Genomic DNA, 48,970 nt, shown 5'->3' with positions numbered 1-48,970 from the left:
AAGGACGCTTAGCTCAGTTGGGAGAGCACCGCCCTTACAAGGCGGGGGTCACTGGTTCAAGCCCAGTAGCGTCCACCACCTCCTTAGATTCCTAGTAGATAACCTTCTGCAACTCTTTGTCTAGCTAAACATAGAAATTATCCACAACCCCTATAAAAATTTTTATGACAAATTTTCATTAACTTAGATGACATACGTACTGTTTCGGGTTTAAATGACTCCTTGAACTAAAATTATTTATAAAAGCTTTTATTCGTCGATAACATTGTAATTGAATAAAAAGAATAAGTTGGGAACAGCATGAATCATAAGCTGGCTGAAAAAATGCGGGTTTTGATTATTGACGATCAAGTCCTTGCCAAAGGGTACCTAAAATACTCTCTGGAGCAGCTTGGCTTTCAAAATATTGATTACGTCGAGAAATCCTCTCAGGCGATAACAGCCTTGCGCAGCCATTATTATGATTTGGTTATCTGCGCGTATGATTTGAAGGAAGAACGTGAAGGTTATTTCCTTTACGAACAACTAAAAGATAATAAGGAACTTCCCGCAACCTCAGCTTTTGTATTTATCAGTGCCGATACTTCCGCTGATATTGTTCATTCTATAGTAGAATTACAGCCCGATGAGTTTCTCGCAAAGCCTTTTACCATAGGTGATCTAGATAAACGATTAAACCGGGTGTTAAAACGTAAACAAGCGTTGAAGCCTATCTACCAAGCTCTGGAAGAAGAGAAGCTAGAACATGCGCTTGCCGAGATAGAATCATTTCTTACTGAACCCAAACATGCTGAATTTTTCCCACTCGCATTGAAGCTTAAAGGCGAAACCTTACTTGCGTGTGAATTGATTGAGCAAGCGAAAGACTTTTATCAAGCCATAATAAATGTTCAAAACTTTAATTGGGCTCAAATCGGATTGATCAAAACTTTTATTTTGCTTGATCAAGATAATGATGCCGAAAAGCTGATTTTAGAACTCGCATTATCTCCTGACGCTTCGTTAATGGCATATGACTTACTTTCAGGCTTGCAGATTAAATTGCATGAGTTTGACGACGCCCTCGAAAGTGTCTCAATGGCGACAGCCATTTCACCGCACAACATTAAGCGTCACGAAACGGCTTTGGATTTATCTCGAATCACTCACGATTATGAATCGCAATATGATGCAGCTAAACGCATTGTTAAATTTGCTAAAAACTCCATTCACGATAAGCCAGAAATTTATCTGAACGTAGCACGGGCCAGCATCGATTTCGCGATGACCGCTGAAGAGAAACAAACTAATCAGCTTATCAAACAGGCTACTGACTCGTTGCGTCAAATGAAGAATAGTTTTCCAAAAGCGAATGTTGATGATGAGGTAAAGGTAATCGACGCGCGGATTATGTATTTGCGTGACGAAAAAGACAATGCCAAAGCGTTGTTACATCAACTGAATGACGACACCTGGGAGCAACAAAGTAACGAAGCCTTACTCGACAAAGCGAAAGCATTTCATGAAGTGGGGTTGCAAGAACATGCATTAAATATTCTGGATGTTATTGAGAGACGTTGCCAGGACGACCCTCAACAAAGTGAATTATTTTTACAATACGTACAGCAAGAAAAATTAGAAAAAACCGAAATAAAGCACAGTCCGAAAGATCTCAACAATTTCGCTGTTATTAAGTATAAACGTGGCGATTTAACTACTGCGTTGAAAACATTTCGCCAGGCTTTCACCATAATGCCGAAAAATCCGTCTATTGCGTTAAATTTGTTACAAGCGACAGCGATGGAGTTACGTGGGAAAGACCGTATTATCAATGCCAAAGCAGATGTCATTATTTATCAATGTATGAAAACGATAGAAGAGGGAAAGCTAACTCAGGAACAGGAACACCGATATCAACGCATAAAAAACATATTAGCTGATCTACATTGATTCAACCTGATATCGGTCAGTGCATGTCCGACGTTCGGTAAATGGTTTTCAATGGTTTCACTAAAAAATTAATGTGCTACTGATGCTTTCGAGGGTAACCATGTGAGTAATTATATTAATTGCAATGATAGTACAGAGCATGCAAAGCTGTTAGCGCCTTTTCGTACTTAACGTATCAATACTAATAGTAAGCCGAGCTGAGCAGTACTGTAATACAAGCCCCGCCTTCAAAATAATAAATCACTATATAACGTGCGGTGGCGGTCGAAGCTTAATGGATATTTTCCATCCAATACTTCAATTCGCGTGGTAAACAAACTCTGATCGGGATCTCGAAGACTACCTAACATTTATCAAACGTTTTGAAAGATGCTTCGATCAAAAAAAGAGCTGAAAGCGTGACAAGTGTATTCTTTTCTCCTCACTAAAAGCATGTATCAGTTGTTTGAATAAGAGTAATTTTGAAGCTGCTGGGAATAAACCACAACTTCTTCGTCAAATAGCTCATCTTGATAGTGAAAATTATGACTGTATTTCATGCCCATTTTTTTCATAATGGCGATCGATGCTTTATTAGCGGGATTAGCCACTGCGGAAAACTGTCTAATTCCAAAATCGGCAAGCGCATTTCGCACTGACAAAGTAGCTTCTGTCGCATAGCCCTTGCCCCAAAAGCTACGTTTAAATCGCCATCCAAGCTCAAGATTTTCAGGGTCAGCAGTAGCGGTAAAGAACCCCATGGGGCGAACTAAAACCCACCCGATATCTTCATTAGTTTCCTTCAAAGTCACGCGCCAAATCCCCCACCCCAATGGAAAATTTGCGTAAGCCTGTAGACGCGGAATAAAAATGCCTTCGATTTCTTCGCGAGTAGTTACTTTCCCACCCGTGATATATCTCATAACAGCTTCATCCTGGTCGACTTCCCATAAAAAGGCCGCATCCGCCTCTGTCACAAATGAATAAGTGAGTCTTTCGCTGTCTTCGATGTTCATTGTCATGGTTCCTTTTTCCACCCATTATTGCGAAGTGTTGAGTCGCCTCGGTGTTATGTCTCTCGAACATATGGGGGGCGAGTTTAGTATCCTTTTTTTGCAGGAAATCCTTTAAATCTTCAACGTTTCTTTGTTTTTAGATAACCACGGTTGGAGATCCCTTCTTCACTAAACAGACATAAATGTAAATTACCCGGTGCTGACACTCGCAAGCGATTACGATTCTGACAGAAATCTTTACTGTATGGCAAAATAAATTCAATGTTGTCTACATAATCCGGATTACAAAACTCTCTGGTGGGACCTGCATCCAAATCACGTATTATTTCTACCCAGCCGTCTGCTACCAATTCTTCCAGCAGTGATTGGCCGGATTGATGTTGCTGGAAAAACCGCTGTCGTTGCTCACCTGTTTGCATCAATTCGATCAACTTAACAGAAACGGGCTTATCTTTAATCCAACTTAAAAATCGTTTCAACCTTCCCTTGGCGTAACCTGCGCGTGTAACTTCATTAATTTTTACCGATAAGCCGTGCGCGAGCGCTTGATGGATACCCGATAAGATTACTTTTAATTTATCTTGCCCAGGGATAGCACTAAACTGTACGGGGTCCCTACTATCGACACTTACCTTAACCTGCGAACAGCCTGCTCGGGCCCACCTAGCTGCAAGCCGCCCCAATATCGCGCCGTGCGTTGTTAATGCTACTTTTTGGATACTTGGTGTTTGCGCACAGGTTTCAATGATATCTGCCAAACCTTTATACAAACTCGGCTTTTCTCCAGTAGTTCTAATTTCACTGGTACCTAGTTGGTCGAATGTACTTACCAACGTGTCTATTTCAGAAATAGTTAAAAATGAAGATTGGGCAGGACCCTGGTAGCCATTAGGTAGACAATATTGGCAACGAAAATTACAGGCTTCCGTGATAGAAAGTCGTAGAAATTGAAATTCACTACCAGAGTTGTCTTTAAGCAATTTAACTTCCTACTCGGAGGGCCTCTACTGTACTTTTTAAAAATGGTACAAACGCAAACACTGTCAACGCTGTTTAAAAAAGAAAAGTGTAAAGTTAGCGTCTATCGCTCATATCTTGTAAGCCACAAGCTATTCGTTAACATTAATAGCAGTAAGTTTTGCATCTGACGATACAAACAAAATACCTTCCTTACTTAACGATAAACTGCCAGCAATTTCCATTCTCCACTCTATTTCATGGCTGGCTAATCCAATTGCATAAGTATGCGTTTGTGTGGAGACAAAAATGTGGGTCCGCGTAAATATAATATTATATTTAATCGGCGTCTCATCGGGCGTCTCCCATGTCCACAACTCGTTTCCGTTTTGTATATTTTTAACCAAAATACTGTGGGATGCACGCGTAATAAGAAGCCCTAACCCTGTTGATTTGTGGGAAATACTTTCATATTCATTCCAAATTTTTTCAAAGGGGGGAGGCTCTATAGAAACGCAAAAACAATAAATGGGCGGTCTGTTTGTATAATAAGATTCTAAAGGCCATAATATTTCATTGTTTTGCACATTGACGCTGCCATTTGTTCCGTAAGAGTAGGGCCAATCATCATAAAAATTGTTGCTTAAAGCGGTGATATTCCCTCGTTCATCAATGGCTTGTTCTTCTAAATTAAAACCTATCGTTTCAATCGGCTGCATGTCACCTGAATCTATAGAAATAGTCATTACATCGTTTGTCAGTGCTTGGAGCTGTGAATTATAGGAAAACAGTTGGCTAACATTCTCCGTGTAAATTCTTTCCCACCTTATATTGCCATTCATAGAAACAGAGGTGATCTTATTTTCGGTCGGTACAAAAATACGGTTACCAAAACTCACTACATTTCTAGAAGTGAAAGAATCGAATTCTTGTGAAAAAATAAGTTGGCCATTGAATTTATTAAACAGTTGTAAGTTGGTCCCATTGTTTATGATAACAAAATCACCACTAACGTAAGGTGTATAAAGTAAATAGGTATCAGGTATGGAATTACGCCATATCACTTCCCCGGTTGAGATGTCCAAGGCCACAATATCTGTATTCACAACAGCAGAACCGTCATCGCTTACATTGTTAGCATCAACTGCGAACGCCAGTCCTTCACTTGATACAACCTGAGAGAAAGCCACCTGTTCTATTTCCGAACTTAAATATGGAATAGGCCCCTGCTCTAATTCGTTGGATGATAGCGCGTGTTCCCAAAGCACTAATGCATTAGATACATCGCTCTGGATATTAATAAAACCAGATCGCCTATCGTCTCCCTGGTAACGGTGCCACTCTTTCACTTCTGGGATAGAATTTTGGTCCAGGGCGTCACTTCCCCAATAGTATTCTTCGACTAATTTATATCCATCTCCGTCTGCATCCTGAAAAGCATCTGAAGCATCCAATGGATTAAAGCCTTGGCGCACTTCAAATCCGTCATCTACACGATCATTGTCTGAATCTAGATTTCTCGGATCGGTTTGATATATATATATTTCATCACCATCACTGAGACCATCTTTGTCTGTATCTGCGTCAACTGGGTTGGTGTTATAGGTATCAGACTCCAACCCGTCAGGAATTCCGTCACCATCGGTATCAGTCGAGTAGTTATCCATTTCAAACGTATAAGCGGAGTCAAAGTCATTAGGTTCGATTTGGTTACCCAGCTCAGCTTGTTCTTTAACCATCACCTGTGCTATTTCGTGGATTCTGAAAGGATCGTCAGTGTCAGGGTCGCCATCTTTATCCGTTCCCGCTATAGGCAAAAATTTGACTGGTTGAGAATGAACAGTGAAAAGAAGTTCTTCATTCTGATAATAAAGTTGCAGGTCTTCAGCTCCAACCTTTCCATCAAATTCACCGTCACTAAGATCTGTGATAAGAGTTGAGAGCGCTATCTGAGAGTTAATTTCAGCCATATTAGCCATCTCAATGACTAAGGAAGCAGCTGCTTCTAATGATGCTCGATGCTCAATTGTCGCTGTGTGAACAGCTTCTTCATTCATCATTGCGGGACTGGTAAAGATATCTATATCATCCAGCAATCCAAAGCCTAAATTACGCTTTACCTTATTCACAGCATCTTCTACGAATGACGTGGTGAGACCTTCCGTAGACGAGCTATTCAACGCTAATTGCGTAGCAATCGTGGTCAAAGGGGTAATATTCACTTGAGTATGGTTCTGCAATTGTTCCCATGTAATGAGACTTTGCATGAATTTTATAACGGGAATGTCATTCGTATTAAGGTCAATCGTTTGATCGTCAGCTTCTAAGCTAAGGAGTAAGTATTCGTCACTAATATTATTGTCTAAAATAAGATGTTTAACTTCGGCTTGCTTATTGGTTAGGCCCGAAGCAAGCAACTCTCCTTTAAAATCGTGCGCTTTCAAATCGATTTTGTATACTTTGATGGGGGCAGAGATTAGTGGCCCCTTAATCGCCACAGCGTTTACTGCAGGTGAACCCTGTTCAGGCTCCTTTGCCGGAGACGGTTCAGTTGAGGGCGGAAGGTCACTTGAAACTGGAGGAGTATTAGGCGTATTAACGGTTTCGGTCATTGCCATATTGTCGCCACCGCAGCCGACAAGAGAACCGAATAGAACAGTTAAAATAATGGTACGTTTCAAAAAAAGCACTATCAATTCCATTTAACAAACTTTGAACGTGTCAGTATTTTAACCTTAATGGATGGTAATTCACACCAAAAGCTTATACTTCTTCTACCAAACAAATTAACAGATAAAGATTTATTGTTGTGGTAATTAAACATAGAATCGGAAAAATTCAGAAACAAAATTAATTACGTTTCCATTTAAGCTACTTATGCGTTCGAGCCGTTTTCCCACAGCAACTAACACCCCTATACGTTGGCAAGTTTTTCCTCTGCTACTCCCCTACCTCTTAGAGTTTAAAAGCCGCATTTTCGTTGCTTTGCTATGCCTGATTGGTGCCAAAATCGCTACTATCGGTCTACCTTATATTTTGAAATATACCGTGGATTCATTAAATGCGCCGTCCCCAGCTGACATAGCCATAGTCGTGGTAACGGCCCTGGTCATCGCCTATGGAAGCTTACGCCTATTGAACGTATTATTATCAGAAGTTCGTGACACACTTTTTGGTCGGGTTACTGAACGCGCTATGCGCCGTTTGGGGCTGGCAGTGTTCAATCATTTACACTCGTTAGATTTATCCTACCATCTTAATCGTCAAACGGGTGGACTGGCCAGGGACATTGAGCGCGGCAGCAGCGGCGTTAGCTTTTTGATGCGCTTTTTAGTGTTCAACATTGTACCTACCTTTATTGAAATATTTATCGTGGCCGCGCTATTACTTAGCCAGTACGGGGCTGGCTACGCAGTAATTATTCTGCTATCGGTAGTTTGCTATGTGGCCTTTTCAATCATCGCTACGAACTGGCGTACTCATTTTGTCAATGAGATGAATCAGGCCGATTCAGCCAGCAATTCCAGGGCTATTGATAGCTTGTTGAATTATGAAACGGTTAAGTACTTTAATAACGAGCAGTACGAAAGTCGCCACTATGACAATTCATTGGCGCATTGGGAAACAGCGCGAAGAAAAAATCGCCTTTCCCTTTTTGCACTTAATGGTGGCCAGGCCTTAATTATTGCTCTCGCTATGACCGCAATGATGGCTATGGCAGCATTTGACGTTGCAGCACAAAAAATGACAATTGGCGATTTCGTACTTATCAATGCTTTTACTATGCAAATTTTCACACCTCTTAATTTTCTGGGCTTTGTCTATCGGGAAATTCGTGGCGCTATAGCTAACATTGATAATCTTTTTACCATTTTAGAAAAGCGTTCAACTATCGAAGATAAGTCTGACGCACCCCCTCTTTGTGTTCAATCGAGTAGGTTAACTTTTGATACCGTTAACTTTAGTTATGACGACAATAGACCTATTTTAAAAAATGTCAGTTTTACCATCGAACCAGGTCAAAAAGTGGCAGTAGTGGGAGAAAGCGGTGGCGGTAAATCTACATTAGTAAAACTGTTATTTCGATTTTATGATGTCAGTTCAGGGGCGATTTTGGTAGATCAAACGGATATTCGCACTGTCAGTCAGCAGTCTTTACGCAAAGCATTCGGTGTGGTCCCGCAAGATACAGTACTTTTCAATGATTCCATCTGGGAAAATGTAAAATATGGTAACCCCACTGCATCTGATAAAGAAGTTTGGCACGCTATAGAACAAGCTCAACTATCCCCTTTCATTGAATCGTTACCTGCAAAAGAAAACACAAAAGTGGGTGAACGAGGATTAAAAGTTTCAGGTGGGGAAAAACAACGTATTGCAATCGCGCGAGTTCTGTTAAAGAATCCCCCTTTTTTATTGTTTGATGAAGCCACTTCGTCTTTAGATACACACGCTGAAAAACGTGTGATGCAAGCAATTAATCTTGTAGCACGGTCGGCTAGCACACTCATTATTGCCCACCGCCTATCCACTGTCGTTGATGCAGATACTATTATAGTTTTACATCAAGGCGAAATAGCGGAGCGAGGCACGCACAGCCAGTTACTCAAAAAGAATGGGCGCTATGCCAAACTGTGGAACGCACAACTAAAGGAGTCGACGCATTAATCCCGTAGAAGAAGCGATCAACCAGGTTATGCCATTTGGTAAATATTCAGGTAGAAAACTCATCCATTTACCTGAACCGTATCTCGTGTGGTTTCACCAACAAGGTTTTCCTGACGGGCGACTGGGCGAACAGCTCGCCTTAATTTATGAAATAAAGTTAAACGGACTTGAAAAAACGGTCAGTCCGTTGATACGAAACAATTAACCTAGTCGGCATCCTGCAATCCGTACTCAAGCTCATAAAAATGTTTACCATTTTCCAATTTGATATTCATTGAGCCTACAATACCAGACAACTCTTCTGAGCCTGAGTTCGGAATAATTGGGATATTCAGAACCTCGCCAGAAGGCCCCATAATGCCACTGTGCTGTACAACAAACGCCCCCCTTTTACCCTCAAGTGTTCCCTTGATAATCTCCATAGCAACATAGCCGGCAGAGCCTTTCACTGGCGTTATAACGCTTAACATTTCGCCTTTACCCGAGGCAGTTAAGTCGCCTTTATAAGTCTTATCGATCGTCATACGATTAACCGTATTATCATCATCTGCCATAAATGTGGGCTCAATGGGTTTAAGTTCTACATCAAACTCGCCTACCACTTTTTTCATGCATTACTCCTTACGCAAGTTGGTTGGTATCGATCTCAAAAAACTGTATACTTATACAGCCTGATTTGCAACATTTCTGGACGTATGTTTTGAGATCTAATCGCCAAAAACAAATTATTATCGACCGACAAATTCTAGCATTACATAAAGCCATGGTCGAAAAAGTGATCTCCCGCCCCCAGTTGTTCGAAGTTTTACAAGACAACCTTAAACGTTACCAAAAGATGAATATACTTAGTTACGGTAGCGCTTTGTTATGGGAAGGCATATTAGCGACTTATGTTGAGCCACTGATGTTTCGAGAAATGGTGCTAAGTAAAGAGCAAAGGATTACGCACTTACGCAGACGCACAATATTCAGTGGTATATTAACCGAAGCTGAAAGAGAGGATGTGCTGACGAAATATATCGCCAGCGAATTAAGCTGATTTTGAATGTAGTCAGGCTTGGCGCAGGTGATCGGCAACTAAAAATGCCATTTCCAACACCTGATCCGCGTTTAACCGAGGATCGCATTGGGTTTTATACGCTTGCTTCAGATCGTCATCGCTGATTTGGTAGGCACCACCCGTGCACTCAGTAACGTGCTGCCCTGTCATTTCTAAATGAATCCCTCCCGCATGGGTGCCCTCTGCGTCGTGAGCCGCAAAAAACTGCTTTATCTCACTTAAGATGGCGTCAAAGTTACGGGTTTTGTATCCGCTAGACGCTTTGAACGTATTTCCATGCATGGGATCAGAACTCCAGACAACGTGTCTGCCTTCAGTTTTAACCCGACGCAATAAACGGGGTAAATTTTCAGCAAGGGTATCTGCCCCCATTCGAGTAATGAGTGTTAATCGCCCGGGGTCATTTTCAGGATTAAGCGCGTCAATTAATCTAATCAACTCATCTTCCTGCATGGTAGGTCCTACTTTCACCCCTATTGGATTATGCAGGCCACGAAAGAATTCAATATGAGCATGGTCTAGCTGACGAGTGCGTTCACCTATCCATAGCATATGCGCTGAACAGTTGTAAGGCTTGCCGGTTAACGTATCAACTCGGGTAAGCGCCTGTTCATAATTAAGCAACAAGGCCTCGTGTGAGGTAAACAAGGACGTCTCATGGAGGGTGGCACTGGTTGTAGAATTAATGCCGATAACATCCATAAACGCCAGCGTATCCTGAATTCGCGTGGCCATATCATGGTAGCGTTCTTTAAGTGGATTATTTTCAACAAACGCCATGTTCCACCGGCTAACCTGATGTAAATCGGCCAGCCCGCCTTGCGCGAAAGCGCGTAACAGGTTAAGGGTTGCCGCACTATGATGATATGCCTCAAGCATACGATTGGGGTCTGGCCGACGAGCTGCTTCAGTAAACTCGAAACTATTGATTATGTCGCCTCGATAACTTGGCAGACTAACGCCATCTATAGTTTCTAAATCGGCTGAACGAGGCTTTGCGTACTGCCCTGCCATTCGGGTCACTTTTGTGACCGGGCACCGACCGGCGAATGTCAGGACAATTGCCATTTGCAGCAATACCTTGAATGTATCGCGTATTTTAGGTGCGTTAAATTCAGAAAACGACTCTGCGCAATCCCCACCCTGTAACAAAAAACCGTGACCTTGACTGACTTCACCAAGTTGACGATAGAGTTCTCGTGTTTCCTCGGCAAATACTAACGGAGGGTACGTACTTAACTTACTCTCAACCTTTGCCAGCTGGTGCTGATCTTCATACACAGGTTGCTGCAGAATGGGCTTACTTCTCCAGCTATCCGGACGCCACTGACTCACTTTCTCTCCTTAACTTTTGTACTAAGCAAAATGACAGTCTTGAACGAACACAAATGATCTACCCCTAAAGAGTATCCAAAACGTATTCATACATAGGCAGGGTAATTGTTGTTATTATTTTGGCGATACATACCTTGTTGAATTGAAGCTTACCACAGTTAACGGGGATCAGAAGCTCTTAAAGCGTCAATTTGCCAGCTATTCCCGCTTTCTTTTACATCAAATTGGCATTGATAAGTCCGCTCAAGAATATGTGGCGTAATGATTTCATCAGCACCGCCCTGCGCAATCAGTTTACCGTTTTGAAAACACCAGATTAAATCGGCGTAACGCGCACTATGATCTATATGATGCGAGCTTAATAAGAGCGTATTCCCTCTTTCGGCAAGTTGTCTTGTCAATGTAAGAAACGAAAGCTGATGACGTATATCCAACGCTTGCAAAGGCTCATCAAAGATAAGTAACGCTTGGCCGCTTTCGATTGCTGGCCATACTTGGATAAGCGAACGACAAAGCTCAATACGTTGCAGCTCTCCGCCAGAAAGCGCGGTGATGCTCTTTCTTAAAAGATGTTGTATTTCAAACGCTTGCTCAAGTTTTTGAGGAATATCCACTTTATTGAGTCGATAAAAACTAAGATATTCGTCGACGTGCAAATCGAAGACGGGTTGTACTCCCTGTTGATGAAAACATCTGAACGTGGCCAGCTCAGAAAGTGATATGCCTTTCAATTTTCGACGTTGATAAAAAACCTCTCCTGACGCAAACGCTAGTAATCCCGAAATGACCAGAAGCGCCGTAGATTTACCGGCACCATTCTCACCCAACACATGCACTACGGTGCCCTTTTCTACCTGACAGGTAACCTTATCCAGACGATCGTCAACTGATATATCGACGAGGGAAAGATAACTCATGCCCGCCACCTGCCGCGGTACAATACTGCTAACAACATCGGCCCCCCTATGGTTGCAGTTACCATAGAGACCGGTAAAGAAATGATGGCGAATAGTTCGGCTACCGCAACCACCAATAGTAGCAGCAATGCTCCTGTCAGGGCGGCCACCGGGAGTAATTTCTGATTATCGTGACCAACAAAGAACCGCATTACATGTGGTACCAGTAATCCGATAAATGCAATTGAACCCGATACTGAAACGGCCGCCCCCACGCCAAGCGCAGTCACTAATAAACATTTATTGATGAGTGATTGAGGGCTCACCCCTGCCGCCGCTGTTGCCAGCTCGCCAGCATAGAGAAGATTCATTTGTTTAGCGTAGTAAAGTTGAAAGCCAATACTAAGCAACATTATTGGCCCACTTAACGACAACAAGACCCAGTCGGCCTGATGCAAGCTGCCCATTATCCAAAAGGTAAGATTACGCATTGCGCTGGCATCGGCAATTAAATATAACCAGCCAATTATGGCTCCAGCTAAGGTAGAAATGGCGATACCTGCTAAAATAACCGCTGAGGCGGCATTGTTAAGGCGTCTCGCCATCTTGAAAATTAGCCAGGTTGAAAACAATGCACCGATAAAACAGCCAAAAGGTAATAGATAATGCATGGGCAAAGGTATCGCAAAAGGTACGAGCAATAATCCGGCGGCAAACAAACTTGCTCCGCTCGTAATCCCTATGATACCCGGATCGGCCAAGGGGTTTCGTAATACTACTTGTAATGTCCCACCACTTATCGCTAAGGTCGCTCCTACTAAAATAGCGTTAGTGATTAAGGGAAGTTGAAGAGTTAATATGATGTGATTACGTAACGTTGGGTCACTATAACTTTGCCAATCGTGCATTATAATCGTGCATGCTACCGCTATCACCGCCATCAGCAACGTATAGGGCAACCACCACCGTAGCTTCATTGCGTCTTTAAATGGGCAATTAATCCATCACTTGCCATTTCAATCAGTTCCAGTACAAGTTCAAAGCCTTTTTTCCCTCCGTAATAAGGGTCGGGGACCTCCGTATGGGGATCATCTGCAAAATCTAAAAATAACTTAATCTTATGGTGATATTTTTTCTCACTCATGTCTTTTAAGTTACTTAAGTTACTGTGATCCATTGCCAGAATATAATCAAAACGCTTGAAATCATCTTCCTGTACCCGTCGACATTTTAGCCCGTCAAACTTGTACCCTCTGGACTCTGCTACTGCCCGAGACCGTTTATCAGGAGGACTACCAATGTGGTAACCGTGCGTTCCTGCAGAGTCAATATCAACGCTAAGGCCGCTTTCCTGGACTTTTTGCCTAAAGACAGCTTCTGCTGTTGGTGAACGACAAATATTCCCCAGGCATACGAATAAGACCGCAGGTTTTTGCTGCATTAGAACCTTCCAATATAAATCTTTGTAACTTAACGCGATGCAGCCTAAAATGCCTTACATTATAAAATGTACCGGCTAATAAAAACGACTATGACATCACATGTATTAATGCTTAGCAGTTCACGTGCAGGAAATGAAGAATACCTGGAACATGCCAAACAACCTATTCTGTCACATTTAGGCGAAAGGCGCGAGGTACTGTTTGTTCCTTTTGCTGGTGTATCAATTGGTTGGGATGAATATACTCAGAAAGTTCAGACCGCGTTACCAGAGTGCAATGTCATTGGTTTGCATACCTTCGCCGAGCCATTACGCGCGGTACTTGAGTCCGACGCCAATAATCAAGCAATTCTTGTAGGCGGCGGCAACACTTTTCACTTACTTGCTACCCTTTATCATCATGGTTTAGTTGAACCTTTGCGCCAGGTTATTGGGGGAGGTACGCCGTACATTGGGTGGAGTGCAGGTTCTAATATATGTGGAGCGACGATTCGCACAACTAATGATATGCCCATCATCGAACCTCCTTCATTTAATGCGCTGAATATTCTGCCTTGTCAAATCAATCCGCATTACACCGACTTCCACCCGCCTGGACATAATGGCGAAACGAGAGATGACCGATTACAGGAATTCACCCGCTTAAATCCAACCACGCCCGTTATCGCGATTAGAGAGGGTACGGCACTGCTATTAAGCAAAGGTACATTGTCCCTAGAAGGCACCAATGACGGTTTTGTGTTTTTAGGCGAAAGTAAAACGACGATTAAAGCGGGCCAAGACCTAACCGAATATCTTCGCTAACTGACTTAACACTTTATCTGAACCTGGCTGTCCGAAGGGAATATCAGCCAGTTTCGGTGCTTCTAAATGCTTCTCCAGCGTTTCAATATTTTGTTGGTAATTTTGCATCTGGTCACAGAGTTGATTGGCTATCCACCCTTTGAGCTTCAACCCATCAGCTTTAATCGCTTCAGCTGTCAATAAGGCGTGATTTAAACAGCCTAATCGCATGCCTACCACAAGGATAACATCCATCTGCCAATGCTTTACTACATCCGATAAATAGCGCCCCTGCCCTATTGGCAAGCGCCATCCGCCGGCTCCTTCCACCAGAATAACATCCGGATTTTCCGCACGTAGTTGATTGATACCGTTGTCAATCGTTTCAATGTCGATAGATGTATTTTCCATTTCTGCTGCAATGTGGGGCGCGATAGGTGGCGCGAATGCGATGGGGTTTATTTGTGAAATAGAAAGTGAAATAGTAGAAGCCTGTTGTAGTGTCTTAGCGTCTTCGTTCACTAACTGATTATCAATATGTACCCCCCCCGCAGAAACAGGTTTGTAGCCCAGCGTAGTAAGTCCGGCACTAGCCGCGGCCATTAACAAATATCGACTGACATAGGTTTTTCCCACCTCGGTATCCGTACCGGTGATAAAATATTGCTGCATGTTTACTTTTCCATGATTAGATGACAAACCCGATAGGTCAACGGTAGTTTTCCATCCCGAGTTGCATCTTTTTGATAGGCTAAATTTAAGCGATTTAAGTCACGACGAGTAAAGATAAACTGGTTAGTCGTTGCACTATCGACCAAGGTGCCCGCCCCCACATATTTTATAGAATGAAGAAGAGGAAGAACGTGATTAAAATGAACGCAATACTCTCGCGTATCCATTTGCACTTTTTTAAATCCAGCTGACCGTGCGGCGTCTTGCCACGTGGCGCCTGCTACCAACGAGTTGTTCGCTTTAGGCTGTCCGGCGAGGATTCTGGCTCGAGCCAGTTCGTCAAATGAACCTTCGACCATAATGGCCAATGAAGCTTGCCCATTAGCTTTTAATACTCTGAATATCTCTTTCATCACTTGCGAAGGGTTTACACACCACTGCAGTGCCATTGATGAAAACACCACGTCGATGACATTTGGTTCTATCGGCAGTTGTTCAGCCATGCCTTCGATGAATTTAATATCGGAATAGCGCTGCTGGGCGTGCGCGACCATACCTGCAGCCAGATCAACACCGGTTACCCGATTGCAAAATTCGGTTAAGGCAAAAGTATGTCGGCCAGTACCACATCCTATATCCAAGCCATGACGATAGGATTTGCTGTTTATTAAAGAAAGTGCAGCTTTTGCGATATCTTCTTGCACCCCTGCATAATTATCATAACTGCGAGCTGCCTGTGAAAAACCTTTCGCAATCCTGACATTGCGTTGTAACAAATCAACTGACTCAGGCTTTCTCATTATTGACATACCTGCTCTCCCAGGGCGATTTTCAAAGCGTCTAATAACGCCTCAATGTCCTGCTGGCTGTGCTTCGCTGACAAGGTAATACGCAATCTATCTTGATGTTTTGGCACCGTGGGGTAGCGTATAGCCGTTACCCAAATACCTAATGTCTGTAATCGTTTCGATATATCCACCGCTTTTTGCGGGTCCCCAATAATAATTGGCTGGATGGCGGTATCAGAATCGGCCAGTGGTATTCCGAGCATACTGGCTTGCTGTTGAAAATAACCGATATTGTCCTGTAAAGCCTTTTGCGCACTGCCCTTTCCTATAAGTACTAGCGATTGCAACGTTGCTACCGCCTGGGCTGAGGGCATTGCCGTGCTGTAAATATAATGCCGGGCAAAATTTATTAGATAATCAATCAACGTTTGGCTGCCCGCAATAAAGGCCCCTGCCGTTCCCACAGCTTTACCAAATGTCGCCATGAGTATCGGAACATTGTCTTGCGATAGTGACATAGATTCAACCGTGCCTGCGCCGTCCTTTCCTAGCACGCCAAACCCATGCGCATCATCCAACATTAAGGGTGCCTGAAATTGCTCAGATAAGTTAACTAAATCTTTTACCGGCGCCACATCGCCGTCCATGCTAAACACTCCTTCGGACATAATCAGTTTTCTATCTGTGGAATGCTTTTCTAACAAAGCGTGTAAATGCTCCACGTCATTATGTCTAAATCGCCTCACGCTTGCTTCTGAGTGCAGTGCACCGTCAATAGCGGAAGCATGCATGAATTTGTCCGCGAATATGACTCCTGGCTCAGTAAACAAAGCCTGGCAAACTGCCTGATTAGCAGCAAAGCCTGAATTAAAAAGTAAAACAGCATCTCGGTTGAGCAGCGAGGCTAAATATGCTTCCAAATTAGCATGGGCGCGAGTGTAACCTGTCACCAGAGGCGAAGCTCCGGAGCCTGCACCGAACTGGGCCAGCCCCTCCACCCACGCTTGCAATACTTCGGGCTGCTGACGCATGCCCAGGTAGTCGTTGCTGGAAAAATTGAGAAAATGTTTTCCATCAATACAAATGACACCATCTTGTTCATATTCCACACACTGGCGGGTACGCAGATACCCACCAGCGGCCTTTTCGACCAGCGCTGATTGCATAAATGCCAGATTCATTAGCTTTCCGCAGGGGCTGCCTGAGCTTTTTTAGTGGCATCGTAGAAAAGATCATTTGTTGCGCTATTACTGACGATCTGTTCTGTTAGTGCTTGCTCGTACGCTTCATCTGAATAATTACGACTGCGCTCAGTGTTAATCCCAAGCTTTTTAAATAGCATCACATCTTCATGCGTTTCAGGATTAGACGTAGTTAACAGTTTGCAGCCATAAAATATTGAATTAGCACCGGCCATGAAACACATGGCCTGCATCTGTTCATTCATATTTTCTCGGCCCGCTGACAAACGAACGTGAGACTTCGGCATCATGATACGTGCCACCGCTATGGTCCGAACGAATTCAAAAGGTTCCAGATCGTCAACTTTGTCAAGGGGGGTGCCTTTAACTTTTACTAACATATTGATAGGTACACTTTGCGGATGCTCTGGCAAGTTGGCTAATTGCATTAGCAAGCCGGCGCGGTCTTCCGCGCTTTCACCCATCCCTACGATACCTCCAGAACACACGTTCATCCCTGCATCTCGCACATTTTGTAGTGTGCTTAAGCGATCTTCGTAAGTACGCGTAGTAATAATGTCACCATAGTATTCTGGCGAAGTGTCCAGATTATGATTGTAATAATCTAAACCTGCTTGTTTAAGCGCTACAGCCTGCTCTTGCGAAAGCATGCCGAGCGTCATACAGGTTTCTAATCCCAGCTTCTTCACCTCGGCTACCATTTTGGTCACGTAAGGCATGTCTCTCTCTTTAGGATTGCGCCAGGCTGCGCCCATGCAAAAGCGGGTGGAGCCAGTTGCTTTGGCTTCTTTAGCGCGCTCGATCACTTTTTCAATTTCAAGCAAACGCTCTTTTTCAAGGCCCGTATCATACCGCGCACTTTGCGGGCAGTACTTGCAATCTTCAGGGCAGGCGCCCGTTTTAATAGATAAAAGCGTACTTACTTGTACCTCATTGGGGTTGAAGTGCTGTCGATGTACAACCTGAGCTCGAAATAACAAATCATTAAATGGCAATGAAAAAAGTTGTTGAACTTCCTGTCGCGTCCAATCATGACGAATAGAGTCCGAAGATGAAGGCAGAGGTGCTGCGCTCATGGGCGATCCTTTACTAATTATTAATGCTGGCTTAGTCTATGCCTACTTTAGAAGTTGTCAACTCTGACCATTTCAAAAACTTTACAAATGAATAAATAATGAACAATATTGACTTTGATAAACGCCATATCTGGCATCCCTATACTTCGGCCACGAATCCGCTTCCATGTTATGAAGTAAAATCCGCAAGCGGGGTCAAACTTGAGTTAGATGGAAAGAAAGTTGTTGTGGATGGTATGGCAAGCTGGTGGTCGGCGATACATGGTTATAATCATCCCAGTCTGAACGACGCCGCCAAAGCGCAGATAGATCAATTCTCACACGTTATGTTTGGCGGACTAACACACGAACCTGCTATTAAATTATGTAAAACCTTGCTTGATATGGTGCCCCCAGGGCTAGAGCGAGTGTTTCTCGCTGACTCTGGGTCTGTTTCGGTTGAGGTTGCTATCAAGATGGCACTCCAATATTGGGCCTGCCAGGGTCGCAAAGATAAACATCGTATTGTCAGTCCTCGAAACGGATACCACGGCGATACTTTTGCCGCGATGTCAGTGTGTGATCCAGTCAACGGAATGCATAGCCTGTTTACTAATGTACTGACCAAACAATTGTTTGCCCCTGCCCCTCAAACACGATTTGGACAAACTTTCAGTGAAGATGACATTCTGCCACTGGAAGAGCTGTTTGCGAAGCATCACCATGAAATAGCCGCGCTCATTTTAGAACCGGTAGTACAAGGTGCAGGTGGCATGCGTATTTATCATCCGGAATATCTTAAGCGAGCGCGCCAACTATGTGATAAATACGACGCATTGCTAATTTGTGATGAAATCGCCACTGGTTTTGGTCGCACTGGGAAACTGTTCGCGTGCGAATGGGCTGAAATTTCACCGGATATTATGTGTGTAGGTAAAGCGCTCACGGGAGGGTATATGACGCTAGCTGCCACATTATGCAGCGAAGACGTGGCGCAGGGAATATGTCAAGGCGAGCCCGGTGTATTTATGCATGGCCCTACTTATATGGGAAATCCCCTGGCGTGTGCTGTAGCGGGAGCGAGTTTAGCGCTAATTAACGAAGGTCATTGGCGTCCCCAGGTTCAGGAAATTGAAAAACAGTTGCAACAGTCGCTCTTGCCGTGCGCGGAACTTGATAGTGTAGAAGAGGTTAGAATATTAGGTGCAATTGGTATAGTGGAGATGAAGCAGGCGGTGAATGTTGCTGAAGCGCAAGCATCGTTCATTAAAAACGGGGCGTGGATTCGTCCTTTTGGCAAACTGATCTATATTATGCCACCGTATATTATTTCACCGAAAGAACTACAAACACTAATGGATGCTATTTACGCATACGCCAGTTCACTTTAGGACGGTTACTGAAAAATGACGCTGTTTGTGAGGGTGCTAGATAAGATACTATTTGCAACGTTGCTTTTGGTAGCGTTGCAAGTGCCTATTCTTGCTGATCATTATCGCCAGTATTTAACTGGCTACTATGACGCAACTGCCGCCCAGGTTGAAGAATACAAAGCGTTATCAGTTCGCCATGGTTACACTCATCTAGAAGACATGCTGGCTGAACTTGAAAAAAGTAGCAACCCTGTAGTTAGAGACGATACACAAAACAAGGTTAACACACTTGCAATGCTTAAGGAGCTCAACGAGGGAATCAGGGTTCTGAATCGAGGTCATTATTACCAGCAGGCCTGGTACATGCTATCGCCGTCGCAAAACGAGACTTTACGGCGGGTCTTAGATAATTTTCACCCCTCTATTCCGCTTTCTCCAGAGGCGGTGGTTTTTAGTCTTATCTCGGCGATTATTATTAATGTAATTATGTGGGCCCCCTATTGGACGGCAGTAAAATTAAAACAGTGGAGACATAATCGCAAGTATCATCCTGCAGGCACTACGTGATTTCTATTCGTTAGCATAGGACAGCCTTCAAATATTGAAGAATAGAGGAAATAAAAATACATTTCACTTCTACACCAAACTCTACAAATATAAGAAAAAGCTACATACCTTTTTGATAAAAAATCTAAAGACGGTGCTCAGTTGCTCCCCAATAGCCTGACCAGCAGTGCTCCTTAATTTGTGCAAAAATAACCACTTATGACATTAAATTTTTTTTAGTTTGTCGGATTTGGCAAGTTCAGGTATCAGAATTGCTACTTACCTATTGAACAAAGCACCTTTTGACCAAGTTTGTTGATCTACACTCAGATCCAGAAAGCTTGATTTTAAAAGGTTTTCTATACAACATAATGGGTATTAAAGGTAGTAGAGATGTTTGATAAAAATACATTGTTAATCGGACAAGTGTTGCAAATCAGGGACAAACTTTATGCGAAACGCCATAGCATTCCTAGTTCACTAAAAAAAGAGTGGAAAGGCCTGCTTGAAAAAACCTCTAGTTTCGATGCGTCGAATACTATTAACCATGCAATCAAGGGACGCCAGACCACTAAACCTGAGACTTACAATGGTCATTCGGTTGATTTAGTGCAGTTGGTTAGCTCATTCAAGCGCTTTGAGTCAAAGATTTCCAGAAATCGCTCGACCCACTAGAAATGATAAGCCGTTACCTTACGTGCGGATGATCGCTTTTTGGTTTAAGCGATAGACCTTGTCAACGGCAGTATTGTACTAGCCTACTTGTCAGGCCGGAACAACACGATAGCTGAGCGAATTTTACGCTTTCCATAACAGGTGAAGCGAAGAAAATCCTCACGCGCCACTGGAATATGCTGAAATTCGAGCAAGTGACTTTCGTAAGTAGTCGGATCAGAGTCATGCAAATAAAAACACTTGTCATCTACATGTGTGACTGCCACCCAATGCGGCGCTTTTAACTTGGCTAACGGATAGGTACTAATTAAGCATACCACTGTCCCACCCGCTTTTAATGCGGCTTCCAAGTCGGCTATGCCCCAATTAAATTTCTTGACTGGTACATTTGTTCGATTCGCTTGCTCTTCGAAGTGTGACTCTACCAGCGTGATTATGTCTTTTTTGTGTTGATTCCGAACCCCTTCAACAAACAACGGCAATGCCTGATTAAGCCAAACTTCTGATTGATAGCCTTGCTCATGTGCCGCCAACGCTAACCCAATTGGGTGACACCCTCCGTGCCCAGATGTCATGTAAATGGTGGTTGCCCTTCTCCATAAATCAAGTTCAGTTTGTTGACGCATGTCAAATTCAGGCGACAGTTTTTTCATTGCCATCATAAGTGCCGCCGGGCCGCAGGTAAATTCAGTAGTCTGTCTGTACCACGGATATATATCCTGTGCTTTGGCTTTGTTGGAAAAGCGTAATACCTTTTGCATACGTAATGCATCGCTATGGTCTTCATAGTAGTCCGTGTATATACCAAATCGCTTAAAGCCTAATCGTTCATACACAGAAATAGCCGCGACATTATTTTCAGAGACTTCTAAGCGCATAAAATGTTTGCCGCAGCTTACCGCAAACTGTTCAAGGTCATTTATCAGTTTTTCTGCCAGTTTATTCCCCCGGGCTTGGGGTAATACAGCGATCGAATAAAGCCTGGTTAACTGTGTTCCCTGGCGTAAAAGAAGTAACGCATAGGCCATTACTTCACCGTTAAGTGTCGCCACTATCAGCCGCGCGTGACTGGCGCCTATGTAATAACGCATCCTTCTTTCGCTCAGCCTATCGTTGCTAAAGCAACGGTGTTCAATTTCTCCTAACTTTTTCAAGTCATCCAGCGTAGCCTGGCGAAGTGTCACTAGACCGCTTTGAATGTCGCTCATCGACCTCTTTGCTCAAGACGATTAGCAAACTCCTGCATAATTAGCTGATACAGCTCTTTACCCAAATAATTATCTTCTACCCCTGCGTCAATACTTGGGTTATCGTTTACTTCAATAACGTAAACCTTGTTGCCTGACTGTTTTAGATCGACGCCATATAGTCCATTTCCTACCACTTTAGCTGCTTTTATCGCGGCCTGTAGCACAGGTTTGGGCACCTCGAATGTTGGCATAGTTGTAAATCCACCAGAGCTAACTTCGTCTCCTTTATGATGGTATATTTGCCAATGGTTACGCGCCATAAAGTATTTACAGGCGTAAATCGGCTTGCCGCCCAACATACCAATCCGCCAGTCAAATTCAGTAAATACATATTCCTGGACCAAGACTAATGCCGATTCGGCCAACATTTCTTTAAGCTTATTTTTGAGCTCTTTGGGGTGTTCAACTTTATAAACGCCACGACTAAATGAACTTTCAGGCAGTTTTAAAACTAAAGGCATGCCTAAGTCTTCAATCAGTTTATTACATATCTCTTCGTTTGCTTCTGATATTAACTCGCTACGCGGGGCGGGAACTTTTTGATAAGTAAAGGCATCTTGCAAAAATACTTTATTACAACAACGCAAAATGGATTCAGTATCATCTATTACGATCAGCCCGTCTCGTTCTGCACTGCGGGCAAGTCTATACGTGTGATGATCAATTGCCGTCGTTTCGCGAATAAATAACGCATCGAATTGAGCCAGGTCTTGTGGTGTTAGCTTGGTGACAAGCTGCGCATGAAAACCTACCTTTTCTGCTGCTTTCACGAAGCTTTTCAATGCTTTTTCATCACTGGGAGGGGTTGGTTCATCTGGATTAACTAAAATCGCCATATCCCAGCGCATATGCTTGCCCTTGCGCACACCTTGCCACTGCCGCGTTGTATAGGCTCGTAACTCTTCAATACAGTCGGCTTGTAGCTCACCTGGAAGCTGACGTAATCCTATTGCTTCACATTCGACAAAACCGAGGTTATGGGGTTTGGCGTGCGCTTTTGGGGTTGACTCCCATTCCTGAGCAAGATGCAACGTAAGTTGTAATATTGGGCACGCGTATTGATTAAATGCCTTAGTCGCAATCTCTTTAAAATATGGTGCATTTGAGCGACCAAAAAAAGCGTAAAATGTTGTAGGCAAAGAAACATCTTCCGGCATCGAAAACTTTTCTGGTAGAGAAATACGTACTGCACCTTTACCCGTTGGATCCAAACGCAGGTCGTTAATCGTATTGACGCTAGGAAGGACTCGGTGACTGCGAGCCTGCGCTAGTAATGAACAATAGTAACCTTGACTCAAATACTTATTGGTATCGCATAGATTGATCACCCGCGTCTTAGGCTCATTCAATTTAGGAAAGTCAGCTAGATAATCATCAAAGCTGATAACAGGCAAATCGGTATCAGAGAAGAGCGTGATATCGTCAGTTACAATTAAGGTGTTGTGCATTAGCAGTTAAAAATTCCAATAATTAATTTTATGGATCTGATTGTGGTCAAGAAACTAATAAATACCAAATCAGGATTACCTTTATGGTGTCGCAGTGTATACAATGTCGCAAAATTACAAAGTGATATTTGTGTATATTTTTTTATCGTCACCATTAATAAATGCAATCCTGCTAACTTATTAAAAAAATTAAGAAATAGCAGAACAAATAAGGAGAAAAAATGACTCTGGCGATTATCGCAATTATTGTAGGTCTACCCGTTTTGCTGTGGAGTGCGGAAAAATTCATAAACGGCTCTGCCGGTATTGCCAATCATTTTGGGGTGTCCCCTTTACTTATCGGTATGTTAATCATAGGTTTCGGTACATCCGCCCCCGAAATTATCGTCTCAATATTTGCGGCATTACAGGGAAACGCAGGCATCGCATTGGGTAACGCCTATGGTTCTAACATTGCCAATATAGCGCTAATCCTGGGTTTAACGGCATTGATCAGCCCTATAGCAGTGCGTTCCGAAATAATTCGTCGTGAACTTCCTATCATGTTAGCGATTATGTTTTTGGCTGCATGGCAACTGCTTGATTTTGAAGTGTCCAAAGACGATGCGTTTACGCTTATCGGTATTTTTATTCTGTTAGTTTCATGGAGTGTCTGGCAAGGAATACGTGGAGATAAAGATGCCCTGGCAGAGGAGTTCAGCGAAGAAATTAGCCACGCTGACACATCCATCAAAATGAACTTAATATGGCTCGTAGCTGGTTTACTGCTGCTCATTGCGTCATCGAGAGTATTGGTTTGGGGAGCCGTTGAGGTTGCCACCTTCTTTGGGGTAAGTGATACGATAATTGGGTTGACAGTCATTGCGATTGGTACATCATTGCCCGAATTGGCATCGTCGTTAATGGCGGTAAGAAAAGGCGAGCATGACCTTGCGCTGGGCAATGTGATTGGTTCGAACATGTTCAATACTTTGGCTGTTGTGGGTATTGCCGGATTAATTCAACCCATGAGTGTGGAGCCCATTTTCCTCTATCGCGATATCGTATTTATGTTGGCTGCATCAGTCGCGTTGCTTATTTTCTGTATCGGTATTAAAGGGCCCGGACGCCTTAATCGCTTAGAAGGTGGCGCCTTTGTCAGTGCGTATATTATCTACACTTACTTCTTAATTAATTCTGCATTTATTAATTAAGCGATTAACCCATAATATTGATAGATAAGGTAAACAAACTGACTATAGAAATACCCACCAGAATAAATAAATTAATACCGTAATAGTCATTGCGCCGCCTTGTGCGGCGCGCTCTTAACAGCATAGCAACCAGGCTTAACCCCAGACACAGCTGTAATAAAGCAAATAGCCGAGTTACATGTTCCCGCGACCATCCAGTACTGGCTTCAATTCCCCAATATTCCTGCACACCGCTGACAAACTCGGGCCGGGCAAAGTGGAAAGTAATAAGCGCAGCCACTAATATGGCCCAGGCCAATGAATTAATAACGATTATTAGCCGATAGAGCCCATCTTTAATTTTCGGCTTATGGCGTCGGTCTAGCGGGCGCCCCTCTTCTGTCTTTTTTCTTCTCATATCGTTACTAATCTCTGGTAACCCATCGAAGGATGAGTATACTAGCTCCCATTAGCTATTAACGTCTATACGGTGTATGTCTGACAATCAGGCTCACCCAGAAGGTGAATAGCCTCACCGTACAATCAACTGATGTACGGATAGTATAAATTACATAAATTGTAGTAAGTAAAAAGTATAGCAGTGAGTGCACAAATAAACTAAGTGTGCGAAGATACTTGCCAATATTGACACAAATTATCGGAGACTGAACAATGACGCATGCGCCCGTTGTCGACGTACTTAAAGGAAAGTACGCGGTTGGCGAACAAGTAACAGTAAAAGGCTGGGTAAGAACACGTAGGGATTCTAAAGCAGGTCTTTCGTTCGTAGCCCTCCATGATGGTAGCTGTTTCGATCCTGTTCAGGTTATTGCGTTAAATTCGTTATCTAATTATCAGGATGTTCAGCGTCTGACCGCCGGTTGTGCAATTTCGGTGGTGGGGTCCGTTAAAGAGTCAAAGGGCCAAGGCCAATCAATTGAAATCGAAGCTGAATCAATAGAAGTCGTCGGTTGGGTCGAAAATCCGGATACGTATCCGATGGCGGCAAAACGTCACTCCATTGAGTTTTTACGTGAGTATGCGCATTTAAGACCGCGTACTAATGTTATAGGTGCAGTGACCCGAGTACGCAACTGTCTTTCACAAGCGATTCACCGATTTTTTCATGAGCGCGGATACTATTGGATTAGCACGCCTATTCTTACCGCAAGTGATACCGAAGGTGCCGGTGAAATGTTCCGCGTATCCACACTTGATATGATGAATATTCCCTACACTGACAAAGGTGATGTTGATTACAGTCAGGACTTTTTTGGTAAAGAAACCTATTTAACTGTTTCTGGCCAGTTAAATGTTGAGACCTACTGCAATGCCATGTCGAAGGTATACACCTTTGGCCCAACATTTCGCGCCGAAAATAGTAACACCTCGCGCCATCTTGCTGAATTTTGGATGATAGAACCTGAGGTGGCCTTTGCGGATTTATCAGATATAGCGCAATTAGCCGAAGATATGCTTAAGTATGTTTGTAAGGCGGTGCTTGACGAGCGCGCTGATGATATGGCTTTCTTCGCGCAACGCATCAATAAAGATGTTATTAATCGTTTAGAAAAACTGATCAGTTCAGACTTTGTTCGTATGGACTACACGGATGCTATTGAAATTCTGAAATCCTGTGATAAAAAGTTTGAGTTTCCAGTTGACTGGGGGATTGATTTATCTTCCGAACATGAGCGTTACCTGGCCGAGGAGCATGTGGGTGCACCTATCATCATGCAAAACTATCCCAAGGACATAAAAGCATTCTACATGCGCTTAAATGATGACGGTAAAACTGTTGCGGCGATGGATATTCTGGCACCAGGTATAGGCGAAATTATCGGGGGCTCACAACGTGAAGAACGATTGGACGTATTTGACCAACGTTTAGAAATTATGGGATTGGATAAGGAAGACTACAGCTGGTATCGCGATTTACGACGCTATGGGACAGTGCCGCATTCAGGCTTTGGATTAGGTTTTGAACGGTTAGTCGCCTATGTAACAGGCATGCAAAACGTTCGTGACGTTATCCCCTTCCCAAGAACCCCCGGCAATGCTAGCTTTTAATTGCTAAGTCCTTAAAAAAAAGCGATTTTTCTATCAGCCAGCTAATCTGATTAGCTGGCTTTTTAGTATCTATTGAAGAATGATATCGGATCCAGCCAATCCACCATTTTGTGTACATCCACAAGGGTAAATTGGTATAAATTAACTGGGTAGAGTGTAAGGCGCTAAATGACAACCCCTCACGGCCTGAAAGTTTCTTGCAGAGATTGTGGCAAAGTAAGTTATTTACCATCATTGCAGCATAAGCAAAAAGCAGTATGCCCCCGATGTGGTCATACTTTGTTAACGTATCGCCACAACGAAACGCAAATAACGTTAGCCCTGGCCTTCAGTGCAGTCGTTCTGCTTTTTCTTTCGCTTTTATTTGATTTCCTGACTTTCAAATTAAATGGTCAGCTACATTCATTGGATTTGTGGTCAGCTTTAGCGGTGTTGGCAGCTAATAAATATTTATCACTGGCTATCATTACCGGTTTGGCGACTGTTATTCTTCCAGCAATATTATTAATTGGAGTGTGCTGGTTAATGTGGGCGAGGATGACGCATCACTATTCCCCTTATTTGAGGCGCGTCTACAACATGGTGATGCTGGCGCTACCCTGGAGTATGGCAGAAATCTTTTTAGTCGGAATATTGGTGAGTCTGATAAAGATTACGTCACTGGCAGATATAGATGTTGGCCCCTCTTTTTATGCATATTTCGGCTTTACAATTACGATGAGTTCCGCCTTATTCTATTTTGACGCCTCCCAAACCGCGTATTGGGTACATGGCAGAAAGGTACCCGAAGAAAAGCCGCTCGATTCGACTACGGCCAGCACCAGTATTCAACGTACATGGGCGCTGTTATTAACCGCTACGCTATTATATATTCCAGCCAATATATTACCCATAATGACTACCAGCATATTCGGTAGAAGCGAGCCTAGCACCATCATTGGTGGCGTAATAGCACTGTGGGAAATGGGCTCATATCCCATAGCAATTATTATTCTGATAGCCAGTGTGGTCGTGCCCGTAGCAAAAATTCTGATTTTAGCGTGGTTGAATTTAAGTGTGCAATCAGGGATGTTGAATAATCCGCAAGTACGTATTAAATATTTTCGATTAGTCGAATGGATTGGTCGTTGGTCGATGATTGACGTATTTGTGGTGGCAATTCTAGTTGCACTAATTCAACTAGGTAATACCTTATCAATCTACCCTGGTCCGGCTGCTTTAGCGTTTTGTGCTGTGGTGTTTGTCACCATGTTAGCTGCTATAACCTTTGATGCTCGAATGATCTGGCAAAACAGGAAGTCTGTTGTATGAACGAAAATGCGCATATCAAGCCCACATCCACCGTATCCAAAATTTGGATAATTCCTATTCTAGTGCTGATTGTGGGCGGATGGCTGGTTTGGTATCAATGGAGTAATCAGGGTCCTATGATCACTATCGAAATGCGATCTGCGGCGGGTATTGAGGTCAATAAAACCCCGATAAAGGTACGTGATTTAAATATCGGCCAAGTAAAGAAAATTGAATTGAAGCAGGATCTTGAGGGCGTTTTGGTGCATGCCCGTATTGACGCAGGTGCTGCTCAACTGCTTACTGATAAAGCACAATTTTGGGTGGTATCACCGCGAATTAGTTTCTCTGAAGTCTCTGGGCTAAGCACACTCTTATCTGGTGCATACATCGCAATGAGTGCAAGTGATAAGGGTGTAGAGCAACATCATTTCGTGGCGCAGGAACGCCCCCCTGTAACGCCGCCAGGAACGCCCGGGCTTCACCTTTCTTTAACCAGTGATGACGAACTAGCCTATAAGCCTGGCGATCCTATTATCTACAAGGGTTTCAAAGTGGGTGAATTCGAAGATTCTTCTTTTAATATTGATGAACGTGTTGTTTATTACGAAGCCTTCATCGAAGCCCCTTACCACAAACTTATTACTCAAAATACACGGTTTTGGAACGTGAGTGGCGTCAAACTTAATTTGGAATCAAGTGGAGTGAAAATTGAAACCGGAAGTCTTGAAACTTTGTTAGCAAATGGGATTACATTTGGTATACCCGAAGGAGTATATCCGGGCGAACAGGTAACAGAGAATGCATTTTTCACAATCTTTGAGGACCAAACTGCGGCAATAAATGCCAGATTTAAATTAGCCGCGGAGTACTTATTACTAATAGATGAAACGGTTCGTGGATTGAAAGTTGGAGCACCGGTTGAATATCGTGGTATAGAGATTGGCGAAGTTCGCAGCATCAATGCTGGCGGTGTAACAGAGGGCAATATTTTACAAGAAGATTTTCCTATTCCTGTGGTTATTTCGATTTACCCTGGCAAAGTGCGACAGGATGATAGTGAACAAGGATTGGAATTTGTTAAACAAACCATGAAAAAGTGGATAGCACAGGATTTACGCGCCAGCCTTCGTATGGGTAATGTGTTGACAGGTGGGCTTTACGTAGATTTAAACCACGTAGAGGAACATAAAGCGATACCACTAAGAACCATCAATGGACTTGAAGTCATTCCAACTGTGTCCAACGAATTTACGCAGCTAACGCAAAAAGCAGATGCTATTTTAGATAAAATCAATCAGCTTCCTTTAGATACATTAATTGGTGATATCGGAACAGTTATCGCAGATTTAGGTGAAGCAGCAACCTCGGTTAAAACAACTGCGGACAACTTTGACACACTGGTTAAAGATATTGATGCTGAACAACTCAACGGTAACCTGAATGAGGTACTTGATGAAATGTCAGCTCTCCTACGTAACTTTTCCGAAGGAGGGTTAAGCAAATCAGAAACACAAGAAACCATGGATTCATTGCAAGAAACATTGCGCAATATCCAACCTATATTATTACAACTTAATCAGAAACCTAATGGACTGTTTTTTGCTACAGGCAGCGAAATGGATGTTCAACCTAAAGCGAAAAACTCAGGAGCAAACAAATGAAGTCAACATTCTGGTTAGTATTGATCGTAACGTTTCTGACAGGTTGCGTTTCTCAGTCAATTAATTTGAATTACTACCTGTTACATTCGCCTCAAAGCGCAATTACAGCTGATAAGCAACCTCGTTTTCAGATTTCATTACAAAAGCTGGCATTACCGGAATACTTGAAACAAAGAAGTTTAGTTATGCAAACCAGCGCAACCACTTTGCATTTTTCGCCCCACCATGTTTGGGCTGAACCAGTTCAAAGTGGTATGATTAAAGCCTTAGAGCATGCGCTGTGGCAACACCACCACGTTTTATCAGTACCCGTTACTCTGGCAACACACAACGAAGTATTACCGCACGCAGAAATCGCTATTGCAGTGGATGATTTTTTACCGGTATCTAATGGAGAAGCGATTTTAAGCGGCAAATATTGGATCCAGTTTCCCGATAAGAGTAAGAAGATGTATATCTTCAATTTACGCCGTAATCTAAATCAAGATGGGTTTGATCACGCTGTTATACAAATGCAGGAATTAATTAATGCGTTAGGGGATCATATCGCCGCCAGACTAAATTTATCCTGATGGTATAGAATCACTCATTCAACACGTCGGACAGATATAATGCCTTAACCCTTCGTCATCCGGATTCTCCTTCGTCGTCCCGTATCTCCTTCGTCTTCCCGATGAAAATCGGGACCCCATAGCCTGTTATCGTGAACGCAAATAATCAATATAGCTCTGGTAGACAAGAAATTTCAGCCCTCGTTGTGTACAAAGGAGATCGTGATTGCCATCACGATGTCGGGTGTTTTTACAGTTCGGCTACTACCTCGCTTAATCCATTGTCATACCTTAACCCACTCGTCATCCCGATGAAAATCGGGACCCCATAGCCTGTTATCGTGAACGCAAATAATCAAAATAGCTTAGGTTGACACAAATGGTTATCGCCTCGTTCGAGGCGATAACACCACCTACGTCATTCCCGCGCAGGCGGGAACCTTTCAAGCAGGACGAGGGAGTTTATGAAAAGTGTTTATTTGGACTCTCTGTAGCACGAAGAAGATCGCCTCGTTCGAGGCGATGACGAAGTTGCCTGGCGATGACGAAGTTGCCCGGCGATGGCGAAGTTGCCCGGCGATGGCGAAGGTGAGCGGCGGTAACGAAGGTAAACCGCGATGGCGAAGTGGAAGAAAGTGACGGTAAAAATCGCCGTCACTTTTTCTTATTGTGGAAAGCCATCATGCGCTTGCGTTTACGTTGTTGTGCTAACGTAAGTTGATTTTTTTTACCCTCGAACGGATTACTTCCTTCACGGAATTCAATACGAATCGGCGTGCCCATTACATTAAGCGACTTTCTGAAATAGTTCATTAAATACCGTTTGTACGCGTTAGATAAGTCATCTACCTGATTACCGTGGATGACAATAACAGGTGGGTTATAGCCTCCTGCATGAGCATATTTCATCTTAACTCTGCGGCCACGAACTAAAGGAGGTTGATGATCTTGCTGTGCCATTTCCATAATTTGAGTCAGCATGGCGGTATTAATACGTTTAGTGGCACTTTCGTAAGCTTCGTTTACTGATTCAAATAAATTCCCTACACCTGTCCCATGTAATGCAGAAATAAAATGTAGACGGGCAAAGTCGATAAAACCTAAACGTCTATCAAGCTCGCGTTTGATTTCATCTTTAACATCTGTTTTGAGACCATCCCACTTGTTTACCGCTAGCACTAACGAACGTCCTGAGTTTAAAACAAAACCTAATAAGCTTAAATCTTGGTCAGTTATCCCTTCACGTGCATCAATAACTAATAAGACGACGTTGGCCTCTTCAATTGCCTGCAAGGTTTTTACAATAGAAAACTTCTCAATAGCTTCGGTTACTTTGCCGCGTTTTCTAACCCCGGCTGTATCTATCAAAACGTATTCGCGATCGTCACGGGTTAGCGGGATAAAGACGCTATCACGGGTGGTGCCAGGCATATCGTAAACCACTACCCTGTCTTCGCCCAATATCCGATTGGTTAAAGTAGATTTACCTACATTAGGTTTACCTACAATAGCAAGTTTAATAGGTAAGTCCTGTAATCGCTGCAACTGCGCTTCAGCGTCTTCTTCTTCCTGCTGAACCTTAGGTGAGACCTGCATATCAGGGAATTGGTTTTTCAGGGGTTCCAGCGCTAAATCCATTAACTGGCTTACCCCACGGCCGTGTGCCGCAGCAATTTGGTTTACGTCACCAATACCTAAACGATAAAAATCGGCGCTTTCACTATGTCCGTCAATGCCATCAACCTTGTTTGCTACAACTAGAACTTTTTTTCCTGTCCTGCGCAAGTGGTCCGCAATGCCTTGATCTGCGGGTAAAAGGCCGGCCCTTGCGTCCAAAAGAAACAATACTACATCAGCTTCTTCTATAGCTAATAAAGACTGATGCGCCATTTTGGCATCAATTCCTTCTTCGTCGCCCGTGATACCACCTGTATCAACCACAATAAATTGTTTTTGTTCAAACATCGCCTGACCGTATTTACGATCACGAGTAAGACCCGGAAAATCGGCAACCAGTGCATCACGGGTATTGGTTAAACGATTAAATAATGTCGACTTACCGACATTTGGCCTTCCTACTAGTGCAACAACAGGCAACATGAAAGCATTCCTAATGACAATTTATTAAAAAAACACAGGCCGCAAAGAGTTGCGGCCAGTAAAGTACCTTTTGGTATAAGTATAAGCAGTGTGCGTAAACTTTGTTAGAGATTTACATGCTATTTATTTTGAAGCAATTGCGGCCACTTTGCCTTCGCGGGTCACCGCGATAATATTACCCTCAACCGTAAGCGGCGATACATATATAGATTCGTCTTCATCGTCGCCGCCTAGCGAATACCTAGCTACGATTTTACCCGTTTCTTGTTCTAACCAATGTAGGAAGCCCCATTTATCGCCAACAACGATATAATCTTCAATAGGTTCAGCTTCGGTAACTGAGCGATGCTTCAAACTATTTTGCGACCATAGTTCAACACCATTTCGGCGATCCAATGCGTAAATATGAGAGTTGTTATCCACCACGAAGATTTGGTTTCCACTTAAGGTCAGGTTTCTGTAAGAAGCATATTCACGCTTCCAGATAACACGTCCACTACGTAGCTCAACTGCCGCGAGCGTTCCGTTATAAGCAATAGAGTAAACGATACCACCGTACAAAAGAGGAGAAGAATCAATATCGACAATACGTTCCAGCTCAGTTGCTCCCGCCGGGGTGGTCACTGCTGTCTCCCAGGCAATAATTCCTGATTCAAGAATATTAACCTGTAACTTGCCAGTTGGCGTGCCAATAATGGCCCCCCCACTAGCTGCCGTAGGAGCAGATATACCGCGTAGAGTTAATGGAGGAACATCTGACTCACTGCGCCACTTTTGCTCACCAGTGCGAGCGTCAAGACCAAATAATACGCCCGCTCCTGTGTTAACCAGTAAGACGCCCTCTGCTATGGCTGGTGGAGCTAACACTTCACCTGATACGGTTGTCTGCCATGCTAACGCGCCATCTTCCTGCTGCAGCGCAATCACACCGCCATCTTCAGTGCCGATAAAAAGCATATTATCGGCCGCGGACAGACCTGCAAGTTTGGCTGACTCACCGCTAGACCAAAGTCGACTAATCGAATCCATCATTCCTTCGTCGTTAAACTTGGCGAAATTCTTTTTCCACAAGACTTTACCGGATAGCGGATTCAACGCTGCAACTTCCCCACGGCGGGCTGCGACAAACACCTTATTATTATCATATACAGGACGAAGGCGGGAAAAGTAATCTTCGACACCGTCTCCAATTTCCTGCTCCCATACAACGGTAGGGGTAAACTTCTCTTCAATGGGTGTAAGCTTCCTGATTTCTAATTCTTCCTCATCAGCAAACCAGTCTGAAATGGTAGAACAGCCAGAAAGCAGTAAAGATAAAGATAACAGCCCTGCTACGCTTAATTTCTTGTTACTATTAGCAGTTAAAAACATGAAGACCGCCTCTTTTATTCTGCGTTACCAGCAACCGAAAGATTATCCAGTTTTATTTGAATCAAAGGGTTATTCCCTGCGGCAGCTAGTGCGCGAGTGTATGCTTCTTTCGCTTTTTCTACATCACCCTGACGTGCGTAGACATCCCCTTTAATTTCATCAACTTGGGCAGCAAAACTATCTAAGTTTACTTTATCCAAAGACGCCAGAGCATCTTCGGTTTTTCCCATTTCCAACTGCACTCGGGCTAATCTGATTGAAGCTACCGCAGCTAAGTTAGCATCGTCGGCTTCATTTACGACCCTTTGTAGTTGCTCTTCAGCTTCAGAAAAATCATTCGCATCAACGGCTTTCTGCGCTGCCACTAGTCCAGCAATATTCGCATAGCCTGAATCTGCATTATTTTGAATAAAGGTATCCAGCTGTTCTGTACTTTGTATATCATCCTGGGCTTCTACTACTTTTTGATAAGCAGCAGACGCTTCCTCTTTTGCAGCAAGCTGACTATCACTATAATAACGCCAACCCCATAAACCGCCTAAACCAATCACTGCTCCGACTACGATTGCTATGCCGTTTTCTTTCCAGAATTTTTTAATCGCCTCTACTTGTTGTTCTTCGGTGGCGTACTGTTCCATCTTTTTACCTCTAATGCATTAATTCACGTATTGTCATCCCCTGGCGACATATTAGCAGGGGTATAACATAAAATTATTTAACTTCGATAAGGGTGGCGATTGTAGCCGCCAAATTATCGAACTCCACGGTTTGTTGAGATTGTTCTAATCTAAGTGGTTTAAGTGTTGCCGTACGATTAGTGATTTCCTCACTTCCCAGAATCAAGGCTACTTTCGCCCCCGACTTATCAGCACGTTTAAGTTGCTTTTTCATATTTCCACCGCCGCAATGCATCATCAACTTGCACTGAGGTAGCTCGTCTCGCAACGATTCGGCCAGGTTTAATGCGGTCGCTTCCGCTTCCTGACCTAACGCACAAACATAAACATCTGCCGCAGCGTGTTCGAACGCGCTCCCTTGCAACGTTTCAAGCAATAACACCAATCGCTCAAGACCCAAGGCAAACCCTACGGCTGGCGAGGGTTTACCACCAAGCTGCTCAACCAGACCATCATAACGACCGCCTGCACATACCGTCCCCTGAGCCCCCAAGCTATCAGTTACCCACTCAAAAACAGTACGGTTATAATAATCTAGGCCGCGTACCAAGCGTGGGTTAACCTCGTATTGGATACCCGCCTGGCTTAATCGTTCACACAATTGTGAAAAATGTTCTTTCGAGTCCACATCAAGGCAATCAAGCAACGAGGGCGCATCCGCTAAAACCGATTGTACTTGGGGATTTTTGCTATCCAAAACCCTTAATGGATTTGTCGTCATACGGCGACGGCTATCTTCGTCAAGCTTATCTTCGTGTTTTGTTAAAAACGCTACCAAGGCATCGCGATATGCTTGACGGGCTTCATTAGAGCCCAGCGAATTTATCTGCAACTTAACATGCTCGGACATGCCAAAAACTTTCCACAACCTGGCGCTGAGCAATATCACTTCTACGTCAATATCTGGCCCGTCTAACCCATAGACCTCTACACCAAATTGATGGAACTGTCGATAGCGACCTTTCTGAGGCCGCTCATGTCTGAACATCGGTCCCATATACCACAGACGTTGCTGCTGGTTATAGAACAAACCGTGCTCGTTACCCGCTCGGACACAACTTGCCGTACCTTCAGGTCGCAGGGTCAGGCTATCACCGTTGCGATCTTCAAAGGTATACATTTCTTTTTCAACGATATCAGTAACTTCACCAATAGATCGTTTAAATAAGTCAGTGCTTTCTACAATTGGAGTGCGTATCTCCTGATAACCGTAATTGGCGACAACCTGACGGATTGTCTCTTCGACGCGGTTCCATGCACCTGACATTTGCGGCAAGCAATCGTTCATGCCGCGAATCGCTTGAATGGTTTTAGCCACCTTGCACTCTCATACTGACAAATAAAAGCCCCGTATTATAGGGGCTTTACGTTTAAACAACAATCACTGCATTACCACAGTGCACCTAATTTTCTACTCTTTAACTTCAACGGGTATTTTATTGTTTTCGTTTAATTGCGCGGCCTTAGCGCGAATACGCTTTTCCAGTTGGTCGACGAGATCATCATTGGCTAGACGTTCTCGCTGACGTTTGCCGTCCAAATAGAAGCCGCTCATGTTTCGCGCACCTGTCAAACCTAAATCAGACACTTCTGCTTCGCCAGGCCCATTAACTACACAACCAATTATGGAAACGTCCATTGGAGTTAGAATATCTTCCAACCTTTGCTCCAGCGCGTTTACCGTGCCGATAACATCGAACTCTTGTCGCGAACAGCTGGGACAAGCAATAAAATTGATACCACGTGCGCGAATACGAAGGGATTTTAAAATATCAAAACCCACTTTTATTTCTTCCACCGGGTCGGCTGCAAGTGAGATACGTAGGGTATCGCCTATTCCTTCTGCGAGCAGCATACCCAAACCGACAGAACTTTTCACAGATCCTGCACGTAGTCCCCCTGCTTCAGTTATGCCAAGATGCAAGGGCTGATTAATTTCTTTGGCTAACCGACGGTACGCGCCTACGGCTAAAAATACGTCTGAAGCTTTAACACTGACTTTGAATTGATCGAAATTTAACTTATCCAGAATATCTACATGGCGCATAGCTGATTCAACTAATGCTTCAGGAGTAGGTTCGCCATATTTTTCCTGTAGGTCGCGCTCCAGGGACCCCCCGTTTACCCCTATCCGGATAGGAATTTTTTTATCTTTAGCACAATCGACTACAGCTCTTACCCGTTCAATATTGCCGATGTTACCTGGATTGATGCGAAGACAGTCCGCCCCGTATTCAGCCACTTTTAAGGCAATACGGTAATCAAAATGAATATCCGCAATGACGGGTATGGAAACTTGTTGTCGGATAAGTTTAAAAGCTTCTGCCGCATCCATAGTAGGAACTGATACCCGGACCAGCTCACCACCAACAGCCTGAATACGCTTAATCTGACTGACGGTGGCTTCAACATCAGTAGTTTGGGTATTGGTCATGGACTGAACGGCGATAGGGGCACCATCACCAATAGGTACATTGCCAACATAAATTCGAGTCGATTGACGACGTTTAATGGGACTTTCTGCGAACATGAAAATTCCTAGTAAGGTAACTTAATACGGGCCGTGCGACCATTCTGATAAAAAGAAATGTCTACGGGCTCGCCATTATACCTGATACTCACCTCATCTGGAGCACCTAATGTGATATCAAATGGGGGGATACCGTTAACTGTCATAACACGGCCAGCGTCTTTAACCCCATACGCTATCGCTTCCCCTGTAGAATCTTTAATATTTACCCAACAATCCTCGCCAAAGGTAAATTCTAATGATGCCGTTTTTCCAGTTTCCGTTTGTTCCGCTAATTCTTTGCTATCATCCTCTGTAACGCCACTGTTTTGCCGAGGGTTATCCTGTCTATCGGCCACGTCTACATTGCTGTTTTCAGACTCCTTTTCATCAGGCAGGGGAAACCTGTCTTGGGTAATCTGTGTGGTATTATCTTGGGCCGCTTCAATACTCTGCTCGGTCGAATTTTGGAGAGTATCAGATTGCCGATTAAACGTGTCTTCATTGATCGGTATCTGTTGGAACGTTTCTTCACTGTCGGTAGGAGGAACCGACAGGGTTTGATTAGCATCTTCAATCAGTGAATCATCGTTAGATTGCTGATACCACCACCCTACTACACCAGCAATAATTAGGAACAAGATAACGTACGTTACCATCATCCAGCGATCATCATGGGCCTGTTTGTTCACTTTTTTTGAAAAACTTTGAAAATGGGCTTGAGGTGCCGGCGCTGCATGTAGTTTTTCAAATTCAGCGATCACAGCTTTATCATCAAGACCAACATGTTTAGCGTACATTTTCACATAACCTTTGGTAAAGGTTATGGATATTCGTGGATCAACTTTATCGTTCTCAATGTCGTCTACGCTTTGCGGTTTAATGAACAACTTGTCAGCAATGTCCTGTTGACTCAAACCTTGCTGTTCCCGTGCAGATTTAAGCATCATACCGGGACTGGGACGAGATGGCTTGTCTTGTTCTTGTTGTTCTTCTATTTCCATAAGCCCTACTTAATTATTGGTGTTGTTGTTCTGGTGGAACTAACCATAAACGCGTGCCCGTTTTGAGAACAGCTGAATCGTCGAGTTGATTCCACTTTTGAAGTGTAGACATTTTCAAATTATACAACAGTGAAATACGGTACAGATTTTCCTTAGTCTGAACAATATGGAAAGGCGGATTTTTTTGCGAAAGTGTATTTTCAGGTTTATCTTGTAAGGGTACCGTTTGATTCCTCACCGATTCGATAGACGTGTCTTCGGTTTCAACTGCTTTTTCAGTTTTAGGCTCTTTCATCTCCGATTGAGCAACGTCCCTTTGTGTTTCCTCTGAATGATTGGTTTCAGATTCGTTGACCAAATCATTAAGTTTTGAAGAGGTCTTTTTACGGGTGACTTCTATTTGGGGCCTTACCCAGTTATCCTTTTGCTCTTTATAGACTTTCGCTTGCGCACTTTGTGGAAACATAGTCATTAGCATGTCTCCATAACCCTTTGCGGTATGATAATCTTTTAGCCCTTCTGCCACCTTAACCTGCAACCATAGCGATTCAGCTGATACCCGCGCTACCCGTTCATATTTGCGCAAGCTGGCTCTAGCTTTTGCCCACTGCGCGTTGTCAATATAAAGTTCAGTGAGTAAAAACAGGCTTTTAGCCCGGGAAGGTTGATGATTCAGAGCACTTTGCAAATAGGCAACAGCCGCTTCTGTGCGCCCTTGTTCCTGCGCACAAAGTGCCATATTTTCGTAGGTCTCTGCCGCGTTAGCATATTGGCGATTATTCAACGCACTTTCGAAGTATTCATTTGCGTCCTCGTATCGCTTAAGTTGGCAAAGAAAGGCACCGTAACTGTTTGCGATATCTGCATTACGCGGAGCTAATTGCAGCGCATTTGAATATGATTCATCCGCGCGTTGGGTTTCACCTACCAGTTGATAATAATACGCAAGCGAGTAATGCGTATCCGCTAGCCTCGGAGCATATTGCAATGCTTGATCAAGATTGGCTTTCGCTTGAGAGTAATTACCATTTTTCAAATAGGTCAGACCTAGCGAAATACGCGTTTTAGCCGCTCTTTCCTGATCAAACTCGTCGCCAATATAGTCGCCTGGCTGAGTTTGGCTTACACATCCTGTTACTATTAAGACTAAAGCTAAAACAACTTTGCGCATGCGCTATTCACTCTTGTTATCGTTATGAGCTCATTTTTACCGAAATGGCTTCGCCCTTCATCTGCTTTTTTAACATTCTTTTAGTACGATCTACAACATCACCCACTAATTGACCACACGCTGCATCAATATCGTCACCGCGTGTTTTACGCACTACCACAGTATACCCATATTCCATCAACACTTTAGCAAAACGATCAATTCGCGAATTACTCGAGCAGGTATAAGGAGAACCTGGATATGGATTAAAAGGAATAAGATTAATTTTGCTAGGCGTTTCTTGCAATACCTTAGCAAGCTCATGAGCTTGATCCGTACTGTCATTGATGTGAGAAAGCATCACATACTCGACGGTTACTTTGCCCTGATTGGCCTTTGATTTAGATAAGTAACGACGAACTCCAGCTAAGAACTCCTGAATGTTGTACTTCTTATTTACTGGCACAATTTCATCACGCAACTCGTCATTAGGAGCATGGAGAGAAATGGCGAGTGCAACATCGATTTGGTCACCAAGTTTATCGAGCGCTGGCACCACACCGGATGTACTTAACGTTACCCGACGTTTGGACAAACCGAAGCCAAAATCATCCAACATTAAATCCATCGCTGGGACTACGTTTTTGAGGTTGAGTAACGGTTCACCCATCCCCATCATCACAACGTTGGTAATAGGGCGCTTGCTGGTGTCTTTTGATAATCCCAGATGAGTAGCTACCCGCCAAACCTGACCAATAATTTCGCTAACACTTAAGTTTCGGTTAAAGCCTTGTTGGGCTGTTGAACAGAACGTGCATTCAAGTGCACAGCCAACCTGAGATGATACGCACAATGTTGCGCGATCACTCTCTGGTATCCAGACCGATTCAACTTCCTGCCCCCCCGCTAGGGCCAAAGCGAATTTGATTGTACCGTCACTGGCTTCTTGAAAATATGCAATTTCCGGAGCGACAATTTCACAGTGCTCTTCAAGTTTTTCACGTAGTCCTTTATTAAGGTTACTCATTTCGGCAAAGTCACTAACCCCCTGCTGATAGATCCATTTCATCACCTGATCGGCGCGGAACGGCTTTTCGCCAATCTCATTAAAAAACTCACGCATCATTGTGCGATTGAGATTTAGCAGGTTTGTTTTTGTCATGATTTGACCTTTAAAAATAACACTTAATAAAATAGCCTGTTACCAAGCCTAGTACGCAAAAAGGGAGCGTCAGCTCCCTTCCTTGTTAACTGTCAGTAGACGATTAACGTGTGCGAGGGCAAATTTCTTCGTCTGAGAAGAAATACGCGATTTCACGTGCTGCAGATTCAGGCGCATCTGAACCGTGGACTGCATTTTCGTCAATAGATACTGCGTAATCTGCACGTAACGTACCCGCAGCCGCTTCCGCTGGGTTAGTTGCGCCCATGATTTCACGATTTTTAACAACCGCATTCTCACCTTCAAGAACCTGCACCATGACTGGACCCGATGTCATGAAATCAACCAGTGCACCAAAGAAAGGACGCTCTTTGTGTTCTGCGTAGAAGCCTTCGGCTTGTTCTTTGCTCATGTGAATCATTTTAGATGCAACAATGCGCAAACCGGCAGATTCAAAACGGTTGTAGATTGCGCCAATAACGTTTTTTGCTACCGCATCTGGCTTAATAATAGAAAATGTACGCTCAAGAGCCATCTTTTCTGTCTCCGTAAACTAATCGAATAAATTTGGGCGCGAATTATAGGCAATTCTTACTCAATTGACCAGAGGGGAATCGCAATCAACTACTAATGAACGGCGTTTCTGGCTAACCCGTTGATTTTCGCAACGATAGCACGCAAACCATTCCCACGGGTTGGGGTAATATGCCGTTCCAGATCCAGTTCTTCAAAATACGCGTCGATATCGAAATCCAGGATCTGTACAGGCGTTTTATCGTTGTACGCCGCCAGAACTAACGCTAAAAGGCCTTGTACAATTACCGCATCACTGTCCACGTCAAACAGTAATTTTCCATCCTTACTTCGTGCAACCATCCACACCTGACTTTGACAGCCTTTAACTAAGCGGTCCGCTGTGCGTTCCTCTTCTGGTAATCCGGGTAGAGCTTTTCCCAAATCGATGATGTATTGGTAGCGTTGCTCCCAATCATCAAAGAAGGCTAAATCATCAATAATTTCCTGACTACTTGGTAACTGCATGGGTAACCTTCTTTAAAAAAATAATCCCGCTTCAAGCTGAGCTTCTTCGCTCATCATATCCCGCGACCACGGCGGGTCAAACACTAATTCTACGTTGACTTTGTCAACGTTAGGCACCATCCCGACTCGGTATTCAACATCACCTACCAACACCGGACCCATACCACATCCCGGCGCAGTGAGTGTCATGTCAATGTTAACAGTGTTCGTCGATTGCTCAATGGCCACGTTATAAATCAAACCGAGCGACACTAAGTTAATCGGAATTTCGGGATCAAATATGGTTTCTAGCGCTTCCCACACCTGTTTTTCGTCGATGGTATTATCATCGGTAGCAGAAAAGTTCAGTACTTGCGGTTTACGCCCTATCGCATCCGCATCCGTACCATCTATACGATACATATTGCCACGCCAGGTGACGGTGTAATTGCCACCGAGATCCTGGGTAATGTTGACGAACTCTCCCTCAGGGATCTTTACAATATTACCTGCTGGTACTAAGCGCGCAGTACATTCGCGCTCAGTAGTGACCATTTTCTGCATTGAATAACTCAGCTTATATTAAAACTTTCACCACAACCGCATTCATCAACTACATTTGGATTGTTGTACTTGATTACACCGTTAACACCTTCCATAACGTAATCAATTTCAGTATTTTTTACTAATGGCAAGGCATCTTTTGAAATGGCAACGGTCAAGTTAGAATTAACACTCAATATTTCATCATCAGCCTTTGCTGAATCAGCGAGATCCAGTACGTAGGCGTAACCCGTGCATCCACTTACCTTAGTAGATAGCCGGACGATTTTATCTTGATGTGTTTTAAGTTTACTTTCGAAATGTTTAACCGCAGCATCGGTTAGTGTAATAACCGACGTTGGCGGCACAAATGTTTCTACAGACATACTACCTCCCTTAAGCCAGCATGGTTTGCGCTTTTTTCAACGCGATGAAAAAAGCTTCAACTTCTTCAATAGTGTTATAAATGGAAAACGAAGCGCGCGCAGTCCCGGGTATCTTTAACCGCTTCATTAACGGTTGTGCACAGTTGTCTCCGGTACGAATTGCAATACCTTGGCGATCTAAAATAAAACCTATATCAGCAGGATGAGTGCCTTCTAATAAAAAGCTCATAATGCCGACTTTGTTCGTCGCAGTACCTATTAATCGCATACCAGGCATATCTGCAGCCAGCTCAATGGCGCGAGCCAATAAGGCTTTTTCATGGGTCTGAACAGCCTGTTGATCTAAATCGGCAAACCAATCAATCGCAGCAGCCATACCAATTGCACCCGAAATATTCGGCGTACCCGCTTCTAAACGGTTTGGTAGTGCGCCGAAAGTGGTGCTTTGATATTCTACGTCGGCTATCATTTCGCCGCCAGTTTGCCATACCGGCCAATCTTCTAATACCGCTTTGCGCCCCCACAAGCAGCCAATACCCGTGGGGCCAAACAGCTTGTGACCAGAAAATGAATAAAAATCGCACCCAATAGCTTGCACATCTACACCACCATGGGCAATACCCTGCGCGCCATCTATAGACACTAATGCGCCGACATTCTTAGCCATGAGGGTAAGCTCTTCGATAGGATTAATTGTGCCTAATGCATTGGAAACATGAGGAAAAGCTACCAACTTTGTAGCACTGTTTAGAGCGCTTTCATACGCCCTCAAGTCAAGCTCTCCCGCTTCATTAATGGGGATTACCACCAGCTTCGCTCCAGCTTTAATGCACGCTTGCTGCCAGGTAACCAAATTAGCATGATGTTCCATTTCGGTGATCACCACTTGATCACCGGTTCCCAACTGCTGCATCAACCCATGCGCAATAATATTCAACGACTCTGTTGTACCGCTGGTCCAAATAACTTCTTCTTTTACAGCGGCGTTGATAAAATTTGCCACCGATGTTCTTGCGTTTTCATAACGACGAGTGGCTTCATCAGACAAATAATGCGACCCCCGATGTACGTTAGCATTATAGGTAGAGTAATACTCGACCAAGGCATCGATGACTACTTGCGGCTTTTGCGTTGTGGCAGCGTTATCAAGATAAACCAGCGGCTTACCGTCAATTTGGGTTTTTAAAATGGGAAACTGTTCACGCAGCGCTGAGATATTTAAGCTCATTTTACTTCCATTCGAGCAAAACGTTCGCTCAGCTGAGGCAATAACCATTGTGCAATTGCTTCATTTGGAATGTCGTTTACCAGTTCACGAATAAAACCAAAATTCAGCATAACCATGGCACGTTGACGTGAAATACCACGACTAAGTAGATAAAAGAGCTCACTACCTTCAATTTCAGCTACCGTAGCACCATGCGCACATTTAACATCATCTGCGTAAATTTCCAGTTCTGGTTTTGTATTTATCATTGCACGACGAGATAGTAACAAGTTACGGTTATTCATCTCAGCCAGCGTTTTTTGGGCATCGCGATGAATATGAATTCGACCATTAAATACTGCTCGCGCACCGTCACCGATGATACCTCGGGCATTTTCTTCAGACGTGCCATTAGGCTTTGCATGTTCAATGCAGGTATGAAGGTCGAACATTTCACCTTCTGCCAATAAATAAATCGCATTAAGTTTTGCGAACGCATTTTCAGCAGCATGCCAGATATCTATATCCAGGCGGGATAGCGGACTGCCGTAGCCAACTACCGTACTGTTTAGGTTAGCAGCTTCACCCAACTTAAAGTGACTACCGCCTACAGCTTTGGCATTAACGGTATAAAACGCGAAACGATAGTGCTCAAGACATGCATGGTCGCCAATGGAGTATTCAGCCATCGCAGTATTCATACTGTCATGCTCACCCTGCCCCAACTCCATGACTTTTGCTTTAGAATTATTGCCGAGTTTGATCAATGCCCGAGTATGATTATCAGAATCAACAGAGGATAGGTTAATTAATCGAATAACCGAGGAAATTTCAATGTTATCAGCTACATCTATCATTACGCCCTGACGACTTAATGCATCGTTAACCTGACCGAACACGTGCCTTTCTGGCTTTATCCGACCAAACAGGGTTTGAATATCTTCTTGCTGTTGAGCGTTTGCACCGGCAAACGAGACAATGCGCAAACCTTCAGGCAGCGTCAACGCAGCCAAATCGGTCGTCAATTCACCATTCGTGAACACAATGTCAATTGCGTCTAGACCGGTGATTTCTGGAGCTGAAACGACCGTATCTGCTTTTGCTTGTGTAAAAGCACGATCCTTTAACGGTGCAAGGGATGTAAAGCGCCATTGTTCAGCACGCTGACTTGGCCAGCCTGCTTGTTGTAACTTGGAAACGGCCTGCTGACGCGCAGGTGCAAGAAAATCCTGATTCCCTTGCGCTACATCAATGACCTTTTCTAGCCATTGACTCATGCAGTCTCTCCTTCGTATTTTTTACCTAAAAAACCATAACCACTCTTTTCAACTTCTAGCGCTAGAGAGGCATCGCCACTTTTGACAATTTTTCCTTCAGCAAGAATATGTACATAGTCTGGTTTGATGTAATCAAGCAAACGCTGATAGTGAGTAACAACAATAAAACTGCGCTCGCCGTCGCGCTGAGAATTTACACCATCTGCAACTACTTGCAAGGCATCGACATCCAAACCTGAGTCTGATTCGTCCAAAATACAAAGAGTTGGTTCAAGCAAAATCATCTGCATGATTTCGTTACGTTTCTTCTCGCCGCCGGAAAAGCCTTCGTTCACACCGCGTTTTAAAAAATCAAGTGGTAGCTGTACCTGCTTGCACGCTTCTTTAGCTTTTTTCAAAAACTCGGCAGCCGTAAGTGACTCCTGGCCACGCTGTTCACGCACCGCATTCACAGACTCTTTCATAAACTCCATATTGCTTACGCCTGGAATCTCAACAGGATATTGGAATGCCAGGAACATGCCTTCGCGGGCCCGCTCTTCAATTTCCATTTCCATTAAATCTTTGCCATTTAATGTGGCTTCGCCTTCCGATACTGAATACCCTTCACGACCAGACAATACATAACCTAAAGTTGATTTACCGGCCCCGTTTGGTCCCATAATGGCATGAACTTCACCAGCTTTAACCTCCAGATTCAGCCCACGAATAATGTCTTTATCTTCGACGCTGGCGTGTAAATTTTTAATTGATAACATCGTTTACCCCACTGAACCTTCAAGGCTGATTTCCAATAACTTGCCCGCTTCTACAGCAAATTCCATTGGTAATTCTTTAAATACTTCTTTACAGAAGCCATTCACTATCATCGACACCGCTTTTTCTGGATCTAAACCGCGTTGCTGACATAAAAACATTTGGTCGTCACTTACTTTTGACGTCGTCGCTTCGTGCTCCACAATGGCTGTGGGATTGCGACTCTCGATATACGGAAAAGTATGTGCGCCGCACTTGTCACCAATTAATAACGAATCACACTGGGTGAAGTTACGCGCGCCATCTGACTTCGGTCCCATTTTTACTAAGCCTCGGTAAGCATTGTTACTTTTACCCGCAGATATTCCTTTAGAAATGATGGTCGAGCGGGTATTTTTGCCCATGTGGATCATTTTGGTGCCAGTATCGGCTTGCTGCGCGCCACGAGTGAGCGCGACCGAATAGAATTCGCCTACGCTATTGTCGCCTTTAAGTACACAGCTTGGGTATTTCCAGGTTATTGCAGAACCAGTTTCAACTTGCGTCCATGAGATCTTGGCATTGGTATGACAAATACCCCGCTTAGTCACGAAGTTATATATACCACCCTTACCTTCTTCGTCACCCGGATACCAGTTTTGGACCGTGGAATACTTAATGGTGGCATTATCCATCGCCACTAGTTCAACCACTGCGGCGTGCAACTGATTTTCGTCACGCTGTGGGGCTGTACACCCTTCAAGATATGAAACGTAACTGCCTTCATCAGCAACAATGAGCGTTCGCTCAAACTGCCCCGTATTTTGCTCGTTGATTCTGAAGTAGGTTGACAACTCCATAGGGCAACGCACGCCCTTTGGAATATAAACAAACGAGCCATCGGTAAATACGGCGCAGTTAAGCGCTGCATAGTAGTTGTCGGTGCGAGGCACTACTGAGCCGATATATTTTTTAATTAAATCTGGAAATCTATGCAATGCTTCTGAAATCGGACAAAAGATAACGCCTGCTTTTTCCAGCTTTTCGCGAAAAGTGGTCACTACTGACACAGAATCAAATACTGCATCCACAGCCACCCCAGCCAACATTTCCTGCTCATGCAATGGAATACCTAACTTTTCGTAGGTACGCAATAATTCCGGATCTACCTCATCTAAAGACTGAGGCTTGTCCTTCATACTTTTAGGCGCTGAATAATAAGAAATCGCCTGAAAGTCGATTTTCGGATAATTGACGTGAGCCCAATCCGGTTCTTCCATTTTAAGCCACGCACGATAGGCTTTTAGACGCCATTCCAGCATCCACTCTGGCTCGTTTTTCATTTCCGAAAGACGACGGATGACGGATTCGTCCAGGCCGTTTTCGAAAGTTTCTGCTTCGATTTCGGAATAGAAACCGGCTTCATACTTCCGTGATAGTGCCTGTTCGATCTGTTCACTCATGTTAGGATCTCACTTACTTTAATTTGCCTGTTATGCCGATGTTATTTTCCGCCTTTACGGTGAGGCGAATACGACCATATCGTTTTGGCGCGTTTTTACATCGTGGAAATATAATTCAATTGTATAATACTTGACTAATTCACTCAAGTATTAGCGCTTATGCTGTATCGCGAACGGATACTCGCCGCATAGAGGATGAAGTCACTAGCGGCGCGGATTTTGCCGTATTTGGCGTTATTTTTCAATGATTGATAGTGTTTAAAGCAGACATTAGGCCGCCGAGTGCCGAAGCTTACCGACCACGTCAGCCACACGCTGCACGGTATACTCAACATCTTCATCAGTAGTAAACCTTCCTACAGTAAATCGGATACCACTTAACGCTAACTCTTCGCTACGGCCTATTGCAATCAATACGTAAGATGGTGCTATATTCGCAGAGTTGCAGGCCGAGCCTGATGAAACTGCGATTTCATTACCTAATGCGCGGGTCAGCATCTCCCCCTCGATATCAGCAAAACTGACATTCAGGTTGGTGTAAATGCGTTTTTCAGGATGGCCATTGAGAACTACACCACCCAACTGTAATAACCCATTGAGGAGCTTTTCACGTAGCCCGTATAAACGCTCGGTTTCGGGCTTTAATTTTAGCCCAGCGATGTGACACGCCTCACCCATACCTACTATTTGATGTGTGGCTAGCGTACCTGAACGCATCCCCCGTTCATGACCACCGCCGTGAATTTGTGCCACCAGCTCTACTTTCGGTCGACGACGCACATAGAGGGCCCCTATGCCTTTAGGTCCATATATTTTATGTGCAGAAAATGACATCAAATCCACAGGTAGGGACGACAAATCGAGAGGTAACTTGCCTAAGCTCTGTGCCGCGTCAACGTGGAAGAGTATTTTACGTTCCCGACATAATTGGCCAATCGCTTCAATATCCTGGATCACGCCAATTTCGTTATTGACGTGCATAACCGAGACTAAGATGGTGTCATCACGAAGAGCGTTTTTTACCTGTCCAACACTGACCAACCCTTCTTCGTCAACGGGTAGGTAAGTCACTTCAAAACCCTGCTCTTCAAGGTATGCACACGTATCCAGCACAGCCTTATGCTCAGTATTTAGGGTTACGATATGTCTACCCTTATCTGCATGGCGTTGAGCTATGCCCTTAATGGCAAGATTGTCGGATTCAGTAGCACCTGAGGTGAAAACAATCTCACGAGGGTCGCAATTAAGCAAATCAGCAATTTGTCCACGGGCAATATCTACCGCTTCTTCGGCCATCCAACCATAGCGATAGGTGCGCGATGCCGGGTTAGCAAAGTTACCTTCTAATGTGAGACATTCCGCCATTTTGGCCGCTACCGCAGGATCAACCGGCGTCGTCGCTGCGTAGTCTAAATATATAGGAGGTTTAGGTGCCATTTATAAAATCACACTTAGAATTTCAGAATTCAGTTTAGCTTTAGTAGACATTTTATTTTGTCTACCAGCCACTTCTTGGACTTCGCGCTGCGCCATTAACTCACCTAATGAGATGCCGTTTAAGAATAAGCTGATACGATCACTCAAATCCTGCCATAAGCTATGGGTCAAGCAGCGTTCACCGCCCTGACAATCTGCCATGCCCTGACAACGGGTGGCGTCCACACTTTCATCTACTGCGCGAATGACCTGCCCAACCGCTATTTCGCTGGCATCCCGGCCAAGCCTATAGCCCCCGCCTGGCCCGCGCACACTCGCTACCAACTTCTCTTTACGCAAACGAGCGAATAGCTGCTCTAAATAAGATAAGGAAATTTCCTGACGTTCTGAGATATCAGCTAACGGAACTGGGCCTTTTGCTGAGTGTAACGCCACGTCAAGCATAGCTGTAACCGCATAGCGCCCTTTAGAAGTCAGTTTCATGAGGAATACCCAAATAATTGCAACGGGTAAAAATTTTTTCATACCTGAGTAAATTGGTCAAGTATTCGAGGTGATTTAAGATTGAAAAGTGCTGTCGTTTCCATACCAAGCAGAAATAGTTTCTACCTAGTCTGCGATTAAAGTGGGTGGATATCGTAGGTTTAAACGCCACTATATATTTAAGCTGATTAAATTTTCACTTCAGAGAGTGACATTTACAGACTCTCGATTTAGTTTTTACAATAAATATAAATATTGAAATTTGAACAACTCGTGTCTGTTGTCCTATAAATACATATCCCTATCCAGTAATCAAAACAAATCATTAAGCTCATTTGCATTCACAAGTTTTTCATAGGTAGTATACCGTGTGCTTTGCATGGCTCCAGTTTTGGCTGACCCATAAACAATGGGTTTTAGTACCTGAGCTGAACCTTTAAAGTTGATTTTATACTTGCCTCCATCACCATAAGGCTCAATTGACTCTACTTCAGCAACATGTGTTACCTCTGATACAGGTGCGGTTTGGTAAGCCGCAATATATTTAATATCTTTTAATTTCCCACCAGAAATCCGGACTGCGTACCAGCAGTTTTCACCAAGAAAAACTTTTTGAAACCCTTCAT

General features: G+C 43.8%; 47 protein-coding genes and 1 tRNA gene (1 of these 48 only partly in view). 14 read left to right on the top strand and 34 right to left on the bottom strand.

The window, feature by feature from the left end:
- Positions 1-2 precede the first annotated feature (2 nt).
- A tRNA-Val gene (locus OPS28_RS06070) sits at positions 3-78 on the top strand.
- A gap of 222 nt (positions 79-300) precedes the next feature.
- A complete protein-coding gene (locus OPS28_RS06065) occupies positions 301-1,929 on the top strand; it encodes a response regulator (protein WP_265608567.1) in 1,629 nt (542 codons plus the stop codon).
- Positions 1,930-2,366: 437 nt separating this feature from the next.
- Here OPS28_RS06065 and OPS28_RS06060 read toward each other — a convergent pair whose 3' ends face one another.
- The 3 genes from OPS28_RS06060 to OPS28_RS06050 form a co-directional block, all read right to left on the bottom strand.
- Positions 2,367-2,930: a GNAT family N-acetyltransferase gene (locus OPS28_RS06060; RefSeq protein WP_265608566.1), complete on the bottom strand. Its 564-nt coding sequence runs from the start codon at positions 2,928-2,930 to the stop codon at positions 2,367-2,369.
- Positions 2,931-3,043: 113 nt separating this feature from the next.
- Positions 3,044-3,904, bottom strand: coding sequence for a radical SAM protein (locus OPS28_RS06055; protein WP_265608565.1), 861 nt, complete (start codon positions 3,902-3,904; stop codon positions 3,044-3,046).
- 129 nt (positions 3,905-4,033) lie between these two features.
- A complete protein-coding gene (locus tag OPS28_RS06050) occupies positions 4,034-6,571 on the bottom strand; it encodes an outer membrane protein assembly factor BamB family protein (protein ID WP_265608564.1) in 2,538 nt (845 codons plus the stop codon).
- A 187-nt stretch (positions 6,572-6,758) separates the two neighbouring features.
- Here OPS28_RS06050 and OPS28_RS06045 point away from each other — a divergent pair, with 187 nt between their 5' ends.
- Positions 6,759-8,549: an ABCB family ABC transporter ATP-binding protein/permease gene (locus tag OPS28_RS06045; RefSeq protein WP_265608563.1), complete on the top strand. Its 1,791-nt coding sequence runs from the start codon at positions 6,759-6,761 to the stop codon at positions 8,547-8,549.
- Positions 8,545-8,754, top strand: a complete 210-nt coding sequence (locus OPS28_RS06040; protein WP_265608634.1) for a DUF3820 family protein — start codon at positions 8,545-8,547, stop codon at positions 8,752-8,754. Before OPS28_RS06045 ends, OPS28_RS06040 begins: the two co-directional genes overlap by 5 nt.
- A gap of 1 nt (position 8,755) precedes the next feature.
- On the opposite strand, the gene OPS28_RS06035 is transcribed toward OPS28_RS06040, so the two are convergent.
- Entirely contained in the window at positions 8,756-9,160 is a 405-nt protein-coding gene (locus tag OPS28_RS06035) for a DUF3224 domain-containing protein (protein WP_265608562.1), read from the bottom strand.
- An 89-nt stretch (positions 9,161-9,249) separates the two neighbouring features.
- On the opposite strand from OPS28_RS06035, the gene OPS28_RS06030 reads away from it, so the two are divergent.
- Positions 9,250-9,588, top strand: coding sequence for a hypothetical protein (locus tag OPS28_RS06030; RefSeq protein WP_265608561.1), 339 nt, complete (start codon positions 9,250-9,252; stop codon positions 9,586-9,588).
- A 12-nt stretch (positions 9,589-9,600) separates the two neighbouring features.
- On the opposite strand, the gene OPS28_RS06025 is transcribed toward OPS28_RS06030, so the two are convergent.
- The 4 genes from OPS28_RS06025 to OPS28_RS06010 form a co-directional block, all read right to left on the bottom strand.
- Positions 9,601-10,944: a class II 3-deoxy-7-phosphoheptulonate synthase gene (locus tag OPS28_RS06025; RefSeq protein WP_265608560.1), complete on the bottom strand. Its 1,344-nt coding sequence runs from the start codon at positions 10,942-10,944 to the stop codon at positions 9,601-9,603.
- Positions 10,945-11,102: 158 nt separating this feature from the next.
- On the bottom strand, positions 11,103-11,861 hold the full coding sequence (locus OPS28_RS06020) for an ATP-binding cassette domain-containing protein (RefSeq protein WP_265608559.1): 759 nt from the start codon (positions 11,859-11,861) through the stop codon (positions 11,103-11,105).
- Entirely contained in the window at positions 11,858-12,817 is a 960-nt protein-coding gene (locus tag OPS28_RS06015) for a FecCD family ABC transporter permease (RefSeq protein WP_265608558.1), read from the bottom strand. Before OPS28_RS06015 ends, OPS28_RS06020 begins: the two co-directional genes overlap by 4 nt.
- Positions 12,814-13,281 carry a low molecular weight protein-tyrosine-phosphatase gene (locus tag OPS28_RS06010; protein ID WP_265608557.1) on the bottom strand — a complete coding sequence of 156 codons (468 nt, stop codon included), beginning with the start codon at positions 13,279-13,281 and terminating at the stop codon, positions 12,814-12,816. Before OPS28_RS06010 ends, OPS28_RS06015 begins: the two co-directional genes overlap by 4 nt.
- A gap of 90 nt (positions 13,282-13,371) precedes the next feature.
- On the opposite strand from OPS28_RS06010, the gene pepE reads away from it, so the two are divergent.
- Positions 13,372-14,085: a dipeptidase PepE gene (gene pepE, locus OPS28_RS06005; protein WP_265608556.1), complete on the top strand. Its 714-nt coding sequence runs from the start codon at positions 13,372-13,374 to the stop codon at positions 14,083-14,085.
- On the opposite strand, the gene bioD is transcribed toward pepE, so the two are convergent.
- The 4 genes from bioD to bioB are packed head-to-tail and all read right to left on the bottom strand — an operon-like array spanning position 14,065 to position 17,802.
- On the bottom strand, positions 14,065-14,736 hold the full coding sequence (gene bioD, locus OPS28_RS06000; RefSeq protein WP_265608555.1) for a dethiobiotin synthase: 672 nt from the start codon (positions 14,734-14,736) through the stop codon (positions 14,065-14,067). The two genes, pepE and bioD, sit on opposite strands and share 21 nt — an antisense overlap.
- A 2-nt stretch (positions 14,737-14,738) precedes the next feature.
- Complete coding sequence (locus OPS28_RS05995; protein ID WP_265608554.1) at positions 14,739-15,545, bottom strand: methyltransferase domain-containing protein; 807 nt, start codon at positions 15,543-15,545, stop codon at positions 14,739-14,741.
- The gene (gene bioF / locus OPS28_RS05990; RefSeq protein ID WP_265608553.1) at positions 15,536-16,705 is read right to left on the bottom strand and encodes an 8-amino-7-oxononanoate synthase; all 1,170 of its coding nucleotides are present in this window, start codon (positions 16,703-16,705) and stop codon (positions 15,536-15,538) included. The genes OPS28_RS05995 and bioF overlap by 10 nt, the downstream gene beginning before the upstream one ends.
- Positions 16,705-17,802 (bottom strand): biotin synthase BioB, encoded by a 1,098-nt coding sequence (gene bioB / locus OPS28_RS05985; protein WP_265608552.1) that lies wholly within the window; start codon positions 17,800-17,802, stop codon positions 16,705-16,707. Before bioB ends, bioF begins: the two co-directional genes overlap by 1 nt.
- Positions 17,803-17,900: 98 nt before the next feature.
- Between bioB and bioA the strand changes: the two genes are divergently transcribed.
- From bioA to OPS28_RS05970, 3 genes are all read left to right on the top strand, one after another.
- Positions 17,901-19,172, top strand: coding sequence for an adenosylmethionine--8-amino-7-oxononanoate transaminase (gene bioA / locus OPS28_RS05980; protein ID WP_265608551.1), 1,272 nt, complete (start codon positions 17,901-17,903; stop codon positions 19,170-19,172).
- A 15-nt stretch (positions 19,173-19,187) separates the two neighbouring features.
- Positions 19,188-19,721 (top strand): DUF2937 family protein, encoded by a 534-nt coding sequence (locus OPS28_RS05975; RefSeq protein WP_265608550.1) that lies wholly within the window; start codon positions 19,188-19,190, stop codon positions 19,719-19,721.
- A gap of 372 nt (positions 19,722-20,093) precedes the next feature.
- Positions 20,094-20,375 (top strand): hypothetical protein, encoded by a 282-nt coding sequence (locus OPS28_RS05970; protein ID WP_265608549.1) that lies wholly within the window; start codon positions 20,094-20,096, stop codon positions 20,373-20,375.
- 83 nt (positions 20,376-20,458) lie between these two features.
- On the opposite strand, the gene OPS28_RS05965 is transcribed toward OPS28_RS05970, so the two are convergent.
- Positions 20,459-21,583, bottom strand: a complete 1,125-nt coding sequence (locus OPS28_RS05965) for a GNAT family N-acetyltransferase/peptidase C39 family protein (RefSeq protein WP_265608548.1) — start codon at positions 21,581-21,583, stop codon at positions 20,459-20,461.
- Positions 21,580-23,073 (bottom strand): RimK family protein, encoded by a 1,494-nt coding sequence (locus tag OPS28_RS05960; protein WP_265608547.1) that lies wholly within the window; start codon positions 23,071-23,073, stop codon positions 21,580-21,582. Before OPS28_RS05960 ends, OPS28_RS05965 begins: the two co-directional genes overlap by 4 nt.
- Before the next feature lie 221 nt (positions 23,074-23,294).
- Between OPS28_RS05960 and OPS28_RS05955 the strand changes: the two genes are divergently transcribed.
- Complete coding sequence (locus OPS28_RS05955) at positions 23,295-24,266, top strand: calcium/sodium antiporter (RefSeq protein ID WP_265608546.1); 972 nt, start codon at positions 23,295-23,297, stop codon at positions 24,264-24,266.
- Positions 24,267-24,270: 4 nt separating this feature from the next.
- Here the strand turns inward: OPS28_RS05955 and OPS28_RS05950 are convergent, their stop codons facing one another.
- Positions 24,271-24,663, bottom strand: coding sequence for a hypothetical protein (locus OPS28_RS05950; protein WP_265608545.1), 393 nt, complete (start codon positions 24,661-24,663; stop codon positions 24,271-24,273).
- A 254-nt stretch (positions 24,664-24,917) separates the two neighbouring features.
- Between OPS28_RS05950 and asnS the strand changes: the two genes are divergently transcribed.
- From asnS to OPS28_RS05930, 4 genes are all read left to right on the top strand, one after another.
- On the top strand, positions 24,918-26,315 hold the full coding sequence (gene asnS, locus OPS28_RS05945) for an asparagine--tRNA ligase (protein WP_265608544.1): 1,398 nt from the start codon (positions 24,918-24,920) through the stop codon (positions 26,313-26,315).
- Positions 26,316-26,483: 168 nt separating this feature from the next.
- Positions 26,484-27,626, top strand: coding sequence for a paraquat-inducible protein A (locus tag OPS28_RS05940; RefSeq protein WP_265608543.1), 1,143 nt, complete (start codon positions 26,484-26,486; stop codon positions 27,624-27,626).
- Positions 27,623-29,269 (top strand): intermembrane transport protein PqiB, encoded by a 1,647-nt coding sequence (pqiB, locus tag OPS28_RS05935; protein WP_265608542.1) that lies wholly within the window; start codon positions 27,623-27,625, stop codon positions 29,267-29,269. The genes OPS28_RS05940 and pqiB overlap by 4 nt, the downstream gene beginning before the upstream one ends.
- Positions 29,266-29,841 (top strand): PqiC family protein, encoded by a 576-nt coding sequence (locus OPS28_RS05930; protein WP_265608541.1) that lies wholly within the window; start codon positions 29,266-29,268, stop codon positions 29,839-29,841. The genes pqiB and OPS28_RS05930 overlap by 4 nt, the downstream gene beginning before the upstream one ends.
- 633 nt (positions 29,842-30,474) lie before the next feature.
- Here OPS28_RS05930 and der read toward each other — a convergent pair.
- The 19 genes from der to OPS28_RS05835 all read right to left on the bottom strand — a co-directional run.
- Entirely contained in the window at positions 30,475-31,920 is a 1,446-nt protein-coding gene (gene der, locus OPS28_RS05925; protein WP_265608540.1) for a ribosome biogenesis GTPase Der, read from the bottom strand.
- Between the two features lie 123 nt (positions 31,921-32,043).
- Positions 32,044-33,291 carry an outer membrane protein assembly factor BamB gene (gene bamB, locus OPS28_RS05920; protein WP_265608539.1) on the bottom strand — a complete coding sequence of 416 codons (1,248 nt, stop codon included), beginning with the start codon at positions 33,289-33,291 and terminating at the stop codon, positions 32,044-32,046.
- 14 nt (positions 33,292-33,305) lie between these two features.
- The gene (locus OPS28_RS05915) at positions 33,306-33,929 is read right to left on the bottom strand and encodes a YfgM family protein (protein WP_265608538.1); all 624 of its coding nucleotides are present in this window, start codon (positions 33,927-33,929) and stop codon (positions 33,306-33,308) included.
- 73 nt (positions 33,930-34,002) lie between these two features.
- Positions 34,003-35,286 carry a histidine--tRNA ligase gene (gene hisS, locus OPS28_RS05910; RefSeq protein WP_265608537.1) on the bottom strand — a complete coding sequence of 428 codons (1,284 nt, stop codon included), beginning with the start codon at positions 35,284-35,286 and terminating at the stop codon, positions 34,003-34,005.
- 93 nt (positions 35,287-35,379) lie between these two features.
- Positions 35,380-36,498, bottom strand: coding sequence for a flavodoxin-dependent (E)-4-hydroxy-3-methylbut-2-enyl-diphosphate synthase (ispG, locus tag OPS28_RS05905; RefSeq protein ID WP_265608536.1), 1,119 nt, complete (start codon positions 36,496-36,498; stop codon positions 35,380-35,382).
- A gap of 8 nt (positions 36,499-36,506) precedes the next feature.
- The gene (locus OPS28_RS05900; protein WP_265608535.1) at positions 36,507-37,481 is read right to left on the bottom strand and encodes a RodZ domain-containing protein; all 975 of its coding nucleotides are present in this window, start codon (positions 37,479-37,481) and stop codon (positions 36,507-36,509) included.
- Between the two features lie 13 nt (positions 37,482-37,494).
- Positions 37,495-38,652, bottom strand: coding sequence for a type IV pilus biogenesis/stability protein PilW (gene pilW, locus OPS28_RS05895; protein WP_265608534.1), 1,158 nt, complete (start codon positions 38,650-38,652; stop codon positions 37,495-37,497).
- A gap of 22 nt (positions 38,653-38,674) precedes the next feature.
- Positions 38,675-39,793, bottom strand: coding sequence for a bifunctional tRNA (adenosine(37)-C2)-methyltransferase TrmG/ribosomal RNA large subunit methyltransferase RlmN (locus tag OPS28_RS05890; protein ID WP_265608533.1), 1,119 nt, complete (start codon positions 39,791-39,793; stop codon positions 38,675-38,677).
- 103 nt (positions 39,794-39,896) lie between these two features.
- A complete protein-coding gene (ndk, locus tag OPS28_RS05885; protein WP_265608532.1) occupies positions 39,897-40,328 on the bottom strand; it encodes a nucleoside-diphosphate kinase in 432 nt (143 codons plus the stop codon).
- Positions 40,329-40,420: 92 nt separating this feature from the next.
- Complete coding sequence (locus OPS28_RS05880) at positions 40,421-40,834, bottom strand: SufE family protein (protein WP_265608531.1); 414 nt, start codon at positions 40,832-40,834, stop codon at positions 40,421-40,423.
- Between the two features lie 12 nt (positions 40,835-40,846).
- A complete protein-coding gene (gene sufT, locus OPS28_RS05875; protein WP_265608530.1) occupies positions 40,847-41,377 on the bottom strand; it encodes a putative Fe-S cluster assembly protein SufT in 531 nt (176 codons plus the stop codon).
- Between the two features lie 8 nt (positions 41,378-41,385).
- Complete coding sequence (locus OPS28_RS05870) at positions 41,386-41,742, bottom strand: HesB/IscA family protein (protein ID WP_265608529.1); 357 nt, start codon at positions 41,740-41,742, stop codon at positions 41,386-41,388.
- A gap of 10 nt (positions 41,743-41,752) precedes the next feature.
- Entirely contained in the window at positions 41,753-42,970 is a 1,218-nt protein-coding gene (locus OPS28_RS05865) for an aminotransferase class V-fold PLP-dependent enzyme (protein ID WP_265608528.1), read from the bottom strand.
- Complete coding sequence (locus OPS28_RS05860) at positions 42,967-44,226, bottom strand: SufB/SufD family protein (protein WP_265608527.1); 1,260 nt, start codon at positions 44,224-44,226, stop codon at positions 42,967-42,969. Before OPS28_RS05860 ends, OPS28_RS05865 begins: the two co-directional genes overlap by 4 nt.
- On the bottom strand, positions 44,223-44,984 hold the full coding sequence (sufC, locus tag OPS28_RS05855; RefSeq protein ID WP_265608526.1) for a Fe-S cluster assembly ATPase SufC: 762 nt from the start codon (positions 44,982-44,984) through the stop codon (positions 44,223-44,225). Before sufC ends, OPS28_RS05860 begins: the two co-directional genes overlap by 4 nt.
- Positions 44,985-44,987: 3 nt before the next feature.
- Positions 44,988-46,424, bottom strand: coding sequence for a Fe-S cluster assembly protein SufB (gene sufB / locus OPS28_RS05850; RefSeq protein ID WP_265608525.1), 1,437 nt, complete (start codon positions 46,422-46,424; stop codon positions 44,988-44,990).
- A 270-nt stretch (positions 46,425-46,694) separates the two neighbouring features.
- Positions 46,695-47,861: an IscS subfamily cysteine desulfurase gene (locus OPS28_RS05845; protein ID WP_265608524.1), complete on the bottom strand. Its 1,167-nt coding sequence runs from the start codon at positions 47,859-47,861 to the stop codon at positions 46,695-46,697.
- The gene (iscR, locus tag OPS28_RS05840) at positions 47,862-48,344 is read right to left on the bottom strand and encodes a Fe-S cluster assembly transcriptional regulator IscR (protein ID WP_265608523.1); all 483 of its coding nucleotides are present in this window, start codon (positions 48,342-48,344) and stop codon (positions 47,862-47,864) included.
- Positions 48,345-48,656: 312 nt separating this feature from the next.
- Positions 48,657-48,970, bottom strand: partial view of a GIY-YIG nuclease family protein gene (locus OPS28_RS05835; protein ID WP_265608522.1) — the end only. 580 nt of this gene lie beyond the right edge of the window; 314 of the gene's 894 nt are visible here — the last part of the coding sequence; its start codon lies beyond the right edge, outside the window; the stop codon is at positions 48,657-48,659.

The sequence above is a fragment of the Alteromonas sp. ASW11-130 genome, from assembly GCF_026183735.1.
Lineage (GTDB): Bacteria > Pseudomonadota > Gammaproteobacteria > Enterobacterales > Alteromonadaceae > Alteromonas.
The sequence above is the reverse complement of the archived record's forward strand: the minus strand, read 5'-3'. Positions and strand labels throughout refer to the sequence as shown.

Excerpts from the sequence above, each read along its gene's own strand:
- OPS28_RS06065 (WP_265608567.1), top strand. The coding sequence starts at position 301 with ATGAATCATAAGCTGGCTGAAAAAATGCGGGTTTTGATTATTGACGAT.
- OPS28_RS06060 (WP_265608566.1), bottom strand. The coding sequence starts at position 2,930 with ATGACAATGAACATCGAAGACAGCGAAAGACTCACTTATTCATTTGTG.
- OPS28_RS06045 (WP_265608563.1), top strand. The coding sequence starts at position 6,759 with ATGCGTTCGAGCCGTTTTCCCACAGCAACTAACACCCCTATACGTTGG.
- OPS28_RS06035 (WP_265608562.1), bottom strand. The coding sequence starts at position 9,160 with ATGAAAAAAGTGGTAGGCGAGTTTGATGTAGAACTTAAACCCATTGAG.
- OPS28_RS06020 (WP_265608559.1), bottom strand. The coding sequence starts at position 11,861 with ATGAGTTATCTTTCCCTCGTCGATATATCAGTTGACGATCGTCTGGAT.
- OPS28_RS06015 (WP_265608558.1), bottom strand. The coding sequence starts at position 12,817 with ATGAAGCTACGGTGGTGGTTGCCCTATACGTTGCTGATGGCGGTGATA.
- OPS28_RS06010 (WP_265608557.1), bottom strand. The coding sequence starts at position 13,281 with ATGCAGCAAAAACCTGCGGTCTTATTCGTATGCCTGGGGAATATTTGT.
- pepE (WP_265608556.1), top strand. The coding sequence starts at position 13,372 with ATGACATCACATGTATTAATGCTTAGCAGTTCACGTGCAGGAAATGAA.
- bioD (WP_265608555.1), bottom strand. The coding sequence starts at position 14,736 with ATGCAGCAATATTTTATCACCGGTACGGATACCGAGGTGGGAAAAACC.
- OPS28_RS05995 (WP_265608554.1), bottom strand. The coding sequence starts at position 15,545 with ATGTCAATAATGAGAAAGCCTGAGTCAGTTGATTTGTTACAACGCAAT.
- bioF (WP_265608553.1), bottom strand. The coding sequence starts at position 16,705 with ATGAATCTGGCATTTATGCAATCAGCGCTGGTCGAAAAGGCCGCTGGT.
- bioB (WP_265608552.1), bottom strand. The coding sequence starts at position 17,802 with ATGAGCGCAGCACCTCTGCCTTCATCTTCGGACTCTATTCGTCATGAT.
- bioA (WP_265608551.1), top strand. The coding sequence starts at position 17,901 with ATGAACAATATTGACTTTGATAAACGCCATATCTGGCATCCCTATACT.
- OPS28_RS05975 (WP_265608550.1), top strand. The coding sequence starts at position 19,188 with ATGACGCTGTTTGTGAGGGTGCTAGATAAGATACTATTTGCAACGTTG.
- OPS28_RS05970 (WP_265608549.1), top strand. The coding sequence starts at position 20,094 with ATGTTTGATAAAAATACATTGTTAATCGGACAAGTGTTGCAAATCAGG.
- OPS28_RS05965 (WP_265608548.1), bottom strand. The coding sequence starts at position 21,583 with ATGAGCGACATTCAAAGCGGTCTAGTGACACTTCGCCAGGCTACGCTG.
- OPS28_RS05960 (WP_265608547.1), bottom strand. The coding sequence starts at position 23,073 with ATGCACAACACCTTAATTGTAACTGACGATATCACGCTCTTCTCTGAT.
- OPS28_RS05955 (WP_265608546.1), top strand. The coding sequence starts at position 23,295 with ATGACTCTGGCGATTATCGCAATTATTGTAGGTCTACCCGTTTTGCTG.
- OPS28_RS05950 (WP_265608545.1), bottom strand. The coding sequence starts at position 24,663 with ATGAGAAGAAAAAAGACAGAAGAGGGGCGCCCGCTAGACCGACGCCAT.
- asnS (WP_265608544.1), top strand. The coding sequence starts at position 24,918 with ATGACGCATGCGCCCGTTGTCGACGTACTTAAAGGAAAGTACGCGGTT.
- OPS28_RS05940 (WP_265608543.1), top strand. The coding sequence starts at position 26,484 with ATGACAACCCCTCACGGCCTGAAAGTTTCTTGCAGAGATTGTGGCAAA.
- pqiB (WP_265608542.1), top strand. The coding sequence starts at position 27,623 with ATGAACGAAAATGCGCATATCAAGCCCACATCCACCGTATCCAAAATT.
- OPS28_RS05930 (WP_265608541.1), top strand. The coding sequence starts at position 29,266 with ATGAAGTCAACATTCTGGTTAGTATTGATCGTAACGTTTCTGACAGGT.
- der (WP_265608540.1), bottom strand. The coding sequence starts at position 31,920 with ATGTTGCCTGTTGTTGCACTAGTAGGAAGGCCAAATGTCGGTAAGTCG.
- bamB (WP_265608539.1), bottom strand. The coding sequence starts at position 33,291 with ATGTTTTTAACTGCTAATAGTAACAAGAAATTAAGCGTAGCAGGGCTG.
- OPS28_RS05915 (WP_265608538.1), bottom strand. The coding sequence starts at position 33,929 with ATGGAACAGTACGCCACCGAAGAACAACAAGTAGAGGCGATTAAAAAA.
- ispG (WP_265608536.1), bottom strand. The coding sequence starts at position 36,498 with ATGTTCGCAGAAAGTCCCATTAAACGTCGTCAATCGACTCGAATTTAT.
- OPS28_RS05900 (WP_265608535.1), bottom strand. The coding sequence starts at position 37,481 with ATGGAAATAGAAGAACAACAAGAACAAGACAAGCCATCTCGTCCCAGT.
- pilW (WP_265608534.1), bottom strand. The coding sequence starts at position 38,652 with ATGCGCAAAGTTGTTTTAGCTTTAGTCTTAATAGTAACAGGATGTGTA.
- OPS28_RS05890 (WP_265608533.1), bottom strand. The coding sequence starts at position 39,793 with ATGACAAAAACAAACCTGCTAAATCTCAATCGCACAATGATGCGTGAG.
- ndk (WP_265608532.1), bottom strand. The coding sequence starts at position 40,328 with ATGGCTCTTGAGCGTACATTTTCTATTATTAAGCCAGATGCGGTAGCA.
- OPS28_RS05880 (WP_265608531.1), bottom strand. The coding sequence starts at position 40,834 with ATGCAGTTACCAAGTAGTCAGGAAATTATTGATGATTTAGCCTTCTTT.
- sufT (WP_265608530.1), bottom strand. The coding sequence starts at position 41,377 with ATGCAGAAAATGGTCACTACTGAGCGCGAATGTACTGCGCGCTTAGTA.
- OPS28_RS05870 (WP_265608529.1), bottom strand. The coding sequence starts at position 41,742 with ATGTCTGTAGAAACATTTGTGCCGCCAACGTCGGTTATTACACTAACC.
- OPS28_RS05865 (WP_265608528.1), bottom strand. The coding sequence starts at position 42,970 with ATGAGCTTAAATATCTCAGCGCTGCGTGAACAGTTTCCCATTTTAAAA.
- OPS28_RS05860 (WP_265608527.1), bottom strand. The coding sequence starts at position 44,226 with ATGAGTCAATGGCTAGAAAAGGTCATTGATGTAGCGCAAGGGAATCAG.
- sufC (WP_265608526.1), bottom strand. The coding sequence starts at position 44,984 with ATGTTATCAATTAAAAATTTACACGCCAGCGTCGAAGATAAAGACATT.
- sufB (WP_265608525.1), bottom strand. The coding sequence starts at position 46,424 with ATGAGTGAACAGATCGAACAGGCACTATCACGGAAGTATGAAGCCGGT.
- OPS28_RS05845 (WP_265608524.1), bottom strand. The coding sequence starts at position 47,861 with ATGGCACCTAAACCTCCTATATATTTAGACTACGCAGCGACGACGCCG.
- iscR (WP_265608523.1), bottom strand. The coding sequence starts at position 48,344 with ATGAAACTGACTTCTAAAGGGCGCTATGCGGTTACAGCTATGCTTGAC.